We start from the raw sequence: 56,654 nt of genomic DNA on the forward strand, positions 1-56,654 counted from the left end.
TCGGGCATGGTGCGGTGCATGTACGAGGTCACGTAGGCACCGTTGAACTGCGCGAAGCGGTCCAGGACGATCTTCTCGCCGAGGTTGGCGTTGGCCTCGTCGACGTACGCCTGGACGGTCTTGCCGGGCTCGATCTCGGACGCGAGCAGCGCCTGGAGGTCGGCCGGGGACGTCTTGGCGACGTGGGCGGCGAGCGCGTTGGCGACGGCCTGGAACTTGTCACCCTTGGCGACGAAGTCCGTCTCGCACTTCAGCTCGAGCAGGACGCCGGAGGTCTTGTCCTCGGAGATGAGGGAAACGACGGCACCGTTCTCGGCAGAACGGCCTTCGCGCTTGGCGACGCCCTTCTGACCCTTGATACGGAGGGCCTCCACGGCCTTGTCGACGTTGCCGTCGGCCTCGTCGAGCGCCTTCTTGCAGTCCATCATGCCGGCGCCGGTGAGCTCACGGAGCTTCTTGACGTCCGCGGCGGTGTAGTTCGCCATGATTTGTGAATCTCTCTCGAAGTCGGAGCGAAGATCTACGGGTGGCGGCGGGGGCGGGCGCTCGTCGCGCCCTCCCCCGCCGTCATCGACCGTGACGGGTGTCAGGCCTGCTCGGCCTCGGCGGCCGGAGCGGCAGCCTCGTCGGCCTTCTCGGCGTCGGCGGGCTTCTCCTCGGCCTCGGCGGCGGCCGGGGCCTCGGCGTCGGCGTCGGCGGCCGGAGCGGCCTCGTCAGCCTTCTTGTCGCCCTCGAGCAGGTCGCGCTCCCACTCGGCGAGCGGCTCGCCGGCGGCCTTCTCGCCCGGCTTGGAGTCGCCGGTGGCGGCGCCGGAACGGGCGATGAGGCCCTCGGCGACGGCGTCGGCGATCACGCGGGTGAGCAGGGTGACGGAGCGGATCGCGTCGTCGTTGCCCGGGATCTTGTAGTCGACCTCGTCGGGGTCACAGTTGGTGTCGAGGATCGCGACGACCGGGATGTGGAGCTTGCGCGCCTCACCGACGGCGATGTGCTCCTTCTTGGTGTCCACGATCCAGACGGCGCTGGGCACCTTGGACATCTCGCGGATACCACCGAGGGTCTTCTCCAGCTTGGCCTTCTCGCGGGAGAGGACCAGGAGCTCCTTCTTGGTGAGGCCGGACGCGGCCACATCCTCGAAGTCGATCTGCTCGAGCTCCTTCAGACGCTGAAGGCGCTTGTAGACGGTGGAGAAGTTGGTCAGCATGCCGCCGAGCCAACGCTGGTTGACGTAGGGCATGCCGACGCGCGTCGCCTGCTCGGCGATGGCCTCCTGCGCCTGCTTCTTCGTACCCACGAACATGATGGAGCCGCCGTGGGCGACGGTCTGCTTGACGAACTCGTAGGCGCGGTCGATGTACGACAGCGACTGGAGCAGGTCGATGATGTAGATGCCGTTGCGCTCCGTGAAGATGAAGCGCTTCATCTTCGGGTTCCAACGACGGGTCTGGTGACCGAAGTGGACGCCGCTTTCCAGCAGCTCCCGCATCGTGACGACGGCCATGGCCGTACTCCTTGGGTTTCTCGGTTTGCCGCGACCGCAGGATTGCTGTCGCGCCTGACGCCCCGATGCGCCGTGCCACGAGGGACCGAGCGGCGCGGCCACCGACCGCGAAGTGGGTGGTGGCGGGGCGTGCGAAGTCGACCCGGTGACCCGGATCGCCACAAGAAGTGTACGGGACCTGCACCGTGCCGGGTGACGGCGATGTCCACAACCGGCCGGTGGTCCACAGATCCGGGCCATGATCCCCACGGGCCGGTCCGGTGCGTGACGGTTTCCGCATGCGACGAATGACTGTGCAGGTGCTGATGCTGGTGCTCCTGGCCGCGCTTTTCGGCGGCCCCGCCCAGGCCTCGGCCGCCGGCGCCGGCGCGATCCCCGACGCGGCCTGGCCCGTGGACGGTCGTCCGCCGGTCGTACGGGGCTGGGAGCCGCCCCCGTCGCCGTACGCGGCGGGGCACCGAGGCGTGGATCTGGCCGCCGCGCCGGGTACACCCGTACGGGCGGCGGCCTCGGGCCGGGTCTCCTTCGCGGGCCCGGTCGCCGGGCGCGGAGTGCTGTCCATCGCCCTGGCGGGTACCGGCGGACCGCCGCTGCGGACGACGTACGAACCGGTGCGCGCGCTGGTCGACAAGGGCGACGAGGTGGGGGCCGGGCAAGTGGTGGGCGTACTGCAGAGCGGCCCGTTCCACTGCCCGTCCGGCTGTCTGCACTGGGGCCTGCGCCGCGGCGGGGCCTACCTCGATCCGCTGACGCTGCTCCCGCGCCACCTGCTCCGCCGCGGCCCGCCGCGCCTGCTGCCGGTCTTCGGCGTGCCGGTGGGCCCGCCGGTGTCCGCACCCGCCGTGGCGGGCACACCCGACGGCTTCCATGCGGCGGTCCCGGCCGTGGCGGCGATGTGGGCGCACCGCGCCATGGGGCCGGTCAGCCGCCCTGGACGCCGTGCAACGCCATCGCGACAGCCGAGTCCGCGATCACGCCCGGGTCCTCCGCCGCACCGAGCTCGATGCGCCGGACCGCTGCGTCGACGACGCCCTGGAGCATCATCGCCGCCAGCCGGGGCTGCTCGTGTCCCAGTTCGCCGATCGCCTCGACGATCATCGTCACCAGACCGCCGTGCGCGGCGCGGATCTTCTCGCGCGCACCGGCGTCGAGCTCGCTCGCGGAGATCGCGACCACGGCGCGGTGGCGCCGGTCGCCGACCAGGAGCAGCTGCGCGCGCACGTACGCCTCGACCTTGCCCGCCGGGGTGCCGGCCCGCTCCATGGCGCTCTCGACCTCGGCGGCCCAGACCGGGAAGTCGACGGCGCACAGCTCTTCGACGACGGAGGCGCGCGAACGGAAGTACTCGTACACGGACGACCGGGCGAGACCGGTGCGCTCGGCGAGGGCGGGGAAGGTCAGCGCTTCCGTGCCGCCTTCCGACAGCAGGGAGCGGGCGGCGTCCAGCAGGGCACCGCGCTGCATCGTCCGGTGCTCGGCCACCGAGGCCGCTCGAATCCTTGGCACGGTCCCACTCTACGGATGAGCCGCCGCCATGACGACGCTGCCGGTGCGGCAGGCACGATTCAGCAACCGCGTCAACGCCCCGCGTCGGCCAGCTTCGCCCTCAGCTGGAGCACCGACTTGGTGTGGATCTGGCTGACCCGGCTCTCGGTGACCCCCAGCACATTGCCGATCTCCGCGAGGGTGAGGCCTTCGTAGTAGTACAGCGTGACCACGGTCTTCTCGCGGTCGGGCAGCGTGTTGATGGCGCGGGCCAGCAGCCGGCGCAGTTCCCGGTCCTCGGCGACCTCGACCGGGTTGTCGGCGTGGGTGTCCTCCAGCGTGTCCATGAGACTCAGCCGGTCGCCGCCCTCGCCCCCCGCGTGCAGCAGCTCTTCCAGGGCGACGACGTTCGCCAGCGACAACTGACTGAAGACGGCGTGGAGTTCTTCCAGGATGATGCCCATCTCCGAGGCTACTTCGCTCTCGGAGGGGGTGCGGCGCAGCTGCGCCTCCAGCGTCGCGTACGCGCGTTCGACCGCCTTGGCCTTCTGCCGCACCGAACGCGGGATCCAGTCCAGGGCCCGCAGCTCATCGATCATGGCGCCGCGGATCCGCGTGATCGCGTACGTCTCGAACTTGATGGACCGCTCGATGTCGAACTTCTCGATGGCGTCGATGAGCCCGAAGACGCCGGAGGAGACGAAGTCGGCCTGCTCGACATTGGGCGGCAGCCCGACGCTCACCCGCCCCGCGACGTACTTCACCAGCGGCGAGTAGTGCAGGATCAGCTGCTCCCGCAGCCGCTCGTCGCCCGTGGTCTTGTACGACCGCCACAACTCGTCGAGCGACGAGGGTGCGGTGGGCCGCACGCTGCCACGCGCCGCGGGTGGCACTGCCGCGCGGTCAGACCCGGAGGTGTGCTGGGGCATGCGTTGCCTTGAGCCGTTCTGCTGTGACGTCTGGGGGATCGTGTGTCTGGGTAGGGGCCCTCGTGAGCGTAGCGTGACTGAGGTGTCGCAGTCCGCGCAGGATATGGGATGCCGCCCTTCCAGATGAACGCTCCGGGACACGTCCCGCCCCGGGGCCGTCACCGTGTACGACGGCCCCGGAGGGGTTGCCGGGAAGGCTGGGAGGGTCATCGCCCTCACCCTTTCACCCGAATGCCGCTGGTCAAGTACCGCCTCGCCGCACATTCGCACGGTGCGGGGCTCCGGGCGTCAACTGCCAGCCGTCACCCTTGCGTTCAACGAACCCCAAGGAGTGGAGTTCGTACAGCTTGCCGAGTGCGTCGTCGGGGGTGGTGCCCGCGCCCCGGGCGACGCGGCGCGCGTCGACGGAGCCGTGGGCCGGCAACGACTCCAGCACCAGTGCCGCGACGGGGTCCAGCAGGTCCCTGGGCAGTACGGGTCCCCGGCGCGCCGGGGCGAGATCGCCGATGTCCCCGACCAGCTCCACCACTTCCGCGGCATCGGTGACCAGCACGCCCTCGCCCCTGAGAAGTTCGTGCACCCCCGCCGAGAGGCCGCTGGTGGCGGGGCCGGGCACGCCCATCGTGAAGCGCCCGAGCCGCTGCGCGCCGCGTGCCGTGACCAGCGAGCCGCTGCGGTACTCCGCCTCCACGACGACGGTGCCCCGGGTGAGGGCGGCGATCACCCGGTTCCTGAGGACGAACCGGCTCTGCGTGGGATGACCGCCGGGCGGCAACTCGCCGATCACCAGCCCCTGTTCCGCGATGCGTCCGATCAACTCCGCGTGTCCGCGCGGGTAGACCACGTCGACCCCGCAGGCCAGTACCGCGACGGTGGCCCCGCCCGCGGCCAGCACCCCCCGGTGGGCGGCGCCGTCGACCCCGAACGCGGCCCCGGACACCACGACCCAGCCGCGCTCCGCGAGCCCGGTACCGAGGGAGGCCGCCATGTGCGCCCCGTACGACGTGCAGGCCCGGGCTCCGACGACGGCGACGGACCGCAGCGCCCACATCCGCAGATGCGGCCGTCCCCGCACCCACAGCCCGACCGGCCTGCCGTCCCCCAGGTCGTCGAGCTGTCCGGGCCACTCCTCGTCACCGGGGCAGACGAAACGCCCTCCGACCGCGGCCACCGCCGCCAGATCCCGCGCGGGGTCGGCCTCCGCCGCCCGCATCCGGTAACCGCCGAGCCGTTTGCCCGTCACGCCGGTCAGCACCTCGGCCGCTTCGTCGAATTCCAGTGAGGTGAGCCTGCGCATCAGCTCCACCGCGCCGCACTCCCGCAGCCACCGCCCGCCGGTCTCGTCCCCGGGCTCGATGACCCGGGTCAGCGCCGCCCTGGCCAGTCGTTCCCTCTCGCGCTCGCCCTCCCGCAGCCCCCCGTCCGAGCCGTCGACCACTCCGTCGACCGCCTCTGCGTCCGCTCCCCCGCTCGCCGTTCCGCTCATCCAGCGCCTCCGATCAGCGCGGAAGCGCCCCGTGCGATGCCGGTCCGCAACTCCAGTGCCAGGCCGACGTGGCGGTCGTCGGGCCGGTCGCAGCCGGCCAGGTCGGCGACGGTCCAGGCGACACGCAGCACCCGGTCGAGGCCACGGGCCGTCAGCAGCCCGCGTTCCATGTCCCGTTCGGCCGCACCGAGGGCTCCGGGCGCGGGCTGCCAGCGCGTACGCAGTTCATGCCCCGGCACATCGCTGTTGGTGTTCCACGGGGTGCCCTCCAGCCGCGCCGCCGCCCGCGCCCGTGCTTCCCGTACACGCCCCGCGACCACCGCCGTCGGCTCACCGCGTCCGCCCCGGCCCAGCAGGTCGGCACGTTGCACCGGCTCCACCCCGACCCGCAGGTCGACCCGGTCGAGCAGCGGCCCCGACAGCCGCGCCTGGTACTTGCGGATCGCCGACGGCGGACACTCGCACCCCGAACCGTTCAGGGTGTGCCGTCCGCACGGGCACGGGTTGGCCGCCAGAACCATCAGGAAGCGGGCGGGCAGCCGCACCACGCCCGCGCTGCGCGCCACCACCACATGCCCCGACTCCAGCGGCTGGCGCAACGAGTCCAGGGCCCGCCCGCTGAACTCGGGCGCCTCGTCCAGAAAGAGAATGCCGCGATGCGCGAGCGACACGGCCCCCGGCCTCGGCAGCCCGTTGCCCCCTCCGACGAGCGACTGCATCGTCGCGGAGTGGTGCGGGGCGCAGTACGGCGCCGTCCTGACCAGCGGCTCGCCCGGTGGCAGGATGCCCGCCACCGAGTGCACCGCGGTCACCTCCAGAGACTCCCGCCTGGTCAGCGGCGGCAGGACCGCCGGCATCCGCTCCGCCAGCATCGTCTTGCCGGCGCCCGGCGGCCCGTGGAGCAGGAGGTGATGGCCTCCGGCGGCAGCGACCTCCAGGGCCGTGCGCGCGGCGTACTGCCCCGCGACGTCCGCGAGGTCGGCGCTGCCACCCCCGCCCTCACGGTCACCGACGGCCAGCCCGGTGCCCACCCCCGCACCCGGCACCATCAGCCCGGCGAGCATGGCGTCGGGCCGCCCCTCCTCGGCCCGCTCCTCCTCGGGCACCTCGGCTCCGGTCAGCACGGCGATGAGCTGACGCAGGCTCCGTACGCCGAGGACCGAGACCCCCGGCACCAACGCGGCCTCCGCCGCCGTCTGTTCCGGCACGACGACCTGGCCGTACCCGGCTTCGGCAGCGGCGAGGACGGCCGGCAGGATGCCGCGCACCGGCCGGACCCTGCCGTCCAGCCCCAGCTCCCCGATCACCACCAGGTCGGCGATCTCCCTGGGGTCGATACGCTCCGCCGCCCCGAGCACGGCGACTGCGACGGCCAGGTCGAACCCTGAGCCGCTTTTGGGTACGGAGGCCGGGCTGAGCCCCACCGTGAGCTTCTTCTGCGGCCACTCGGCGCCGGAATTGACCACCGCGGCCCGCACCCGGTCGCGGCTCTCGACCAGGCTCTTGTCCGGCAGCCCCACCAGCGTGAAGGCTGCCACTCCCGGTTCCAGGTCGGCCTGGACCTCCACCACCACGCCCTCGACGCCGACCAGGGCCACCGAGCACGTACGCGCGAACCCCATCACGCCACCCCCCGCGCATGCTCGACGACGGGCGCTCCGCGCCGGGGCAGCACCACCCCGACGAGGTCGATACGCACTCCACCCGGCGGCGGCCCCCCGTGCTCGTGCATCCAGCGCTCGGCGAGGTGGCGCAGCCGCTCCGCCTTCGTGGTCCTGACGGCCTGCATCGGGTGCTCGAACGGTCCGGCCCTGCGGGTCTTGACCTCGCAGACGACCAGCGCGTCGCCGTCCCGGGCGACGATGTCGATCTCTCCCGCCCGGCAGCGCCAGTTGCGTTCCAGGACGGTCATACCGCCCTCGACGAGCTTGCGCGCGGCGAGATCCTCGCCGTACCGGCCGAGAGCTCCTGTGGCGTTCTTCGCGTTCATCCGGCCCACCTCCGGAACCGAATGTGCCGCGATCACCGCCAGCTAGTGGATCTTGGTGGACAACCCGCCGGTTGTGGACAACTCAGCCACTCGGAAGCTCGAGATCGCTCTTGTTGAGCTCCTCGATGTTCACGTCCTTGAACGTGAGTACCCGTACCTGCTTGACGAACCTCGCCGGCCTGTACATGTCCCAGACCCAGGCGTCCGCCATGGAGACTTCGAAGAAGACCTCACCCTGGACCGAGTGCACCTGCATCTCGTAGTCGTTGGTGAGGTAGAAACGCCGCTCGGTCTCGATCACGTATTTGAACAGACCGACGACGTCGCGGTACTCCCGGTAGAGCTTCAGCTCCATCTCGGTCTCGTACTTCTCGAGGTCCTCGGCGCTCATGGCATGTTCCCCTTCAGCCTTGCGTCCCCACTATTGTGCGCCAGCCCCGTGCGCCCCTATGCGACTTCCGGGGCCAAGACCATCGGCGTACCAGGGGGACCCTCGTCGAGCAGCGTACGCAGCAGCCCGGCGAGCTTGATGGGGTACACCGTCTCACGCGTCGCCGACAGTTCGGCGGAGGTCCACCACCTCAGGCCCGCGACGCTCCGCCGCTCCAGCACGGTCAGCCCGTCCAGGGCGGTCTCGGTCTGCGCCGTACGGGCGAGGTAGAACCATTCGTCCTGGTCCCAGCGGCGCCCGTCGAACCGGAACGAGCAGTGCCGCTGCCAGATCACCGGGCCGAGCCCGACCTCTGTGATCCCCGTCTCCTCCGCGAGTTCGCGCAGCGCGGCCTCGGCCCGTGTCTCGTCGCCCTCGAGCCCGCCGCCCGGAGTGAACCACCAGGTGTTCGCCGGGTCCTCCGGCTCGTACCCGTGCATCAGCAGGACGCGGTCGTCCGGGTCGAGCAGGATCACCCGCGCGACCTTCCGGAGCCGCGTCTGCGCCCCCGGCCCGGTCTCCGCCCGAGGCTCCGGTTCCGCCTGCGCTCCCGCCGCCGCCATTTCCGCTTCCACCGTCACCTCACCGTCCACCGCGTCCACCGGTACCCGCCTTGCTCCGTCCGACCCGCTGCGCGACAGGCCCGTACGCCGCCCCACCGAAGATCAGCACCACGCCCGCCACCACAGCGGCCAGCACGGGGGCGACCGGCCCCGGCGCCGAAACCCCGCCGGGCAGCGCCGCGAAGGTCACCGGCCGGTCGATCATCCCGCCCGGCGGCCAGGCCACGGCGTCCACGCGCGAGTCCACACGGCTCACCGGAACCGCTCCCTTCGAAGCGTCCTGGATATGCCCCCGCGAGTCCACCGACGTACGCCGCTCGTCACCCAGCAGGAAGAGGTGCCCCTCGGGCACCTCGGAGGTGAAGGGGGTGGTCGACGCCGGCTCCCCGTCCCGCAGATACGGCTCGTCCAGGGGCTTGCCGTTCAGCGTGAGCCGTCCGTCCTCGCCGCAGCAGGCGATCCTGTCGCCGCCGACCCCGACCACGCGCTTGACCATCGGCAGATCGCCCCACACCGGGTCCGTGAAGACCACCACGTCTCCGCGCCGCACCTCACCGCCGTCGATGCGCTGGGCGAGCACCCGGACCCCCGCCTTGATCGAGGGGGCCATCGAATCGGTCGGGACCGTGTACGGCTTGTACTGCACCGCTCCCCAGGCGAAGCCGCCGAGGAAGAGCACACAGCCGACGGCCACGGCCAGCCCGGACAATGCGTTGCCGAGCCGGCCGCGGCCGCCTTCTGTACGTCCTGTTCCGCTCATCGCAGCGCTCCCCGCCTCGGAGATCGAAAATCGCTGGTCCGAGCGGCACCCTACCCGGCGGTACGCCCGCCGGTCAGCCTCCGCCTGCGCCAGAGCACCAGCGGCACCGCTCCCACGAGCCCCAGCGCACCGGGCGCCGCGGACATCGCGGCCGCGCTCAGCCCCGGCTGGTCGAAGGTGTCGGGAACCGACAGCACGGACCAGCGGTCGATCGGCCACGCCACCACGACGGCGCGCCCGACGACCTCGTCGTTCGAGACCGTGCCGTGGCCCGGCAGTTCCTGGTGGTAACGCGAGTCCAACGAGTTCTGGCGGTGGTCGCCCATCACCCAGATCCGGCCGTCGGGCACCTTGAGCGGCCCGAACGGCTCGTCGTTGCACGGGGTGTCGCCGGGGAAGACGAACGACTTCTCGTCGAGCGCCTTCCCGTTCACCTCGACCGGCCCGTTCCTCTTGCACTCGACCGTGTCCCCGCCGACCGCGATGACCCGCTTGATCAGGTCTTTCTCCTCCGCGGACGGCATCAGGCCGATGAAGCTGAGGAACTTCTGGGCAATGTTCGGCTCCGGCGCCGCGGTGTTCTCCAGCCAGCCGCCCGGGTCGTGGAACACCACGACCTCGCCGCGCTGCGGCTCCGAGCCGAACCACGGCGTCAGCTTGTCGACCAGCACCCGGTCGCCCCGCTGCAAGGTGTTCTGCATCGAGTCCGAAGGGATGGAGAACGCCTGCACCAGGAAAGTCTTGATCAGCAGGGCGAGCAGGAGCGCGATGCCGATCAGCAGCGGCAGCTCCTTCCAGAACGAACGCGGCTTCTTCGGGCCCGCGCTGCCGCTGCCGTCGCTGCTGGCGCCTGCTCCGTTGCTGGTCGTGTCTTCGCCTCGTGCGTCATCAGTCACGGCTGCGGGTGACTCCGGTCGTTCCTCGGGCTCGTCGCGTTCGGATCGTGCGCCGACCGCCAAATCCCCCACATCCACTCCTCACTCCGTTCCACCGCCCGCGCCATGTCAGGCGCAGGCCCACCACTCCCATAACGAGCGGGAGTTCCGCAGGGGTCGGGAGCAGGATCACCGCGTTCGGATCCTGGGACGACACCCTATTCGACGGTCCGGCCGCCGAGGCCGCCCCGGCGCGCGCGTCAGGGACCGTCGCGTACGTCCCGGGCTCCTCCAGCTTCCGCCAGTGCCCGACGGGCCACGCGATGACGACGGCCCGCCCGACGACCTTCTCCTCCCCGACCGTGCCCTGGAACTCCTCGTCCAGGTGGAAGCGGGAATCGGCGGAGTTCGACCGGTGGTCCCCCATCACGAAGAGCCGCCCGGCGGGCACCACCACATCGAATTCCAGCTCGGAGGGGCGGTCGCCGGGATTCAGGTACGGCTCCGCGAGTGGTACGCCGTTGACGGTGACCCGCCCGCCCTTGTCGCAGCACTCGACGGTGTCCCCGCCGACCGCGACCACCCGCTTGATCAGGTCCTGCTCGTCCTCGGACGGCAGCAGTCCGATGAACGTCAGGGCTTCCTTGATCTGCTTGACGACCACCGGATCGTCCTTGACGCCGGTCTTCTCCTCCTGCAGCCAGCCGCCGGGGTCCTTGAAGACCACGACGTCACCGCGCTGCGGCTTCGACCCGAACCACGGTGTCAGCTTGTCGACCAGCACCCGGTCGCCGATCCGGATCGTCTGCTCCATCGAGCCGGACGGGATCACGAAGGCCTGTACCAGGAAGGTCTTGAGTACGAGCGCGATCAGCAGCGCCACCGTGATGAGGATCGGCACCTCCTTCACGGCCGACCGCTGCCGCCGCCGTTTCACCCGCCGTGCCAGCTTGCGCCGGTCCGCCCTGCCCGGCAGCGCGGGCCCGTCCGTCGGCCGCGTACCCGTCGGCAGCCGGGTGTCCGCACGGTGGCTCGCCCGTGACCGCCCGCGGTTACCCATGGGACCCGGCCGGACCGGGCGCGGTGACGCGCGTGAAGGCACGGGATCCGTCCAGCGAGGTCCAGCGGCCCACCGGCCAGCCGATCCAGTCCGCCCGCCCGACCAGCTTCTCGACGGGGACCATGCCGCCGCCCGGCTCGCCCAGGTGGTCGCGGGAGTCGCGGGAGTGGGACCTGTGGTCGCCCATGACCCACAACGTGCCCTGCGGTACGACGATGTCGAACGGAACCTGCGACGGGGCGTCGCCCGGGTACAGGTACTCCTCGTCCACCGGCCGGCCGTTCACCTCGACCCTCCCCCGCTTGTCGCAGCACACGACCCGGTCGCCGCCCACACCCACCACACGCTTGATGTAGTCGGTCTCGGCGGGCTCGGCCAGGCCCACGGCCGCGACCGCCCACCGCACCAGCCCGGCGACCGGGTTCCCGGCCGGCTCCTCGCGCACGAAGGACCCGGTGCCGTCGAACACGACCACGTCACCACGGAGCGGTACGGATCCGAAACGGTACGCCAACTTGTTGACGAGCACCCGGTCGCCGATGGCGAGGGTGGGCTGCATCGAGCCACTGGGAATCAGGAAGGGCTGCATCACGAAGGTGCTGAACAGCAGCAGGAAAGCCGTGCACGTGAGACCCAGCAGGGCCGGCCTGCGCCACGGGGCGTCGAGAAAACGCACGGAGCGCGGCCCCTCCTCCTCCCCTGCTGCGGGGCCGGAGGAGCGGTCGCGCTCCGTGTCGTGTGGTTCGGTGTCCATCGGGACGTGAGCCTATCCGGCCGGTCCCAGGAGCCGAGTCCGCGATCAGCGGTCGCGCTTCTCCTTGATCTTCGCGGCCTTGCCGCGCAGCTCACGGAGGAAGTACAGCTTCGCGCGACGGACGTCACCGCGGGAGATGAGCTCGATCTTCTCGAAGATCGGGCTGTGCACCGGGAAGGTGCGCTCGACGCCGACGGAGAAGGAGACCTTGCGGACCGTGAAGGTCTCGCGGACGCCCGAACCCTGGCGGCGGATGACTACGCCCTTGAACTGCTGCACACGCGAGCGGTTGCCCTCGATGACGCGCACGTGGACGTTCACGGTGTCGCCGGGGCGGAACGCGGGAAGGTCGGTGCGCAGCGATGCGGAGTCGACGGAGTCAAGAAGGCTGGACATGTGAGTCTGCTTCCTCGCCGATGCCACAGGTCATCGACGGAATTCGATAAGAGAGTTTCGGGGTGCTGTCCGCGTCGGGCGGGCGTCGTTCCCCCTGTGGCAGGGGCGCACGCCGGACGTACAGCAGCGGCTTATTCTTCCACGGCCTCGGGGTTACGCCCAAATCGGCCGTCGGGGCCGGGCCGCCAGCCGAGGATGCTCAGCATCTCGCGGTCCTTCTTGTCGAAGGCCGCGGGATCGCAGCGCTCGATGAGGTCCGGCCTGTTGGCGGTCGTACGGCGCAGCGCCTCGTCCCGCCGCCACCGGGCGATCTTCCCGTGGTGCCCGCTGAGCAGGACGTCCGGGATCTCGCGGCCGCGCCACTCGGGCGGCTTGGTGTAGACGGGGCCCTCGAGGAGACTGGCCATGGCGCCGGGCGCGAAGGAGTCGTCGCGGTGCGATTCGGCGTTGCCGAGGACACCGGGCAGCAGCCGGGCCACGGCCTCGGTGATCACCAGTACGGCGGCCTCGCCGCCGGCCAGGACGTAGTCCCCGATGGAGACCTCGTACACCGGCATCCGGGTGGCGTACTCGTCGATGACGCGGCGGTCGATGCCCTCGTAGCGTGCGGGCGTGAAGACCAGCCACGGCCGCTCGGAGAGCTCCACGGCGAGTTCCTGGGTGAAGGGGCGGCCGCTGGGGGTGGGGACGACCAGCACCGGGCCGTGCGCCCCGCCCTCGTAGCCGTCGGCCAGGGCGTCGTCGAGGGCGGCTCCCCAGGGGCCGGTCTTCATGACCATGCCGGGACCGCCGCCGTAAGGGGTGTCGTCGACCGTGTTGTGGCGGTCGTACGTCCACTCCCTGAGGTCGTGCACGCGGACGTCGAGCTGCCCGCGCGCGCGGGCCTTGCCGACGAGCGAGACGTTCAGCGGTTCCAGGTACTCGGGGAAGATCGTGACGACGTCGAGCCTCATGCGCCGCCGTCCCCGCTCTTGTCGGTCCCGTCACCGGCCTCGTCCCTCGACGAGGCGACCTCGGCCTGACTGCCGTCGATCAGCCCCGGCGGCGGGGCGATGACCGCGCGCTGCTCCTCCAGGTCGATCTCGGTGACGATCTCCTCGACGAAGGGGATCATCACCTGGCTGCCGTCGGGCCGCTCCACGATGAACAGGTCCTGGGAGGGCAGGTGGGTGATCTCGGTGATCCGGCCGATCCCGGTGCCGTCGGCCAGGACGACGTCCAGATCCATCAGCTGGTGGTCGTAGAACTCCTCGGGGTCCTCCGGGGTCTCCTGCGGATCGACCTCGGCGATGAGGAGGGTGTTGCGCAGCGCCTCGGCGGCCGTACGGTCCTTGACGCCCGCGAAGCGCAGCAGCAGCCTGCCGCTGTGCACCCGGCCGGTCTCGATCGTCAGCGGCCCGGCGGAGGCCGGGTCCGTGGCGAGCACGGCGCCCGGTCCGAGCCGAAGCTCCGGCTCGTCCGTACGTACCTCGACCGTGACTTCGCCCTTGATCCCGTGGGCGCGGCCGATCCGCGCGACTACGAGCTGCACTTCTTCTCCTGTCGTACGACTACGGGCCGGGGAAGGCCCTGGAGCCCTCCCCGGCCCGAGCCGGCGTATCTAGGTAAAGCGGTCAACTTTGTCAGCGGACCTGGTCCACGTCGACGAGGTCGACGCGGATGCCACGGCCGCCGATGGCGCCCACGACCGTACGCAGGGCGCGAGCGGTGCGGCCGTTGCGGCCGATCACCTTGCCGAGGTCGTCCGGGTGGACCCGGACTTCCAGCACGCGCCCGCGGCGCAGGGTGCGCGAGGCCACCTGCACATCGTCGGGGTTGTCGACAATGCCCTTCACGAGGTGCTCAAGAGCCTCCTCGAGCATGCTCAGGCCTCGGTCGACTCGGTGGACTCGGCCGCGGGAGCCTCGTCAGCCTTCTTGTCGGCCTTCTTCGCCTTCTGAGTGATCGCCTCGCCCTTGGACTCGTCGCCACCCTCGAGACCCTTGGCGAACGCGTCGAACGCGGCACGCTTGTCGGCCTTCGGCTCCGGCTGGAGCAGCGGCGCGGGGGCCGGAAGGCCCTTGTGCGCCTGCCAGTCGCCGGTGAGCTTCAGGATGGCCATGACCGGCTCGGTCGGCTGGGCGCCGACGGAGAGCCAGTACTGGGCACGCTCGGAGTTGACCTCGATGCGCGAGGGGTTCTGCACCGGGTGGTACAGGCCGATCTCCTCGATGGCCCGGCCGTCACGGCGGGTACGGGAGTCGGCGACGACGATGCGGTAGTGAGGCGAACGGATCTTGCCCAGACGCTTCAGCTTGATCTTGACTGCCACTGGAGTGGTGTCTCCTGGTCTATGACGTGGTGGGGCACAACAAGATGCCACGTGGGGTTGCGGTACTCGGGGTGCCCGATGGACGCGTCAGCCGGAGGCGAGAGGGTTCCTGTGCGGCTGTCGAGTACAGCTAGCCATTGTGCCACACACCTGCGACACGGCATCACCCGGTCGGCACCGCTGCCCACCTGGCGGAAGCAGTGACAAAAAGGACGGTCAGCTCGCCGCGGCCACCACTTCCGGGATGCGGAACGGCTTTCCGCAGCCGCCGCACACGATCGGGGCCTGGGCCAGGACCGAGGGAACGACGCGGACGTTGCGCCCGCAGTCGCAGACGGCCTTGACCCGCACCCCGCCGCCGGACGAGCCGTGCCGGGCGGCAGGCCCGCGGAAAGTGCGCTTGGTGTCCGCGGCGGTCGCGACCGTGTGCGCCTTGAGGGCGCGCTGGAGCCGCTCGATCGTCGGCCGGTAGCGCCGCCTCGCCTCGGGGTTGAGGGAGACCAGCGAGAAGCCGCTGCTGGGGTGCGGCTCCTCGGGGTGGTCGAGGCCCATCTCCTCGGCGATCGCGAGGAATCTGCGGTTGTGGTAGCGGCCTGCGCGCGAGGTGTCACGGATACCGCGTGCGGCGGCGATGCCGTGGACTGCCTCGTGCAGCAGTCGTTCGAAGGAGAGTTCGGCTCCGCAGGCGGACGAGGACTCTCCGATCAGGGACTCGGGCGCGGCTAGATCTGGCAGCTCGGGGTGGTACCGCTGAATGTCGGCCCACGCCTGCGCCAGCTCTGCGGCGAGAACAGGTGGTGTCGTGCTCACGTCGTGACAACGAGCCGGGGTGCCCCGGTGTTCCTATTCCGGGCCATCCCAAATAATTTGCACGTACCCGTCAGTTGCCGTTGATGCGTCCTGACGAGGGCGGGTGCGCTGATCTGCGGAGGACTCGCCCAGCACCCGTCAACACGGGGCGTACCCGCGCGTACGCCCCGGCGCATAGACAAAGACCGCGCGCCGGGACATCGGTTGCCCCGGGCGGCGCGAGTGGCGCTCCGGGCGCCGGCGGGCGTTCCCGCAGGCACGGGCCACGGCAGCGACAGTACCGGGGGCGCCCCCGGCCTCCGGCACCGCCCCGTCCCCCGGAAACAGACGCCGCACGGCCGCGGCCTCGCACGGTCGCGTTCCCCTCCCGTGGCGCGATCGGCTCGTCGGCGGCACTCTGGAAGCTGATATCCGCTCCGGCGCGGGGGCGCACGGCAGGGGCACGCAAGCATTGCCCTTCACCCCCTGGACTTGGTGCCGGATGCGGAGTTCCCTGGCATACGGGGAGTACGAGCGCACGCACACGGGGGACGTCCATCAGGACACGTAATGACCTCTCGGCGGATTGGGGCGCTTTCGATGACACCTACGCTCGTCCGGCACCACCCGAACGCGGCTTCGCCGCCGGCGACGGACGCGGGTGCACGCGCCCGCGACTGGGCCGAGATCCAGGAACGGATGCTGGTCCCGCTGTACGAAGCGGCGTACGAGCGGCTCGAGGTGGGCCCCGCCACCCGGCTGCTCGGCCTCGGCTGCGGTTCGGGCCTCGCCCTGCTGATCGCCGCGTCGCGCGGTGCGCACGTGACAGGCGTCGAAGCCGACCGCGCCCGGGTCGCGCTGGCCCGTGAGCGCCTGCTGTCGGACGCGCCGCGGAGCGGTGGCCGGGGGGGCGCACCTCACGGATCCACCCGGTTGTTCGAAGGCGGTTCGGCGGAGGCCTGCGGCACCGCTGCCCCCGCGTACAACCTCGTCACCGCGTTCGAGCCGCTGGGCTGCGCGGCCGGTGATTCCGACGGGCTCGCCGCGGCGCTCGAAAGCGCGATACCGCTCACCGAACGGGGCAGTGAAGTGGTCCTGGCCGGCTGGGGACCGCCCGAGCGCTGTGCGACCTCCGCGGTGCTGCGGGTCGCCTCCCGGCTGGCCGAGAACCCGCGCGCCGCCGGCCGCGGCTGGCGTCCCGCGCTCAGGGACGACCTGGAGGACGTGGCCTCGCGGGCCGGGCTGAAACCGGACGGTTCGGGGCGGGTCGCGTGCCCCTTCGGTTACGCCGACATGGACAGCGCCGTGCGCGGGCTCCTGTCGACCGGGCTGTTCGACGCGGCCGTACGGGCCACGGACCCGGCGCAGGTGGCGAAGGAGCTCACCGAGGCTCTCCACCCCCACGTGCGGCGGGACGGAACGGTCTGGATGTCCAACGTCTTCCGCTACCTGATCGCGCGTACGCCGTGAGCGGCGTGGGCGCCCGCTCCGGGGAAGGAGTGGGCGCCCACGGCGCTGTACGTACTACGGCCGGGCGTCAGCCCATGAACTTCTTGAACTCGTCGGGCAGTTCGAAGTTCTGGTCACCCTGGCCGGCCGGCAGGCCCAGCGCGCCGCCCGACTGCGCGGCCTGCTCGCGGCGCTCGGCCGCGGCCTGCTCCTCCAGCTTCCGCTTCATCGGGTTGCCGCTCTTGCGCTTGCCCTTGGCCTGCTTCTGCTGCTTCTTCTGACGGCCGGGGCCACCACCCATGCCCGGGATGCCCGGCATGCCCGGCATCCCGCCGCCCTGGGCCATTTTCGACATCATCTTGCGCGCCTCGAAGAACCGCTCCACCAGGTTCTTCACGGCGCTGACATCGACGCCCGAGCCCTTGGCGACACGGGCCCGGCGCGAGCCGTTGATGATCGTCGGGTCCTGGCGCTCGGCGGGGGTCATCGACTTGATGATCGCGGCGGTACGGTCCACGTCGCGCTCGTCGATGTTGGCGATCTGCTCCTTGATCTGCCCCATGCCGGGCATCATGCCGAGCAGCTTGGAGATGGAGCCCATCTTCCTGACCTGCTCCATCTGGGCCAGGAAGTCGTCGAGCGTGAACTCCTTCGGGCCCTTCGCCAGCTTGGCCGCCATCGCTTCGGCCTCTTGCTGGCTGAAGGTCTGCTCGGCCTTCTCGATGAGCGACAGCATGTCGCCCATGCCGAGGATGCGGGACGCCATGCGGTCCGGGTGGAACGCGTCGAAGTCGTCCAGCTTCTCACCGTTGGAGGCGAACATGATCTGGCGGCCGGTCACCTTGGCGATCGACAGGGCGGCACCACCGCGGGCGTCACCGTCGAGCTTGGACAGCACCACGCCGTCGAAGCCGACGCCGTCGCGGAAGGCCTCGGCGGTGTTGACCGCGTCCTGGCCGATCATCGCGTCGACGACGAAGAGGACCTCGTCGGGGCTGACGGCGTCGCGGATGTCCGCGGCCTGCTGCATCAGCTCCTGGTCGATACCGAGGCGGCCCGCGGTGTCGACGATGACGATGTCGTGCAGCTTGTTCTTGGCGTACTCGATGGAGTCCTTGGCGACCTGGACCGGGTCACCGACGCCGTTGCCGGGCTCCGGCGCGTACACCGCGACACCGGCGCGCTCGGCGACGACGCTCAGCTGGTTGACGGCGTTGGGGCGCTGGAGGTCACAGGCGACCAGGATCGGCGAGTGGCCCTGCCCCTTGAGCCACAGGCCCAGCTTTCCGGCGAGGGTCGTCTTGCCCGCGCCCTGGAGACCCGCGAGCATGATCACGGTGGGCGGGTTCTTGGCGAACCGCAGACGGCGGGTCTCGCCGCCGAGGATGCCGACGAGCTCCTCGTTGACGATCTTGATGACCTGCTGCGCGGGATTCAGCGCCTGCGAGACCTCGGCCCCGGCGGCACGCTCCTTGACCTGCTTGATGAACGCCCGGACGACGGGCAGCGCGACATCCGCTTCCAGCAGCGCGATACGGATCTCACGTGCCGTGGCGTCGATGTCCGCCTCGGACAGACGGCCCTTGCCCCGGAGGTTTTTGAATGTCGCTGCGAGGCGGTCGGAAAGAGTATCGAACACGGCGGTCGCGAATCCTCGGGTCGGGGGACGGGTGGACACAGATGCCCCCAGGGTATCTGTCCGTCCGCGGTGGGGTCTGCCCCCGGCCCGCCCCCGCCCCTCAGCGGAGCGCGCCCTCCAGTGCCCCGGCCACCTCGGCCGCCTCGATCTCCGGGAGCGGGGCGCCTTCGGGCCCCGTGACGTAGAAGGCGTCGACCGCGTTCGCGCCCAGGGTCGAGACGTGCGCGCTGCGCACCCGCACTTTCGCCGACTCCAGGGCGTGGCCGATGCGGTGCAGCAGGCCCGGGGCGTCCTGTGCGCGCACCTCGATCACCGTCGCGAGCCGGGACCCGGCGGGGGCGACCGTCACACGGGGCGGCGGGGCCTGTGCGCCCCGCCTGCGCGGGTTCTTCTCGTACGCGCGCTCCCGCTCCGCGAGGCGGGCCGGGATGTCGAGCGAGCCGTCCAGGGCGCGCACGAGATCGGCGCGCAGCCGGCTGGCCTGGGGCAGCGATCCGTACTCCGCCGCCACCCGCCAGTCGAGCAGCAGTACGCCGGCCCGCGACGGCGGGGCTCCGGCCACCACCGAGGGCGGGAGTTCGGCGGCCCGCAGTTCCGCCGTGCGTACGGTCAGCCGGTGCATCGCCAGTACGCCGGCCACCGCGGGCAGGACACCTGGCTGGTCCGGTACGGCGATCAGCAGCTCGACGCCGAGCGGCTCCGGCTCCTCGGCCGCGTCCTCCCGGTGGCCCTCGGGCTGTGCGCGCAGCGAGAGGACGGGCCCGCCGGTACGGAACGCCTCGACGGCGAGGCGTTCCTGTTCGGCGCTGGGGGCGGCGGGTTCGGGCTCGGCCGGGGCTTCGCCCGCGAGGACGGCGGCGACGCGTTTCACCAGGTCGGCGACGAGCGAGGCGCGCCAGGTGGACCAGGCGGCGGGCCCGGTGGCCAGCGCGTCGGCCTCGGTGAGGGCGTGCAGGAGTTCGAGGGTGCCGGTCGCCTTGACCGCGTCGGCCACCGAACGGACGGTGGCCGGGTCGTCCAGGTCGCGCCGGGTCGCGGTCTCGACGAGGAGGAGGTGGTGGCGTACGAGCGTGGCGATCACGCCGACATCCGCGCGGTCGAAGCCGATCCGGGTGGCGATGTCGCGGGCGATGATCTCGCCGGCCACCGAGTGGTCACCGGGCCAGCCCTTGCCGAAGTCGTGCAGCAGGGCGGCGGTCAGCAGCAGGTCGGGGCGCCCGACCCGGCGGGTGAGCGCGGAGGCCCGTACGGCCGTTTCGACCAGGTGCCGGTCGACGGTCCAGGTGTGGACGGGGTTGCGCTGCGGGCGGCACCGCACCCGTTCCCAGTCCGGCAGCAGCCGGGTGATGAGCCCCTCGGCCTCCAGCGCCTCCCACACCCCGACGGCCGCCTCACCCGCGCCGAGGAGGGTGACGAGTTCCTCGCGCGCCTCGGCCGGCCAGGGCACGGGCAGCGGCTTGGCGACGGCCGCGAGGCGGCGTACGGCGTGCAGGGAGACGGGCAGCCCCGACTGGGCCGCGGCGGCGGCGGCCCGCAGCGGGAGCACGGCGTCGCGCTCGGGGCGCGCGGTGCGGGCGAGCACCACCTCGCCGTCCTGCTCGACGACTCCTTCCGCGAGCGGGGTGCGGTCGGTGGGAGGGGTCCTGCTGCCGAGCATGGCGCGCAGCCGGGGGCGCAGCGACCGGGCGCGCAGGACCCGGTTCACCTCGCGCCAGGTGACGTCGCCGGCGTAGGAGATGGTGCGCGCCGCTTCGTACACCTCGCGCAGCAGGGTGTCGGCGTCCAGCAGACCGAGCTCGGCGGCGACCTGGTCCTGCTCCTGGAGGGCGAGGCGGTCGGTGGCGCGTCCGGTGGTCAGGTGCAGCGCGTCGCGTACGTCGAGGAGCCGGCGCCGCGCCGCGTCGAGGCCCTCGCGCGGGGCGTCGGCGAGCCAGGAGGCGGCGACGGCGCGCAGGGCGGTGGCGTCGCGCAGACCGCCGCGCGCCTCCTTGAGGTCGGGTTCGAGGAGGTACTGCAGTTCGCCCTGACGTACGGCTCGTTCCTGGCAGAGCTCGTGGAGCTCGGGCAGCCGCTTGGGGGCGAGGTTGCGCCAGTCGGCGAGTACGGCGCTGCGCAGTCCCGCGGTGATGCCGAGGTCGCCGGCGACGTGCCGGGCGTCGAGGAGTCCGAGGTGCACTTTGAGGTCCTCGCCGGCGGTGGCACGGGCCTCGGCGGGCGTGCGTACGGAGTGGTCGAGGGCGATGCCCAGGTCCCACACCGGGTACCAGACGCGGTCGGCGAGGGCCGCGATCGCGGCCTTGTCGGCGCTTGTGTCGTGCAGGAGGAGGAGGTCGAGGTCGCTGCGCGGCGACAACTCGCCCCGGCCGTATCCGCCGACGGCGACGAGGGCCGCGCCGCGGACCCCCGTTTCGAGGGCGGCCGTGGTGAACAGCGCGCCCAGCCAGTCGTCGGTCAGCCGGGCGAGGCCGGAACGGCGCGGCGGCCCGGACCGCGACTTCTCCTGGAGAAGTCTCAGCCGGGCCGCCGCGTAGCCGCTGGGTCCCGAGTCGTCGGACGGTTCGGTGGTCACTTCAACACTCGTCACCCAGCAGCTCCCGTTCTGTGCGTTCCGGTACCAGGACGTCCGGTCAGAGGGCGTCCGGGCCGCGTTCGCCGGTCCGTACCCTGACCGCCGTCTCGACCGGCACGCTCCACACCTTGCCGTCACCGATCTTGCCGGTACGGGCGGCTTTCACCACCACGTCGATGAGCTGTTCGGCGTCACCGTCCTCGACCAGCACCTCGATCCGGATCTTCGGTACGAGGTCGACCGTGTACTCGGCGCCGCGGTAGACCTCGGTGTGACCGCGCTGGCGGCCGTATCCGCTGGCCTCGGTGACCGTGAGTCCCTGGACTCCGAAGGCCTGGAGGGCCTCCTTGATCTCGTCGAGCCGGTGCGGCTTCACGACCGCGGTGATGAGCTTCATGCGTCCACCTTCTTGTTCTGCGTCGCGGCGCCCGCCCTGTCGGTCCGGCCGGGCTCGGACACGGCCGTGCGGGAGGCCGAACCGCCGCCCGCTCCGCTGAAGTCGTATGCGGTCTCGGCGTGTTCGACCTGGTCGATGCCCAAGACCTCGTCGTCCTCGGGGACCCGCATCCCCATCACCTTGTCGATGACGAAGGCGAGGAGCGCGGAGACCACCAGAGAGTAGGCCAGTACGGCGAAGACGCCCACGGCCTGCTTGCCGAGCTGGTCGAGCCCGCCGCCGTAGAAGAGGCCCTTGGCGTCGGACTGGACGCCGCCGGTGGCGAAGAAGCCGACGAGGAGGGAGCCGGCGATGCCGCCGACGAGGTGGACGCCGATGACGTCCAGGGAGTCGTCGTAACCCAGCTTGTACTTGAGGCCGACGGCCATCGCACACAGCAGACCGGCGATGACGCCGACGGCGATCGCGCCGAGCGGGCTGACGGAGCCGCCGGCCGGAGTGATCGCGACGAGGCCCGCGACGGCGCCGGAGGCTGCGCCCAGGGTGGTGAACGAACCGTGCCGGATCTTCTCGTACGCCAGCCAGGCGAGCATGGCGGCGGCGGTGGCGACCTGGGTGTTGAGGAACATCACGGCGCCGACACCGTCGTCGTTGCCCAGCCAGGAGCCGGCGTTGAAGCCGAACCAGCCGAACCACAGGAGCCCGGCGCCGAGCATCACCAGCGGCAGGCTGTGCGGGCGCATCGGGTCCTTCTTGAAGCCGACGCGCTTTCCGATGACGAGGATGACGCCGAGCGCCGCGGCGCCGGCGTTGATGTGGACGGCCGTGCCGCCCGCGAAGTCGATGACGCCCATCTCGAAGAGCCAGCCGCCGGTGCCCCACACCCAGTGTGCGACCGGGAAGTAGACGACGGTGACCCACAGGGCGACGAACAGCGCCCAGGCGGTGAACTTGACGCGGTCCGCCAGGGCGCCGCTGATCAGGGCGGGGGTGAGGATCGCGAACATCAGCTGGAAGGCCGCGAAGACGTAGACCGGGATGGTGTAGCCGTCCCACAGCTCGGTGACTCCGATGCCGCTCAGTCCGACGTACTCCGAGGACCAGCCGACGACCGAGCCGATGTCGGTGCCGAAGGCGAGGCTGAAGCCGTACAGCACCCAGAGGATCGTGACGATCCCGAGGCTGATGAAGCTCATCATCAGCATGTTCAGGGTGGACTTGACGCGGACCATGCCTCCGTAGAAGAAGGCCAGGCCCGGCGTCATGAGCATCACCAGGGCGGAACAGATGAGCATGAAGCCGGTATTGGCGGCAGACAGTTCGATCTTGTCTGCGGCAAGCGTCGTGATGCCTGGAGGCATCGGCGTCTCCTCGTCGTCGGTGCGGCCCGTGCGGGGGCGGAGCCTGGTGGCCTGCCGGCCTGGTGGCCGGTTCGGCAGCAAAGGGGTGCGCCGCTTATGGGCCATGAGGTTGGCGCAGGGCGGTTTCGGCCGATGCCACCCGATGTTTCGCACCAGTGACGAAGAGGTCGTGCGTGTTACGTACGGGTGAACCGCCGGACCGGGGCCGTCGGCCGTCGATACCCTCTGCCCACGGCAGGCGCCGCACAGCGAAAACCGGTCGCGACCGCCACCCTGCTGGCCTGGCGCGGGGGAGCCGAGTCGGGCTTTACGGGGTGGCCGGCCGCGACCGGCGCATGGGGCGGCGCGGGCCGGGCTCTCAGACCGCTTCCGCGGCTTCGGGCAGCTGGGCTGCGAGCCTGTCGGTGAGATCGAGGACTTCGGCGACGTCGCCGAAGTCCCTGGCAGCGGTGTCGACGGTCTTGCGGAGCCGGTTGTTCACCCGCTCGGAACGGACGCGTCTGGCGACCGCGAGGGCCTTTTCGGCCAGTACGACGGACTGTTCGGGTTCGCGTTTCAACAGATGCACGGTGGCCATGCCGATGAGGTTCAGTGCATACGAACGCTGGTGTTCGTCGTCCTTGCCGAAGAGCTCCACCGCGCGCTCCATGACGGGCTCGGAGAGCGAGGCGTAGGTGGGGCTGCGTCCGGCGACATAGGCCAGGTCGCGGTACGAGTGGGCGTTCTCGCCGTTGAGTTCGGCCTCGGAGAAGAAACGGATCCAGTCGGGCTCGGGCTCGCCGTCCAGGCCGGCGTCCGCGAAGGTGTCCTCGGCCATCCGGACGGCCCGCTTGCACTTGCTGGGCTGGCCGATGTTGGCGTAGGCGCGGGCCTCCATCGCATACAGCATCGCCTGGGTCCGGGGCGTGGCGCAGTCTCGGCTGCCGTACTGCGCGAGGTGGACGAGTTCCAGCGCGTCGTCGGGGCGGCCGAGGTGGATCATCTGACGGCTCATGCTCGACAGGACGTAACTGCCGAACGGCTTGTCACCGGCTTCCTTGGCGGCGTGCAGGGCGAGCACGAAGTACTTCTGCGCCGTGGGGTGCAGGCCCACGTCGTAGCTCATCCAGCCGGCCAGCTCGGCCAGTTCGGCGGCGCATTTGAAGAGCCGCCTGGACGTGGCCCCCGGCTGCGGTTCCTGGAGCAGGTCCGTGACTTCGTGGAGCTGTCCGACGACGGCCTTGCGCCGCAGCCCGCCGCCGCACTGGGCGTCCCACTGGCGGAACATCATGGTCGTGGACTCCAGCAGGTCCAGTTCCGGCCCCGAGAGCCGGGACGGCCGCCGCGAGGGCGCGGCCGCCTCCGGGCGGTCGGGGCCGCCGGGGGCCCGGGGACGAGCCAGCGCTGCATGGGCTCGATGAGGGCGGGCCCCGCGGCGAGCGCCAGCGAGGTCCCGAGGAAGCCGCGCCGCGCGAGCATCAGGTCGCTGCGTGAGAACTCGCTGAGCAGGGCGACCGTCTGGGGGCCCGTCCAGGGCAGGTCGACTCCGGACACGGAGGGTGACTGGTGGGCGGAGCGCAGACCGATGTCCTCGATGGCGACGACGCTGCCGAACCGCTCGGAGAAGAGCTCGGAGAGGATGCGCGGGATCGGCTCGCGCGGCTGCTCGCCGTCCAGCCAGCGGCGCACGCGTGAGGTGTCCGTGCTGATGTGGTGCGCGCCCATCTGGCGCGCTCTGCGGTTCACTTGGCGTGCGAGCTCGCCCTTCGACCAGCCGCTGCGCACGAACCACGAGCCCAGTTGCTCGTTCGGGCGCTTTCCAGCGTTCGTACCGCCTGCGCCACTGCCGCCCACTGGAACGCTCCCATCCACTGAAACCTCTATGCGCGAACCCGTAACAGAATGCCGCGAGTCACGGCCTGCCGTCCGAGGAATGCCCTCTCGAACACGGAACCGGCTTGCCTCCGGCATACCCGCACGTGTCGTGATCTCCGGAGGGTTCGTGCACCGAAAGTAATCCTACGATCACCCATCCGCCATGGCGTTTCCATAAACGCCACCATTCGCCACCCCTTCGAATGAACTCTCCCGGGGTCGAGCGCGCTTCACTTGACATACGACGATCGAGAGTCGGCGGAGCGATGCACGCCAGGGCGTGCGACCTGGTCCGCACCACCTCTCACGACACTGTGTGCCGCCGGACCGGTCCGGGCGCGACGGAGCGTCACGATACGGATCCGGTGCGTAACCGCCGGTGCGCTCGAACCGTTGGAGGGGGTATGGGCTTCACGATCGGCCGGGAGACACTGTCCGGCTCACGGCGCCGCGACCGCATGCCGGACTGCACAACGGTGGCCGAGTACGCCGGGCTGTGGGGCTGGGCGGTGGTGCCCGGCGCCAGAGCATCGGCAGCGGGTCCGGCCGGCTCCGCCCCGGCGAGGCCCGCTTCCGCCCGCGCCGGAGCACGGCACTGCTCGTGCGGCGACACGGCGTGCCGGGCGCCGGGCGCCCATCCGCTGGCCTTCGCACCCGAAGTCCCCGCGGGCGCCTCCCTCGACGAGGTCGCCAAGACCTGGTCCGGGTTCCCCGGCGCGGCGGTACTGCTGCCCGTGGGTCGTACGTTCGACGTCATCGAGGTCGCCGAGGCCGCCGGGCGCCGGGCGCTCGTACGGCTGGAACGGATGGGGCTGCCGCTGGGACCGGTGGCCGCGACGCCGGACGGCCGGGCCCACTTCTTCGTCGCCCCGGGAGCAGCCGCCGAGCTTCCCCGGCTGCTCTACCGGATGGGCTGGGACGACGCGGACCTCGATCTGCGCGGGCTGGGCCCCGGCGACCACATCGTGGCACCGCCGTCCGATCTCGGCGGCCTCGGTCCGGTCCGCTGGCTCCGCCCCCGGCGCTGGACACGGCGCAGTCACCGCCGCAGGCCCGGCTGCTGCTGGGAACGCTGGCGTACATCGCACACCGTTCCCCGGCGTAACGGCACACCGGCAACGGCAATCGCCGGACGGCCCGCATGGAGCTCGTCCGGCGATCGGGGACCGGCCTACAGCCGGGACCGGCGTCCGGGGCGGAGCCTCGGGCTAGTCGCCGATGAGCGCGTCGACGAACGCCTCCGGCTCGAACGGCGCGAGGTCGTCCGCGCCCTCCCCCAGGCCGACCAGCTTCACCGGTACGCCGAGCTCGCGCTGGACCGCGATCACGATGCCGCCCCGGGCCGTGCCGTCCAGCTTCGTCAGCACGATGCCGGTGATGTCCACGACCTCGGCGAACACCCGCGCCTGCACCAGGCCGTTCTGTCCGGTCGTCGCGTCCAGCACCAGCAGCACCTCGTCGAGCGGGCCGTGCTTCTCCACGACGCGCTTGACCTTGCCGAGTTCGTCCATGAGCCCGGTCTTGGTGTGCAGCCGTCCCGCCGTGTCGATGAGTACGACGTCGGCGCCCTCGGCGATGCCTTCCTTCACCGCGTCGAAGGCGATCGACGCCGGGTCGCCGCCCTCGGGCCGCGGATCGTGCGCGCGCCGACCCTTTCGCCCCAGGTCTGGAGCTGGTCGGCGGCGGCGGCGCGGAAGGTGTCCGCGGCGCCGAGCACCACGCTGCGGCCGTCGGCCACCAGGACGCGGGCGAGCTTGCCGGTGGTGGTGGTCTTGCCGGTGCCGTTGACGCCGACGACCATGACCACGCCCGGGGTGTCCAGGCCGCCCTCGGTCTTCACCGCCCGGTCCATGTCCGTACCGAGCAGGTTCAGCAGCTCCTCGCGGAGCAGGAGGCGCAGGTCGCCCGGCGTACGCGTGCCGAGCACCCGTACGCGCTCACGCAGCCGGTCGACCAGTTCCTGGGTCGGGGCGACGCCGACGTCCGCGGTGAGCAGCGTTTCCTCGATCTCCTCCCAGGTGTCCTCGTCGAGGTGTTCGCGGGAGAGCAGGGTCAGCAGACCCTTGCCGAGCGTGTTCTGCGAGCGGGCGAGCCGGGCGCGCAGCCGCACCAGGCGGCCGGCGGTGGGCTCGGGGATCTCGATCTCGGGCGCGACGGGTTCGGCGACGACCGGATCCTCGACGGCGACGGGCTCCTTGACGGCGGTCGACGCGTCCGGGAGGTCCACCTCCTCGATGGTCCGGCGCGCTTCGTCGCGCGGTGGCGCCGCGTCCTCGCCGACCTGCGGTTCGGCGGGCGGAGCGGTGATGGTCGGCGTGCTCGGCGGCGCCTGGGGCGGCAGCTGCTTCTTCTTGCGGCTGCTGACCACGAGCCCGCTGATCGCGCCGATCGCGACCAGGGCGATGACTACAGCAAGGATGACGATTTCCATAACCCATCCAGTATCAGCCACACCTGCACCCGGGGAGGATCCTCGGAGGATCACACGAGGTGCATGGTGTGGATTTGGACCTTTTGGGGGAGCGTGCGCCGCTGTGCCCGTAAGATGCTGTTGATCCCCCCACCACTGCACGGAGTTCCCCCATGCCTGAAGCCTCTGCCCCCGAGTCCGAGGGCGCGATAGAGACCCGCGGTCTCGAGCCCGTTCCCGACCACGAGCGCTCGGGCCGCGTCCGCGAGCTCTTCCCCACCTGGGTCGCCGCCAACATCAGCGTGCTCCTGCTCACCATGGGCGCGGGCCTGGTCGTCTTCAACGGCCTGAATTTCTGGCAGGTGCTGGCCGTGGCCGTCGCCGGGCCCGTCGTCTCGTACGGGCTCGTCGGCCTGATCTCGATCGCGGGCAAGCACGGCGGGTCCCCCGGCATGGCACTCTCCAGGGCGGTGTTCGGCCAGCGCGGCAACCTCTTCCCCGGCTCGCTGATCTGGGTCGCGCGCTGGGGCTGGGAGACGATCAACGCGGTGACCGGGGCGTACGCCGTGCTGACCGTGCTCGATCTGCTCTTCGGCATCAAGAGCAACACCACGCTGATCATCGTGACGCTGCTGCTCTTCGTCGGCTGCACCTTCCTGGTGTCGGGCCTGGGCATCAACGCCCTGCGCCGGTGCAGCACCTGGTCGACGTACCTCTTCGGCGCCTTCAGCGTGCTCGTGCTGGTCCATCTGATCGCCGGCACCGACTGGTCCGCCGTGTTCGCCAAGCCCGCCGGTTCCACCGCGATGATGATCGCGGGTATCGGCACCATCGCGGCCGGCGGCATCAGCTGGGTCCCCTCGGGCCCGGACTTCACGCGCTATCTGCCGCGTACGGCGTCGGGCAAGGCCCTGGTCTCCACGACCATCGGCGGCGCGGGCGTCGTCGTGCTGCCGATGGTCGTGATGGGCGCGGTCATGGCCGTCAGTACGCCGGACCTGGCGTCGGCCGCCGACCCGGTGTCCTTCATCGGCGAGCTGCTGCCGACCTGGATCGCCGTTCCGTACCTGCTGATCGCCCTGATCGGCATGCTGCTGATCAACTCGATGTCGATGTACTCGGCCGGATTCACCGCGCAGACGCTGGGCATCAAGGTGCCGCGCGCCTGGGCCGTGAGTGTCAACGCGGTCATCAGCCTGATCTTCGGTTTTCTCCTGATGGTGGTGGCGACGAGCTTCTTCGGCTCGTTCATCTCCTTCCTGACGCTGCTGGCCGTGGCGTTCTCCGCGTGGATCGGCGTCTTCGGTGTGGACATGCTCAGCCGTCGCACATACGACGGTGAGGCGCTCATGGACACCACCCGCACCAGTGGCTACTGGTACCGGGCCGGTTTCGCCTGGCAGGCCATGGTGGCGTGGGGCGTCGCCCTGGTGGCGGGCCTGCTGTTCACCAAGGTCGACTGGTTCACCGGGCCGCTCGCCGGTTCCTGGATCGGGCGCAACGGCCTGGGCTGGGCGGCGACGGTCGTCGTGGCGGCGCTGCTGTACGCGGTGCTGCCGAGGACGAAGCCCGTGGCACCGGCCGCGACTCCGGAGCCGCGGCCCGGGGACGGGCGCGAGGCCGAGCCCGTCGGAAGCCTGTCCGTCTGACGCGACACGGCCGACGCGACCACGACACGACACGGCTGCCCCGGCTCAGAAGCTGAGCCGGGGCAGTTCCGTGGTCGAGGAGACGGGCAGCGGGGATTAACCCATCTCCTCCAACGCCTTGCCCTTGGTCTCCTTCACGAACTTGAGCACGAAGGGGATCGAGAGCACGGCGAAGACTGTGTAGATCACGTACGTTCCCGAGAGGTTCCACTCGGAGAGGCTCGGGAAGCTCGCGGTGATCGCCCAGTTGGCGATCCACTGCGCGGAGGCGGCGACACCGAGCGCGGCGGCGCGGAGCCGGTTCGGGAACATCTCGCCCAGGAAGACCCAGACCACGACGCCCCACGAGAGGGCGAAGAAGAGCACGAAGACGTGGGCCGCGATCAGCGCGACGATGCCCTCGGTGTGCGGCAGCTTGCCGTCGACCAGGTTCGCGGAGAAGGCCCAGGCCTCGAAGGCCAGGGCGAGCGCCATGCCGGTCGAGCCGATGAGCGCGAGCGGCCTGCGGCCGATCCGGTCGACGAAGATCATGGCGATCACGGTGCCGACGATGTTGATGATCGACGTCGTGAACGAGTAGAAGAACGAGTCGCTCGGGTTGATGCCGACCGACTGCCACAGCGTCGCGGAGTAGTAGAACGCGACGTTGATGCCGACGAGCTGCTGGAAGACCGAGAGGCCGATACCGACCCAGACGATGGGCAGGAAGCCGAAGCGGCTGCCGAGCAGGTCCTTGAACGTGGACTTGTGCTCGCTGCGCATCGCGTGCTCGATCTCGGAGACGCGCAGGTCGAGGTCGACGTTCTTGCCCTCGACGTCGGCCAGGATCTCCTTGGCCTTGCCGACCTTGCCCACGGAGATCAGGAAGCGCGGCGACTCGGGGATGGCGAAGGAGAGCAGACCGTAGAGCACGGCCGGGACCACCATGACGCCGAGCATGACCTGCCAGGCTTCGATGCCGAGCAGCTTGCCGCGCTGGTCGCCGTCGGCGAGGTTGAGGATGCCCCAGTTGACGAGCTGGGAGACGGCGATGCCGATGACGATGGCGGCCTGCTGGAAGGCGCCGAGGCGGCCCCGGTACGCCGGCGGGGCGACCTCTGCGATGTAGGCGGGGCCGATGACCGAGGCCATGCCGATGGCGATGCCGCCGAGGACCCGCCAGAAGGCGAGGTCCCACAGGGCGAAGGGAAGCGCGGAGCCGACGGCGCTGATCGTGAACAGCGCGGCCGCGATCTGCATGACGCGGATACGGCCGATGCGGTCGGCTATGCGGCCCGCGGTGGCGGCGCCGATGGCGCAGCCGATCAGAGCGATGGCGATGACCTGCGCGAGGGTCGCGGACCCCACGTCGTACTTGCCTCGGATGCCTTCGACCGCGCCGTTGATGACGGAGCTGTCGTATCCGAAGAGGAAACCGCCCATCGCGGCCGCGGCCGTGATGAAAATGACGTGGCCGAGGTGATCCGGGTGGGCTTCGCGGGCTCCGGACGCCGGTGGTTGCGCAGTGCTGGTCACATTAACTCCTGGTGCCTGGCCGCGTTGCCTGGCGTGGGGGGCAAGCACTCCAAGTGGGGCACAACATCGAGTGGCCCACCACTTGAAGGTAAAAACGACGTTGCCGAGACTATGCCTTCAAGTTTCGAAGTCAAGAGGAAGAGCTAGTGAATTTCGTGACCACGACGTGGTGGCCTGTGTTCAAGTTTTGAAGACTAATGAGGGCTGTCAGCGAAGACGCTGGCTAATGACCTTGGAGACGCCGTCCCCCTGCATGGAGACGCCGTACAGCGCGTCGGCCACTTCCATCGTCCGCTTCTGATGAGTGATCACGATCAGCTGGGAACTCTCCCGGAGCTCTTCCATGATCCCGATCAGCCGCTGGAGATTGGTGTCGTCGAGCGCGGCCTCGACCTCGTCCAGCACATAGAACGGACTCGGTCTGGCCTTGAAGATCGACACCAGGATGGCCACCGCGGTCAGCGACCGCTCTCCGCCGGAGAGCAGCGAGAGCCGCTTCACCTTCTTGCCCGGCGGCCTGGCCTCGACCTCGACCCCCGTGGTGAGCATGTTGTCGGGATCCGTCAGGATCAGCCGGCCCTCGCCGCCCGGGAAGAGCCGCGCGAAGACCCCCTCGAACTCCCTCGCGGTGTCCCGGAACGCCTCGCTGAAGACCTGCTCGACGCGCTCGTCGACCTCTTTGATCACCCGCATCAGATCGGTGCGCGTCTTCTTCAGGTCTTCAAGCTGTTCGGAGAGGAACTTGTGACGCTCCTCCAGCGCCGCGAACTCCTCCAGGGCGAGCGGATTCACCTTTCCGAGCTGCTGGTACGCCCGTTCGGCCGCCTTGAGGCGCTTCTCCTGCTCCGCGCGCACGAACGGCCGCGGCTGGTTGCGGCGGTCCTCCGGGTCCTCCGGCACCTCCCCGCCCTCGGCCGGCGGTGACGGCGGCACGGGCCGGTCGGGCCCGTACTCCGCCACCAGTGCCACCGGTTCCACGCCCAGTTCCTCCAGCGCCCTGGCCTCCAGCTGCTCGATGCGCAGCCGCTTCTCCGCGCCGAGTACCTCACCGCGGTGAACCGAATCAGTCAGTTTGTCGAGCTCGCCCTTCAGGTCCCGGCCGCGGTCGCGCTCCGCCACGAGTTCGCGCTCGCGCTCCGCCTTGGCCGCTTCGGCCGCGCCGCGCTCCTCACCGGCCCGTACGAGCGAGACCTCGACGTGGGCCAGCAGCTGACGCGCTCCCGACGCGACGGCCCCCGCCACCTGTGCCTCGTGCCGCAGCCGCGCGCGCCGCTGCTCGGCGCGCGCCCGCTCCTCGCGCTCGGCGCGCGCCCCCCGGTCGAGTGCGTCCGCCCGTCCGGCGAGGCCCTTCACCCGCTCCTCGTGCGTACGGACCTGGAGCCTGGCCTCCATCTCCGTCCGGCGGGCCTCGGCCCCGTCGGCGGCCAGCCGGTCCCGTACGGAAGTGTCCGGCCCGTCCTCCCCCTCGTCGCCGAAGGGAGAGGACTCCTCGGCCACCAGCAGCCGTTCCGCCAGCTCCTGCGCCTCCTCGGTGGCGCGCTCCAGCGCGTCGCGGGCCCCGGCGGCGGCAGCGGCCGACCGCTCGGCCTCGTCCGCCGCGCCGCGTGCCTGCCCGGCGAGCCGCCCGAGCCGCTGCGCGACCCCGGACTTCTCCCGGTCGGCGGCCCGGCGCCGCTCCGTCAGCTCCTCCACGAGCGCGGCAGCCGCGTCCCGCCGCTCCCCTGCGCGGTGCTGCGCCCCGGCCAGCTCCTCGCACCGCACGGCCAGCTCCGCCAGCTCGGCGGCGGCCTCGTCGACGGATGCCTGCACCTCCAGCAGACTCGGCGCCCCGGCCGACCCGCCCTGCGCGAAGTACGCCCCGAGGACATCGCCCTCGGCGGTCACAGCGATCAGCCCGGGGTGTTCGGCGACCAGATCCTCGGCGTCCTCCAGCGTCCCGACGACGACCATGTCCCGTACGAGCCGCCGCACGGCGGGCATCAGCTCCGCGGGCCCCCGCACGAGGTCGGCGACGGCCCGCGTCCGCCCGGCCGCACGACGGGGCGCGACCGCCACCGCACCTTCCGCGGCCGGTGCGCCGGGGGCGTCTTCGGGACGGCCCGGCCGGGGGCCGTGGTCCGCCCGCGCGGACGCGTCTCCCTGCCCGGGTACGTCCCCGGGGCCGTCGTCCGTCCCGGCCCGGGCGGGCGCCATGGCCTGGGCGGGGACACCTGCGCCCGGCTGCGGTGAGGTACTGCCCGGCAGGAGGACCACCCGGCCCGCGTCCTGCTTGCGCAGGAGCCGGATCGCGTCGGCGGCCGTGGCCGGGTCGGTCACCGCGATCGCGTCCGCGGCGGCGCCGAGCGCCGCCGCGACGGGGATCCCGAAGCCCGGGGCCACCGTGAGGAGCTCCGCCGCCGGGCCCAGCAGACCGGCCGGCCGGGGCCGCGCTCCGAGCAGCGCGCCCGTGCCGTCCTTGCGCCGCAGCCCCAGGGCGAGCGCGTCGTGCCGGGCGGATGCCGCGGCCCGCCGGCGCTCGCTGGAGGTGGCCGCCTCCCGGGCGGTTGTGAGCGCGGCCTCCGCCCCGGCGAGCTCCCGCCGGGCCGCTTCGTACTGCTCCGTCAGGTCGGCGTCGCCCGCGTCCAGCTGCTCCACCTCGGCCCTGAGCTGTTCGTACTCCTCCTGCGCGGCGGCGGCCCGCTGCTGGGCGCCCTCGTGCGCGGCGGCCAGGCGGTCGATCTCGGCCTGGGCCGAACCGGCCCGGCTGCGGGCCGCGTCGACCTGGCCGCTCAGCCGGGCGAGGCCCTCGCGCCGGTCGGCGATGGCACGGGCGGCGTCCTTGAGCCTGCGCTCCTCGGCGGCCAACTCCTGTTCGAGTCCGGCCCGGTGCTCGACCGTTTCGTCCAGCGCCCGCTGCGCCGCCTCCAGCGCGGCTTCCAGCTCCGCCTCCTGCTCGCGGATCCTGGCGGCCTCGCGCTCCATGCTTTCGGGATCCCTGAATCCCCGGCCGCGCCGTTCCTCCTCCGGAGCGGCCGTAGCGCTCTTCACCCGGGCTTCGGCGAGCGAGACCGTGCCACGCACCCGCTCGGCCAGCTGCGACAGTTCGTACCAGCTCTGCTGCGCCCGCTGCAGTCGCGGCGCGAGGCGGCGCACCTCCTCCTCCAGCTCGGCCTCGCGCGCCAGCGCGGCCTCCAGCTGTGCCTGGGCCACATCCTTGCGCTCCTTGAGCGCCGCCTCGTCGGCGAGCTCCGTGCGCAGTGCGTCGCGCAGCTTCACCAGGTCGTCGGCGAGCAGCCGCAGCCGGGAGTCGCGCAGGTCCGCCTGGATGACGGCGGCCCGCCGCGCCACCGCGGCCTGCCGCCCCAGCGGCTTGAGCTGCCGCCGCAGCTCATCGGTCAGATCCTGTATGCGCGAGAGATTCGCCTGCATCGCGTCCAGCTTGCGCAGCGCCTTCTCTTTCCGCTTGCGGTGCTTGAGAACACCCGCGGCCTCCTCGATGAAAGCCCTGCGCCCCATCGGATCGGCATGCAGTACGGAGTCGAGCCGGCCCTGCCCGACGATCACATGCATCTCCCGCCCGATACCGGAGTCGGAGAGCAACTCCTGGATATCGAGCAGTCGGCACGTATCGCCATTGATCTGATATTCGCTGCCGCCGTTGCGGAACATGATCCGCGTAATGGTCACTTCGGCGTAGTCGATGGGCAGCGCGCCGTCGGAGTTGTCGATGGTCAGCGAGACCTCGGCACGGCCGAGCGGCAGCCGCCCGGTCGTCCCGGCGAAGATGACGTCCTCCATCTTGCCGCCGCGTAGCGACTTCGCTCCCTGCTCCCCCATCACCCAGGACAACGCGTCCACCACGTTGGACTTGCCCGAACCATTGGGTCCCACGACGCAGGTGATGCCTGGTTCGAACCGAAGTGTTGTGGCCGATGCGAAGGATTTGAAACCGCGGAGAGTCATGGCCTTGAGATGCACCGCCGCACTCTACCTTTCACCGGCGGTTTCACTCATGAACGCGCAGGGCACATCAGACGGTAAGGGGAGGCCCGGCGCCGGACGGCGGAAAGAAAGAAGGGACGCCGAAGCGTCCCTTGCAATGTCTTGCTGGATAGATCTTGAGCAGATCTCAAGCGGCTGATACGGACAGCCTGACGGGTTCTTCTTCCACGAACCCGATCAGGTGAGCGCAGGCTCCGCCTGGGGTACGTCGATGTCGATGCTGTCGAGCAGCGAATCTCCGCGGTGGTGAGCGGCGGCGCTCAGCTCGTCGTTCTCGGACTGAATCCGGTTGAGCTCGGACTCAAGATCCTGAACGCGCTGCTGAAGCCGTCGCATCTCGGCGAGGAGTCGCGGGTCGGAGCCGCCGACGTAACCGAGAAGCGCCTTTGCCATGATGGATGGGCCTCCACACTGAGTGACCGACCGAAGCGGTGGTGGGTCGTGAGGGAATCGCACCCGCGGTGCTTGTCATCTCTGTTGTTCTCAATGCCAAACAGCTAAGGTGCGCGGGGCTTCCAGAGTCTCACCAAAAAGTTTGACGGTCAACACGATCACGCCCCGTATCGACGGGCGACCCGGGGGCGCGGCCGCGAATGCGCGGCGTCGCCTCTGCTGCGGGGCCCTGAGGGCGTGGAGATCGTCCTTACCTCGGCAGCTTTCCACGGCAAGCGTTTCTTGGCAACCACCAGGCCGTTTCTGCTCCAGGCCCCTGACATGGGCATCTCCGGAATGCGCCGGCGAGCCCGTACGCCGGGATCCGGTCAGCGGACCGCGAAGCCCGTATAGCCGCCACGCGGTGTGCCCCAGATCTCAGTCACTCCGTCAACGCGCCCGGGAGTGTCGGCGGAGCGCAGCCACTCCAGCAGACGGTGGCAATTCTCACGCGGCCCCTCGGCGACCACCTGCACCCGGCCGTCGTCCAGATTGAGGGCGAAGCCGGTGAGCCTTCCGATTTCCAGAGCATTTTCCCTGGTGAACCAGCGGAAGCCCACTCCCTGCACTCGACCGCGCACCCAAGCGGTGAGCCGTACGTCTTCGTTCATGACTGCACGCTAACCGGCCAATAGCTCAGGAGGCACTTCACCCCCACCCGTCATGGCGTACAGTCCCGACGAAATAAGCCTCACTCTTTCGGGTGAATCGCATTGACGTGGACCACGTCGAGCAAGCATGAGGAAGGCACAGCAGATGGGACGCCATCGTCGCTCCGCCGCCGGACCCGTCGCAGCAGAGCACGCGGACGACCCGGCAGGCCGGCACCAGGCCGGCGCGCGCCGCCGGAGGAAGCGGGCCGCTCCCGTACGCACCGGGCTGCTCGGCGTCTCCGCCGCCGTGGCCCTGGGCGCCGTGGCGGTCACCTCCGGGGTGCTGCCCGGTGGGGACAGCTACTCCATCAGCGGTGACAGTGCGGGCGACCGGGTACGCACCGAGGGTCCGGCCGGGCTCGAGTCGCAGGGCGGCAGCACGGGAGAACCCACGGACACGGTGACGACGCCCGCTCCCGGCGGCGACGGGCGTGCGCACGCGCCGTCGAAGTCCCCCTCTCCGAAGCCCACCCAGCCCACGAAAACCGTGAAGCCCTCCACCAAGCCGCCGGCCAAGCCGTCCGCGAAGCCTTCCGAACGGCAGACGGCCACGGACAGCCGCACCGACGCCGGCAAGCCCGCCGGGTCGGGGAAGAGCCCGAAGCCCGAGCGCAGCACTCCCGCCCCCGCGGTGAAGGCCCCGGAGAACGGGAAGGGCGACGGGAACGGCAACACCACCGGCTCCGGCTCCGGCTCCGAAGCCACCGCCGAGGCCACCGTCCTGGCCCTGGTGAACCAGGAACGGGCGAAGGCCGGCTGCTCCCCGGTCCGGGCCGACGCCTCGCTGGCCCTGCTCGCCGAGGACTTCAGCCAGGACATGGCCGCCCGCGGCTTCTTCGACCACACCGACCCGGACGGGGCGACCCCCTGGGACCGCGCCGAGAAGGCGGGCATCGACGGCCTGGGCGGCGAGAACATCGCGCGTGGCCAGACCGACGCCGAGTCGGTGATGGACTCCTGGATGAACAGCGAAGGCCACCGGGCGAACATACTCAACTGCAACTTCAAGACGCTGGGCGTCGGCGTTCACATGGGCCCCGGCGGCCCCTGGTGGACTCAGAACTTCGGCTTCTGATCCCGCTTCGTACCCGGTACGCACACAGCACGAAGGCCCCCGCCCATGGTGACGGGGGCCTTCGCTTTCGTGTATCGGTGCAGACGTGGGAGGTCAGACAGTGACGGCTTCCCGGCCCGACGTGAAGACCTTGGCGGTTTGCGCGACACGGCGCCCGAGGTGCTCGGCGGTGGCGATGTCCGCCTTGTGTACGCCCTCCGGACCCTCGTCGGAATTGGTCTGGGCGCCGGCGCCGGAGAAGAAGCCGAGGCGGTTGAGGTCGTTCTCGGAACCCTCGGTGGAGTTCCAGCCGGGCTTGAGACCGAGATTCACCCAGTGCATGGCGTGCTGGGCGGCGAGCGTCTGGAAGAACTGGAGCGTGTGCAGCTTGTCGCCGCTCTTCGAGCCGGAATTGGTGAAGCCCGCGGCGAGCTTGTCCTGCCAGGCCCCGGTGAACCAGCGCTTGGAGGTCTCCTCGGCGAACCGGTGGAAGGCGCCGGAGGCGGTCCCCATGTAGGTGGGGGAGCCGAAGACGATCGCGTCGGAGGCGTCGAGCAGTTCCCACTGGTCGTCGGTGATCCCGTCGACGTTGATCAGGTGGACGGCGGCGCCGGCGTCGGCGGCACCGTCCCGGACGGCCTCGGCGACGACGGCCGTGTGGCCGTAGCCGGAGTGGTAGGCAATCGAGACGACGGGCGGAACAGCGGGGGTGGTCACGGTGACGGTCTCCTCGTCGGGGCTTCTACTCAACGGCTGACACCAGAAGGAAAGCACTGACTTTCAGTTAGCGCAACCTAAAAGTTAGCGCCATCTCGAAGTATGCCGGCGTCGTGGACAGCGCAGCGCAGCAGACCTGCGGCGACTTCGCGTTCGACGTGTTCTCCCGCCTCTGCCCGTCGCGCGGCACGCTGGAGGACGTGACGGGACGCTGGGGCAGCCTGACCGTCGGCGCCCTGCGGGAGGGCGGCACTCTGCGCTTCAACGAGCTGCGCCGCCGGATCGACGGGGTGAGCGAGAAGATGCTGTCCCAGACGCTGCACGCGCTGGAGCGCGACGGCCTCGTCAGCAGGCAGGCGCAGCCAACCAACCCGCCGCGCGTGGACTACGAGCTGACGCCGCTGGGGCAGGAGATCGGAGAACGGCTGCTCGCCCTCATCGAGCTGGTGGAGGGGCGCATGCCGGAGGTACTGACGGCGCGGTCGCGTTACGACGAGACGTGCGGCGGCCGAGGGGCGCGCGCAGCGCTCTACCGAGGGCGGCGGGAGACGGGCGGGCGCTGACAGCGCGGGCAGAAGTAGCTGGAGCGGTTCATCCAGGGACGCCGGCGCATCGCCGTACCGCAGCGACGGCAGGGCTCGTCCTCACGCCCGTAGGCGTCCAGGGACCGCTCGAAGTAGCCCGACTCGCCGTTCACATTGACGTAGAGGCTGTCGAAGCTGGTGCCGCCGACGGCGAGCGCGGCGTTCATGACGTCCCGGGCGTGACCGAGGAGCTCGGTCACGCGGGGGCGCGTGAGGGTCGCGGTGGGGCGCTCGTAGTGCAGCCGCGCGCGCCACAGCGCCTCGTCCGCGTAGATGTTGCCGACGCCGCTGATCAGCGACTGGTCGAGCAGGGCGCGCTTGACGGTCGTACGGCGCAGGCGCAGTGCCGCGTAGAACGCGTCGTCGTCGAAGAGCGGGTCCAGGGGGTCGCGCGCGATGTGCGCGATGACGTCGGGAAGGCCGTCCGGGGAATCGTCGTGCAGCGAGAGCCCGCCGAAGGTGCGCTGGTCGACGAAGCGCAGCTCCGTACCGAGCACGTCGTCGAAGCGGACGCGGATGCGCAGGTGCTTCTCGTCGGGGGCGGACTCGGGCTGCACGAGCAGCTGGCCGCTCATCCCGAGGTGGCCGAGGACGGAGGCGTCGGTGTCTTCGAGCGGCAGCCACAGGTACTTGCCGCGGCGGCGGGCGGCCCCGATGCGGTGCCCCTTGAGGCGTACGGCGAAATCCTCACCGCCCGCGAGGTGGCGGCGTACGGACCGGGGGTGCAGCACCTGCACTTCGGAGACGGTACGGCCGGTGACCCAGCGCTCCAGCCCACGCCGGACGACTTCGACTTCGGGCAGCTCAGGCACGGATGCAGCATACCGCTGTGCCCCCTGCCGGAATCCGGCAGGGGGCACAGCGGGCAGTGCTTGCGTGACTCAGGCAGTGGCCGGAGCCGACGGCGTGGTCGCGTCGTCGGCCGTGGCCGTCACGGGCGTCGGCTCGGCAGTGGCCGCGACCCCCGCCTCGCGCTCGTCCGCAGCCGCGCGTATGGCGCGCCACGCGGACTCCGCCGCCTGCTGTTCCGCTTCCTTCTTGCTGCGGCCGGTGCCGGTGCCGTACGAGACACCACCGACGCGGGCAGCAGCAGTGAAGGTCTTCTCGTGGTCGGGTCCGGTCTCCGAGACGAGGTACTCGGGTACGCCGAGGCCCTCGCTCGCGGTGAGTTCCTGGAGACTGGTCTTCCAGTCCAGGCCCGCACCGAGGCTCGAAGACTTCTCGATCAGCGGATCGAAGAGCCGGTGCACCAGTTCCGATGCGGCTTCGAGACCCTGGTCGAGGTAGACCGCACCGATCACCGCTTCGAGGGTGTCGGCCAGGATGGATGCCTTGTCCCTGCCGCCCGTGCCCTCTTCGCCCCGGCCGAGCCGGATGAAGGAGCCGAGTTCGAGGCCGCGGCCCACCTCCGCGAGTGCACGAGAATTGACCACCGCGGCCCGCAGTTTGGCCAGCTGGCCTTCCGGCAGATCGGGGTGGGTCCGGTACAGCGTGTCCGTGACCACCAGACCGAGCACGGAGTCCCCGAGGAACTCCAGACGCTCGTTGGTGGGCAGGCCGCCGTTCTCGTACGCGTACGAACGATGGGTCAGCGCACGCACCAGAAGGGCGGACTCGAGCTGATACCCGAGCCGCCCTTCCAGAAGCGTGTGGGACGAGGCCGTGTTCTCCGCCGGCTTCTTGGCGTTGTCCGCCTTGGCGTCAGACATCGTGCCTCTCACCAGCCGCTCAGACCTCGAGGACCTGGCGCTTGTTGTACGTGCCGCAGCTCGGGCACGCGATGTGCTGCAGCTTCGGCTCCTGGCAACGCTCACACGAAACCAGGGTGGGGACCGCAGCCTTCCACTGCGACCGGCGGTGGCGCGTGTTGCTGCGCGACATCTTCCGCTTCGGAACAGCCACGGCTACTTCTCCTGCTTCTCGTCGACGCCCGACTCGGCGGCGTCGCCAGTGTTGTCCTTCTCGCCGTCCTGGATGGTCCCGGCGAGTCCTTGCAGTGCCGCCCAACGGATGTCGACGGCGTCATGGTTGTGATCGGGGTCCTCTTCCAGCCTGATCCCGCACTGCGGGCACAGGCCGGGGCAGTCCTCCCGACACACCGGCTGCATCGGCAGTGCAAGCACCACCGCATCACGCAGCACGGACTCGAGGTCGAACAGACCGTCCTCGAGGTAGAGCGTGTCCTCGTCGTCCTCGTCGTCGTCGGCCGGTTCCGCTTTGGCGCGGCCCCGGTCATCGGCGGCAGGGTACGAGAACATCTCCTGGAAGTCCGCTGCAACGTCGAGCTCCAGCGGCTCCAGACACCTTACGCACTCCCCCTTGGCCGTCGCACGGGCGGTGCCTGTGACAAGCACCCCTTCCATGACGGATTCGAGGCGGAGCCTGAGATCCACCGGTGCGCCCTCGGGCACTCCGATGACCCCGTCGAGACCGAGGTCCTTGGGGGCGCCCACCGAGCGGGTCAGCCGCTGGAGCGCACCGGGACGCCGGCCCAGCTCGTGCGTGTCGAACACGAGGGGGTTGCGGTGGTCGAGGTGGGCGTTCAGGGGTCTTCCTGCTTTCGGTTCGCTGTGGGAGGCCACCATGTCGCTGTCGCGGAAGCGAAGCGGGCAGCAGTGATCGCGGGCATACGCGCGACCGAAGAGCCAGGATACTTGACGCTTCGCTCAGGGCCCAATCCGGACCCCGGCGCCCTACCGCCCCTGTTCGTACTGCCGCAGCTGATCGAGGTCGATCATGCTGGTGTCGAAGAGGCTGGTCTCGTCGAGCGCGGCCTGTTGCTGCTGGGGCTGACCGGTCGTCTCCGGCTGCCCGCCGTAGCCCTGGTCGTAGCCCTGCTGCGGGTAGCCGTAGGGGTCCGGCTGCTGGTACGCGTACGGATCGTGCTGCTGCTCGGCGTACGGGTCCTGCGGCTGCTGGTACGTGTAGGGGTCCTGCGGCTGCTGCTGCTGCTGCTGCTGCTGCTGGTACGCATACGGGTCGTACGGCTGCTGCGCGGGGATCTGCGGCGCGTGCACGGCCTGCTGCGGCTCGGCCAGGTCGGCGAGGAAGTCCGCGTCGCTGCTGTGCTGCTGTCCCGCCTCGTCCTGGGCCACCATGTGGGCGCCGAGCTCGTCCGAAGCCACCCGTCCGTGGAGTTTCTGCCGGCCGCGGCCGACCGCGTCGAGGGTCTTGGAGAGCACGGCCTCGAAGGCACCGAGCTTGGTGTCGACGTACTCGTCCGCGCGCTGCCTCAGCGTCTCCGGGTCGTGGCTGCGCTCCGGGGCCTCCTCGTCGGCGTAACCGTGGTCGTCCAGACCGGGGCCCCTGCCGAGCAGCTTCTCGCGGCCGCGGTCGACGGAGCCGAGGGTCTTGGTGAGGACGACTTCGAAGTTGGCGAGCTTGGAGTCGACGTACTCGTCGGCCTCGGCGCGGATCTCCTCCGCCTCGCGGCGGGCCTCGCCGAGGATGCGGTCGGCCTCTTCCTGGGAACGCCGGGCGATCTCGGTGTCGGAGATCAGCGAACCGCGCTGGGCGTGCGCCGACTCGATGATCCGCTCGGCCTCCTGGCGGGCCCGCTCGGCCAGCTGCTCGCGGTCGCCGATCAGCTCCTGGGCCTGCGCGAGGGAGCCGGGGAGGGCTTGGCGCACCTCTTCGAGCATCGACAGGAGATCGGCGCGGTTCACCACGCACGAGGCCGACATGGGCATGGACCGGGCGCTGCCGACCGCCTCGACGATCTCGTCGAGCTTCTTCTGCACGTCCACCGTGTGCTCGCCACCTGTTCTTCCGGCTGGAGACGGACGGGACGACTGTACGGGCAGACGGCCCCCGTCCGACACCTGGTGACGTTCCGTCAGATCGTCACTTCCGGGCGAGACGCTCGGTGAGCGCGCCGAGGACCCTCGGGGGGACCAGGTGGGAGACGTCGCCGCCCCAGGCCGCGACCTCCTTGACCAGGCTGGAGGAGAGGAAGCTGTAGGTGGGGTTGGTGGGGACGAACAGGGTCTCGACGCCCGAGAGGCCGTTGTTCATCTGGGCCATCTGCAGCTCGTAGTCGAAGTCGCTGACCGCGCGCAGGCCCTTCACGATGGCCGGGATGTCGCGCTCCTTGCAGAAGTCGACGAGGAGGCCGTGGAAGGACTCGACCTCGACGTTGCCGAACTCGGCGGTGATCTCACGGATCAGGCCGATCCGTTCCTCGATCGTGAACAGTCCCTGCTTCGACTGGTTGATCATCACCGCGACGTGTACGACGTCGTACAGCTTGGAGGCGCGGGCAATGATGTCGAGATGTCCATTGGTGATCGGGTCGAATGACCCGGGACAGACTGCGCGGCGCATCTGAAGTCCCTCGCTCTCCGGTCCGGTCATCGTGCGTCTTCGCACCTGGCGGCGGCGCGACCGTACCAAAGCGTCCCCTCGCCGTAGCGACGGGCCCGCAGTGGCTCGAACCCCTTGGGCCACTTGAATTCGCCGCCTCTTGTGCTGCGCTCCACGGTGGCGACGGCATCGTCCGTGAGCCAGCCCTGGGCGCGGAGTGTGAGGAGGATCTCGCGAAGATCGTCGTCGGTGACGGCGTACGGCGGGTCGAGGAACACCACGTCGTACGGCGTTTCGGGGGCCGGGCCCGTGACGATCTGCTCCGCCTTGCCCGCCCTGACCTCGGCGCCGGGCAGGCCGAGCGTACGGACGTTGTCCCGGACGGTGCGGGCGGCCCTGCTGTCGGCCTCGACGAGCAGGGCGTGCACGGCGCCGCGGGACAGCGCCTCCAGGCCCACGGCGCCCGAGCCCGCGTACAGGTCGGCGATCCTGGTGCCTTCGAGCGTGCCGAGCAGCGACTCCCAGGTGGAGAAGAGGCCCTCGCGCGCGCGGTCGGATGTGGGGCGGGTGCCGTTGCCCGGCGGGACGGCCAGGCGGCGTCCGCCGGCCGTGCCGGCGATCACGCGGGTCATGGGTGTCGGGTCCTAGGGTCGTGTGCGGTGGATGGGTCATGAGCGGAGGTGATACCGCTCCACTCATTGTCAGCCCTTGTCGAGATACTGCTCCCTCTCCTTGTCGAGAAGGGCGTCGAGGGCGGTGCGCAGCTCGGGGAACCGTTCGAGCTCGGGGTCGTCGGCGACGACCCCGACGGCCTCCTCGCGGGCCGCCACGATGACCTCCTCGTCCTCGATGACGGCGAGCATCCGCAGGGACGATCTGACACCGGACTGGGCCTGGCCGAGTACGTCGCCCTCGCGGCGCTGTTCGAGATCGATGCGGGACAGCTCGAAGCCGTCGAGGGTGGCGGCCACCGCGGAGAGGCGGGCGCGGGCCGGGCTCGCCTCGTGCGCCTCGCTGACCAGCAGGCACAGCCCGGGGGCCGCGCCGCGCCCCACCCGGCCGCGCAGCTGGTGCAGCTGCGACACGCCGAACCGGTCCGCGTCCATGATCACCATCGCGGTGGCGTTGGGGACGTTCACGCCGACCTCGATGACGGTGGTGGCGACCAGGACGTCCGTCTCGCCCGCGGAGAAGCGGCGCATCACGGCGTCCTTGTCGTCGGGCTGCATCCGTCCGTGCAGGACTTCGACGCGCAGGCCCTTGAGCGGCCCGGCGGCGATCTGCTCGGCGATCTCCAGGACCGCGAGCGGCAGCCGCTTCTCGGGGTCCTCCTCGGCCTGCTTCTGCTTGGCGGCCCTGGCGGCCTTCGGGTCGTCGTCGCCGTCGCCGATGCGGGGGCAGACGACGTACGCCTGGTGTCCGTTCTCCACTTCCTCGCGCACGCGCTCCCACGCGCGGGCGAGGAAGTGCGGCTTGTCCTTGGCGGGGACGACGTGGGTGGCGATGGGCGAGCGGCCGGCCGGAAGCTGGTCGAGGACCGAGGTCTCCAGATCCCCGAAGACGGTCATCGCGACCGTGCGCGGGATCGGGGTCGCCGTCATCACCAGCAGGTGCGGGGGCTGCTTGCCCTTGGAGCGCAGGGCGTCGCGCTGCTCGACGCCGAAGCGGTGCTGCTCGTCGACGACGACCAGGCCGAGGTCGTGGAACTGCACCTTGTCCTCGATCAGCGCGTGCGTACCGATGACGATGCCCGCCTCGCCCGTCACCAGGTCGAGAAGGGCCTGGCGGCGGGCGGGCACGCCCATGGAGCCGGTGAGCAGTACGACCTTGGTGCCCTGCTCCGCGCCGCCTAGCATGCCGCCCTCGGCCAGCTCGCCCATCATCTCGGTGATCGACCGGTGGTGCTGCTGGGCGAGCACCTCGGTGGGCGCGAGCATCGCGGCCTGGCCGCCCGCGTCGACGACGGCGAGCATGGCGCGCAGCGCGACCATGGTCTTGCCGCTGCCGACCTCGCCCTGGAGGAGGCGGTGCATGGGGTGGTCGGTGGCCAGGTCGTCGAAGATCTCCTCGGAGACCTTCTGCTGGCCGTCGGTGAGGGTGAAGGGCAGCTTGGCGTCGAACGCGTCGAGCAGGCCGCCGGGGGCGGGCCTGCGGGCGACGGCCGGGAGCTGGGTGTCGGCGAACCGGCGCCGGGCGAGCGCCACCTGGAGGACGAACGCCTCGTCCCACTTGAGGCGGTCCCGCGCCTCGGCGATGTCCGCCTTCGTGCGCGGGCGGTGGACCTTGCGGAACGCGTCGGGCAGGTCGGTGAGACCGCGGCCCCGGCGCAGGGCGGGCGGCAGGGGGTCGGCGACCTCCTGCCAGTCGGTGGCCTCCATCGAGGCGAGGACCACGTCGACCGTCTTGGCGATCTTCCAGCTCTCCATCTGGGAGCAGGCCGGGTAGAGCGGGATCAGCTGGTTCGCCCAGGCCTCGACGGCATCGGCGCCGCTGTCCTTGCCGAGCATTTCGTACGCCGGGTGGGAGAGCTGGCGGATGTTGCGGAACATGCCGACCTTGCCGGAGAACATGCCGCGGCGGCCCGGCAGCAGTTCCTTCTGGTGGTGGTAGATCGACTTGCCGAAGAAGACCAGCTGGAGCCGTCCGCTGCCGTCGGTGAGGGTCACCTCCAAGCGCTGGCCCTTGCCGTTGTTGAACCGCAGGACCCGGGCGTCGGCGACCTGGGCGACCACGGTGGCGTGCTCGTCGAGCGGGATGTCGGCGAGCTGGGTCAGCTCACCGCGCTCGGCGTACCGCCGGGGGTAGTGGTGCAGCAGGTCACCGACCGTGTGCAGGTCGAGGTGCTCGGCCATCACCTTCGCGGTGGTGCCGCCGAGCGTCTTCTTGAGTGGTTCGTCGAGCGCGGGCACGGGATCCATTGCACACCACGCCACTGACAACGGGCCACGCTCCCCCGCAGGAGGCGCCGCTCCCGGGGCCGAGCGGGCGGGAAAAGCGCTACTCGACGCCGATCAGGAGGGGGGACGACTGGCGGCCGCCGTCGTACGTCACCGTGTCCACCGCCAGGTGGGACTCCCGGACGTGCGCCTCCAGGTACTCCGCCAGTCCCTCCGGCGCCGCCTCCCCCAGGACCAGGGTGACCATTTCGCCGCCCGCCGCCAGCATCCGGTCCAGGACCGTGCGGGCCGCCGCCGTCAGGTCGGAGCCGATCACGACCACGTCGCCGTCGATCAGACCGAGCACGTCACCGGCCTGGCAGATGCCGGCCATCGTCCAGGACTGGCGTTCGGCGACGGTCAGTTCGCCGTAGCGGGTGGCGCCGGCCGCCGACGTCATCGCGACGACGTCCTCGTCGAAGCGGCGCTCCGGTTCGTGGACGGCGAGGGCCGCGATGCCCTGGACCGCCGCGCGGGTCGGGATGAGGGCGACCCGTATCCCTTCGGCACGGACCTGTTCCGCCGCCGCGGCCGCGGTGTGCCGCAGGTCGGCGTCGTTGGGCAGCAGGACGACCTCGCGCGCGTGGGCGCGCCGGACCGCCTCCGCCAGTTCCCCGCTCGCGGGCGGCTCCCCCGGGCGCGCGAGCACCGTGGTCGCGCCGGCCTCCGCGCACAGTCCCGCGAGTCCTTCGCCGGGGACGACCGCGACGACCGCGCGCTGGACGCGTTCCCGGGGCGGCGCGATCCGGTCGGCGGCGAAGTGCGTGATGCGGATCCGGTACGGCCGGCCGGCCTCGACGCCCGCCTCCACCGCGGCGCCCGCGTCGTCGACGTGCACGTGCACGTTCCACAGGCCGTCGCCGCCGACGACGACGAGCGAGTCCCCGAGTCCGTCGAGCCGGGTCCGCAGCCGGGCCACCGCCGCGTCGTCCGCCTCCAGGAGGTAGATCACCTCGAAGGCGGGGCCGCCCTCCGGCACCGCGTCCGCCCGCTCCACGTCCGCCGGGCAGCCGTCGGCGGCGGGCAGCGGCGCGGGCGCTTCCCGTTTGCGTACGGCGACGGCCTCGCCCGAGACCGCTTCGACCAGGGCGCCGAGCACGGCCACCAGACCCCGCCCGCCCGCGTCGACGACGCCCGCGCGGCCGAGCACGGCCAGCTGGTGGGGGGTCGCGTCGAGTGCGGTGCGCGCCCCTTCGTACGCCGCGCGCGCCACCTCGGCGGGGGTGGTGCCCGTGCTCCCGGCGGCCTCGGCGGCGGCGGTGGCGACGGTGAGGACCGTGCCTTCGACGGGGTGCGCGACCGCCTGGTACGCCGATTCGGCGGCCCTGCGCAGTGCGCGGCGCAGACCGTCGGCGTCGGCGGTGCCGTCGGACAGCACCTGTGCCATGCCGCGCAGCAGCTGCGCCAGGATGGTTCCGGAGTTGCCGCGGGCGCCGATGAGGGCGCCGTGCGCCATCGCCCGTACCGCGTCCGCGAGAGCGGGGCCCGAGGCCTGCGCGGCTGCGGTGCCGGTGACGGTCTCGTGCGCGGTGAAGACCGCTTCGACGGCCTGGGTAGCGGATTCCACGGTCAGGTAGAGGTTGGTGCCGGTGTCCCCGTCCGCGACCGGGTAGACGTTGATCGCGTCGATCTCCTCGCGGGCCCTGCCCAGCGCCTCCAGGGCCAGCGAGCACCAGGTGCGTACCGCGACGGCGTCGAGGGTCTGCGGCACCTGGCGTCCTCCTTGAGAGCGGGTTGCACCGCAGGGTAGTCGCGCGATGCGCCGCGCAGGAGGCGGGGGCGGAGCCGGGGGACCGGACGGGGGGCCCGGGAGCCATGGTAGTTTCGTTGTACGGGAGCAGCCGATGTATGCTGCTCCGGTTGCCCGATGAAAATCGGGACTTTCCCCCGGCTACGCCACTCGATTCTTCGATCCCGGCATGCCGGGATCCCTGTAAGTGCATCTGAAGTCTTTGGAGTGACCCGTGGCTGCCAACTGCGACGTCTGCGGCAAGGGGCCGGGCTTCGGCAACAACATTTCGCACTCGCACCGCCGTACGTCCCGTCGCTGGAACCCCAACATCCAGCGCGTGCGTGCAGTGGTCGGTCGGACGCCGAAGCGGCTCAACGCCTGTACCTCGTGCATCAAGGCCGGCAAGGTCTCGCGCTGACGTAACGCCAAGCGCGGCCACCTGCTGGTTGCTTAAGAACCGGCTCACCCTCGCGGTGGGCCGGTTCTTTTTTGTGCCCGGACGCGCCCCGGCGCCCCGCTGGCCTGCCGGAGGCGCCGAAGGGCTACTCCTGGCTGTTCCTGAGTCGCCAGCCGTGGTCGACCGGCCCGATCCCCGCACCGAGCGCGAACCCGGCGGCGATGGCCTCGGTCACGTATTCCTTGGCGGCGGCCACGGCCTGCGGCACGTCGAGCCCCTTCGCCAGGCCCGAGGCGATCGCGGAGGCCAGCGTGCAGCCCGTCCCGTGGGTGTGCCGGTTGTCGTGCCGGGGAGCGCGGAGCCAGTGCTCCTCGGCGCCGTCCGTCAGGAGGTCCACCGCGTCGCCCGGCAGGTGTCCGCCCTTGACCAGCACCCAGCGGGGCCCGAATTCGAGCAGCGCTCCGGCCGCCCGCCGCAGACCGGCCTCGGACTCGACGCGTACGCCGGTGAGCTGGGCCACCTCGTCGAGGTTCGGGGTGGCGACGGTCGCCGTGGGCAGGAGCTTCGTCCGCACGGATTCGAGGGCCGAGGCGGCGAGCAGCGGGTCGCCGTGCTTGGAGACGCCCACCGGGTCGACGACCACCGGGGCCTCGGTTCCGGCCAGCAGTTCGGCGACCGTCCCGACGAGTTCGGCCGAGGACAGCATCCCGGTCTTCACGGCCTGTACGCCGATGTCGTCGACGACGCTGCGGTACTGGGCCCGTACGGCCTCCACCGGCAGGTCCCAGACGCCTTGCACGCCCAGGGAGTTCTGCGCCGTCACCGCGGTGAGCACGCTCATGCCGTGCACACCGAGGGCCAGCATCGTCTTGAGGTCGGCCTGGATGCCCGCACCGCCGCCGGAGTCGGATCCGGCGACGGTGAGGACGCAAGGAAGTATTCGCATACCTGTGAATCTAGTACGCCCCGGCTACGGGGCGGTCTCGATGTCGCCGAAGTGATCGTCCCCGAAGTGGTCCCAGCCGCCCTTGCTCGTCCAGGGCGCCCCGTCGACCGTCACCTGCGGCAGCGCCGACGGGTTGAGGACCTCGCCGATCACCTTCCAGCGGGCGGGCAGCTTCGTGTCCGGCGGGAACGTCGCCACGATGGCGTGGTCCTCTCCCCCGGTCAGCACCCACTGGAGCGGGTCCACACCCACCGCCTGCCCGATGTCCGACATCTGGCTCGGGATGTCGATGAGCCCGGACCGCAGGTCGATGCGGACCTTGCTGGCCTGCGCGATGTGCCCGAGGTCGGCGACGAGCCCGTCACTGACGTCGGTCATGGCGGTGGCTCCGAGCCCGGCCGCCGCGGGGCCGGCGTGGTACGGCGGCTCGGGGCGCCGGTGCGCCTCGACGAAGGCGCGCGGCGAGCGGAAACCGCGCGAGAGGACCGCGAGTCCGGCCGCCGACCAGCCCAACCAGCCGGTGACGGCGACGACATCGCCGGGCTGGGCGCCGGACCGGGTCACTGGTTCGTGGTTGCGCAGATCGCCGAGCGCGGTGATCGCCACGGTGATGGTCTCGCCGCGTACGACGTCGCCGCCGACGACGGCCGCGCCCGCGACCTGGCATTCGTCCCTGATGCCGTCCATGAGTTCGGTCGGCCAGCTGACCGGGAGCTCGGCGGGGACGACCAGGCCGAGGAGCAGCGCGGTCGGAACCGCGCCCATGGCGGCGATGTCGGCGAGGTTCTGGGCCGCGGCCTTGCGGCCCACGTCGTACGCCGTCGACCAGTCGCGCCGGAAGTGGCGTCCCTCGAGCAGGATGTCCGTACTCGCCACGACCCGCCGGTCGGGTGCGGCCACGACGGCGGCGTCGTCGCCGGGCCCCAGCCGTACCGCCGGGGTGGTGGTGAGCCGGGAGGTGAGCTTGTCGATGAGCCCGAACTCCCCCAGTTCACCCACAGTGCCCTTCATGGATGTGCCCCTTCTGCCCCAGTGCGCTTGCGGTCGCGAGCCATCACTGCTGTAGGTACCGTCAACACATACGTCAACTTCTGATCTTCGTACGCCACGCGCCGGACGACGACGGCCGCGAAGGTCTCCCCGCTGCCCGCGACGACGCGATACGGTGGCGTCTCTTTCCCCCACATGATCCTCGTGGCCGCCCTGGAGGTTCCGTGGTACAGGCGTACATCCTCATTCAGACCGAGGTGGGCAAGGCGTCGACCGTCGCCGACCTCATCGGCAAGATTCCGGGAGTGATCCAGGCAGAGGACGTGACCGGACCCTACGACGTGATCGTGCGCGCGCAGGCCGACACCGTGGACGAACTCGGCCGCATGGTGGTCGCCAAGATCCAGCAAGTGGACGGCATCACCCGCACGCTGACCTGCCCGGTCGTGCACCTCTAGCCCCCGTCTACCCTTGGCCGGTGACCACTTCCCGCCGGCTGCTGTCGCTGTCGTCCGCCGCCCTGCTGCTTGCCGCATCCGGCTGCTCCTTCACGGACGGTGCCGTGGCGGTCCCGGTTCCCGCCCCGTCCTCGCAAGAGGTCGAGGTGTGCCGGGCGCTGCACCGTGAGCTGCCCGAGACCGTCGACGGGCAGGAGCGGCGCACCGCCGACCCGGAGTCGGACCTCACCGCCGTATGGGGGGATCCGGCGATCGTACTGCGCTGCGGCGTCCCCCGGCCGGAGAAGATGAGCGATCCGCAGGCGCAGGGGGTGGAGGCGGACGGCGTCAACTGGATGCTGGAACGGCAGGAGGACGGCGGCCCGCGGTTCACCACCACGTACCGCGAGGCGTACGTCGAAGTCACGTTCCCCGCGAAGTACGCCTACGACGTCACGCCGTTGGCGGCCTTCGCGGGGCCGGTGGAGAAGACGGTGCCGGACAGCCTCTAGCGCTGCCGCCCGGCCCCCGCCGTCAGCGCAGTCCCGTCGGGCGGCGCAGGGCGGCCTGGATCAGCCGGTCGACGAGCTCCGGGTAGGACACCCCGGTCTCCTGCCACATCCGCGGGTACATGGAGATCGGCGTGAAGCCCGGCATCGTGTTGATCTCGTTGATGACGAACTCGCCGCTGTCGAGCAGGAAGAAGTCGGCCCGTACGAGACCTTCGCAGGACGCGGCGTCGAACGCCTCGACCGCGAGCCGCCGCACCTCGGCGGTCTGCTCCTCGGTCAGCGGCGCGGGCACCAGACCGGCCGCCGAGTCGATGTACTTCGCCTCGAAGTCGTAGAAGTCGTGGGCCGTGACGGGCGGGATCTCGGCGGGCACGCTCGCACGCGGCCCGTCCTCGAACTCCAGCACACCGCACTCAATCTCGCGGCCGCGCAGCAGCGACTCGACGAGGATCTTGGGGTCGTGGCGCTGCGCCTCCTCGATCGCCGCGTCGAGGCCGGACAGGTCGTCCACCTTGGTGATGCCCATCGAGGAGCCGCCGCGGGCGGGCTTCACGAAGAGCGGCCAGCCGTGCTCGCCGGCGAAGTCGACGATCTTCCTGCGGGCGGCGGAAGGATCGTTTTCCCACTCCCGGGGGCGGATGACCTCGTACGGGCCGACCGGCAGCCCGAAGGAGAGGAACACCCGCTTCATGTACTCCTTGTCCTGGCCGACGGCCGAGGCGAGCACACCGGAGCCGACGTAGGGGACACCGGAGAGCTCCAGGAGGCCTTGGAGGGTGCCGTCCTCGCCGTACGGGCCGTGCAGCATGGGGAAGACCACGTCGACCTCGCCCAGCGCCTTGGGCACCGAGCCCGGCTCGCTGTAGACGACTTCGCGGCTGCTCGGATCGACCGAGAGCACCACGCCGCCCTCGGTCGACTCGGCGAGGTTCTCGACGCTCGGCAGCGTCCGGTCGGCGATGGCCATCCGGTCGGGCTCGTCGGCGGTCAGCGCCCAGCGGCCGTCCGTCGTGATGCCGATCGGCAGTACGTCGTACTTCTCCCGGTCGATGGACCGCAGTACGGCGCCGGCCGTGACGACCGAGATGGCGTGCTCGGAGCTGCGACCGCCGAAGACGACGGCCACCCGCGGCTTGCGGGACTCCTGCGCAGGGCTCTGGGGGAGGTTCTCGCTGCTCATATCGGGTTGAGACTACCGTGCACATCCGGTGCCGGGGAGTGCGGGCGCGGGCGCGGCGTGCTGCCCGGCTCCCCGGGGCCGGTGACCGCAGGCCACCGCGGCGTCTCGAAGCCAGCGAAGCGGCGCGAAAGGTGCCGCGGGAAGGGGTCAGCGGCGCTCGGACTTGGCGCTGCGTGACATCAGCTCCTTCAGCGCCACGATCGGCGGCTTCCCGTGGTGGACGATGTCGACGACCGTGTCCGTGATCGGCATGTCGACGCCGTGGCGGCGGGCCAGATCGGCCACCGACTCGCACGATTTGACGCCCTCCGCGGTCTGCTTGGTGACCGCGATGGTCTCCCCGAGCGTCATTCCGCGGCCGAGGTTGGTGCCGAAGGTGTGGTTGCGCGAGAGCGGCGACGAGCAGGTGGCGACCAGGTCCCCGAGGCCGGCGAGACCGGCGAAGGTCAGCGGGTCGGCTCCCATCGCCAGGCCCAGGCGGGTCGTTTCGGCGAGGCCGCGGGTGATGAGCGAGCCCTTGGCGTTGTCGCCCAGGCCCATGCCGTCCGCGATGCCGACGGCGAGGCCGATGACGTTCTTGACCGCGCCGCCGAGTTCGCAGCCGACGACGTCGGTGTTGGTGTACGGGCGGAAGTACGGGGTGTGGCAGACGGACTGGAGCCGGGTGGCCACCGATTCGTCGCGGCAGGCGACGACCGCGGCGGCGGGCATCCTGGCCACGATCTCCTTGGCGAGGTTGGGCCCTGTGACCACCGCGACCCTCTCGGCCGGTGCCTTGGCGACCTCCTCGATCACCTCGCTCATTCGCTTGGCGGTGCCGAGTTCGACGCCCTTCATGAGGGAGACGAGGACGGTGTCGGCGGGCAGCAGCGGTGCCCACGCGGCGAGGTTGGCGCGCAGTGTCTGCGAGGGGACGGCGAGCACCGTGAAGTCGGCGCCCTCGGCGGCCTCGGCCGGGTCGGTGGTGGCGCGCATCGCGCCGGGCAGCTCGACGCCCGGGAAATAGCCGGGGTTCGTACGGCCGTTGTTGATGGCGTCGGCGACTTCGGAGCGGCGGCCCCAGAGGGTCACCTCGCAGCCCGCGTCGGCCAGCACCATGCCGAAGGCCGTGCCCCAGGAGCCTGTTCCGAATACGGCCGCCCTGACCGGCTGGCGTGTCACTTTGCGCTCTCTCCCTCAGCCTTTCGGCGCTGCTGCGCGCGGGCCCTGCGGTGGTCGTACGGCTCGGCGGGCACGGGCTCGCCGCGCAGCTCGGCGAGCTGCCGGGTGATGGCGGACATGATGGTCTCGGTCGCCTCGCGCAGCACCTCGGGCGTCGGTTCCTTGTCGTAGAACCGGTCCAGGTCGACCGGCGGACCCGCCTGCACCTGAAGCGTCTTGCGCGGGAAGAGCTGAAGCCTGTTCTCCTTGGCGTACGGCGGCATCGCCAGGTTGGCGCCCCACTGGGCGACCGGGATGACGGGGGCCTTCGTCATGAGGGCCACGCGCGCCGCTCCGGTCTTTCCCGCCATCGGCCACATGTCGGGGTCGCGGGTGAGCGTGCCTTCGGGGTAGAAGGCGACGCATTCGCCGCGCTCGATGGCGGCGACCGCCGCGCGGAAGGCGTCGAGTGCGTTGGTGGTCTCGCGGTAGACGGGGATCTGGCCCGTACCGCGCAGCATCATGCCGACGAAGGGGGTCTTGAAGAGGGCCGCCTTGGCCAGCAGCCGCGGAACGCGTCCGGTGTTGTACTGGAAGTGCCCGTAGGAGAGCGGGTCCAGGTACGAGTTGTGATTGACCGCGGTGATGAATCCGCCCTCGGCCGGAATGTTCTCCATTCCGCGCCAGTCCCGCTTGAACAGCACCACCAGCGGCGGTTTGGCGATGACCGCCGCCAGGCGGTACCAGAAGCCGATTCTGCGGCGGGACACTCGGACACCTTCCTCTAAGACCGGGCTGCTTGTACGTACGCGCCTGGTCAGCCGCACAAGTGTCGCTCCAGGTCCCCTGTCTGTCGAGAACACCGTACGCCCCGGACAGGGCCCCGGACCCCCTGCCCGCCGTACGCGCAGGCCACAATGGGGGCCGACGCTCACTGGACGGAGGGCAGGCCACTGAACACGCTCCGGACCGCCTTCTGGTCCCTGGTCGTCCCTCTGAAACCCTTGTCGCTGGCCAAGAGCAGGCTCTCTCCCACGGCGGGCGACACGTTGCGCCGACGGCTCGCCCTGGCCTTCGCCGAGGACACCGTGGCCGCCGCGCTGGCCTGCTCCGCCGTACGGGATGTGGTGGTCGTCACGGACGACGCCCCCGCGGGCGCCGCCCTGGCCGCCCTCGGTGCGCGCATCGCGCCGGACACCCCGGCGGCGGGCCTCAACGCGGCGCTGGCGCACGGGGCGCGCGCGGTACGGGCGCTGCGGCCCCGCGCCGCCGTCGCGGCACTGAATGCCGATCTGCCGGCCCTGCGGCCCGCCGAATTGCGGCAGGTGCTCGAATACGCCGCCGCATTTCCGCGCGCATTTCTGTCGGACGCGGCCGGAATCGGCACAACGCTGCTTTCCGCCGCCCCGGGGGTGGAATTGTCGCCGTTCTTCGGCGGCCCTTCGCGCGCCCGCCATTCGGCATCCGGGGCCAGGGAAATACCTCTCGCCGGAGTCGATTCCGTACGCCGGGACGTGGACACGGGCGACGATCTGCGGGCGGCCGTGACACTCGGCGTGGGTCCGCGCACGGCCCGGCTGAGCGCGGCGGTCACCGGCCGATACGCTGCGGTCATGCAGGCGACCGCGTACACGTACGACTCCGAGACCCGCAGCGGCAGTGTGCTGCTCGACGACGGCACCCCGGTGGACTTCGACGCCAAGGCCTTCGACGCGGGCGGTCTGCGGCTGCTGCGTCCCGGGCAGCGGGTGCGCATCGAGGGGGACGGCGAGGGAGCGGCGCTGCGCATCACCCTGGTGACCCTGCAGACGTTCTGACGGTCCCCGGACCGCCGGGTTCCCCGGGCCCGGCCCGGTGCGCCCCGGGACACACCGCGGGCCGGGCTCCCCGTAGGGAGCCCGGCCCGGCGCGTGAGTCCTTGCTCTGCTGCTCCTACTTCCCGGCAGCGGTCTTCTTGGCGGTGGTCTTGCGCGCCGTGGCCTTCTTGGCGGGCGCCTTCTTCGCGGTGGCCTTCTTGGCCGGCGCGGTCTTCTTGGCGGCCGTCGGCGTGGCCTTCTTGGCGGTGCCCGTGGCCTTCTTGGCCGGGGTGGCCTTCTTCGCCGTCGCGGTGGTCTTCTTCGCGGGGGTGGCCTTCTTGGCCGGGGTGGCCTTCTTCGCCGTCGCGGTGGTCTTCTTCGCGGGGGTGGCCTTCTTCGCGGGGGTGGCCTTCTTCGCCGCGGCGGACGCCCTCTTGGTGGCGGCCTTCTTGGTCGCGGACTTGGCGATGGTGGGGGGAGGACCCGAAAGGCTGCCCTTGGGGGCCTTCTTGACGGCGACCTCGCCGCCCTTGGGGAGCTTCTTCGAGCCGCTGACCAGGTCCTTGAAACCCTGACCGGCGCGGAAGCGCGGAACCGAGGTCTTCTTGACCCGCACCCGCTCGCCCGTCTGCGGGTTGCGGGCGTAACGGGCCGGACGGTCGACCTTCTCGAACGATCCGAAGCCGGTGACCGAAACACGGTCGCCGGCGACCACTGCACGGACGATCGCGTCGAGTACCGCGTCGACCGCGTCCGCGGCCTGCTGACGGCCGCCGACCTTGTCTGCAATCGCTTCTACGAGCTGCGCCTTGTTCACGTCTTCCCCTTCGGAGACATTGCCAGAACGAATGTGTTCAAGCTTTTTCGCACGTTAGGCAGATATATACCGCAAATCAAACACGAAACGGGCTAATCACCCTAGTGCCGCAACGAAGTAGACCTTGCGGGAGTTCCACAGGTCTCAGTCGCCTTCAGGGAATCGACCCTCGTCGAGGTCCTTCATCAACCTGTCCAGGCGTCTTGCCGCGCCGGCGAGATCGTGTTTCGCCGCGGCCGTTATGACCAGCAGCTTCCGGGTCAGCGCCATCCGTACGCCCTCCGGGACTTGCAGTGTGCGCACCGCTGTGTGTGCTTCTTTCAACCGGTTCGCGACCGCCTCGTAGAGCTCGAGTTGGCTGTCGCGTTCCATGCACCGATTGTGCCATCTGGGGCGAGTTGTCGCCTCCGGCGGGGGCAACTAGTGGAATTGGAGCCTCCAGAAGGCCCCTCGGTCATGATCCGCACCCACCCCATATCCGGCTTCTACCACGGGAGTTGGGGCCGAAACGTGCTGTTGCCCCCCGCCGTGGACGGCAGGGGGCAACAGAGTGACGGGAAGGCGTCAGACCTGCACCGTGCTCGGCTTGAACGACGGCCTGCGGGCCTCGTAAGCCGCGATGTCGGGCTCGTTCTGGAGGGTGATGCTGATGTCGTCCAGACCGTTCAGCAACCTCCAGCGGGCGTTCTCGTCAAGCTCAAAATCAGCCGTAATGCCTTCGGCCCGCACCTGGCGGTCCTGGAGGTCCACGGTGATCTCGGCCGCGGGGTCCGCTTCGACGAGGTCCCAGAGCGCGTCGACGACCTTCTGGTCCAGTACGACGGTCAGCAGGCCGTTCTTGAGCGAGTTGCCGCGGAAGATGTCCGCGAACCGCGACGAGATCACGGCCTTGAAGCCGTAGTTCTGCAGGGCCCACACGGCGTGCTCGCGGGAGGAGCCGGTGCCGAAGTCGGGACCCGCCACCAGAACCGTGGCACCTTCCCGCTCGGGGCGGTTGAGGACGAACTCCGGGTCCTTGCGCCAGGCCTCGAAGAGCCCGTCCTCGAAGCCGTCGCGGGTGACCTTCTTCAGCCAGTGGGCCGGGATGATCTGGTCGGTGTCGACGTTGCTGCGGCGCAGCGGAACGGCCCGGCCGGTGTGTGCGGTGAAAGCTTCCATGGCCATGGTGATCAGGCCTCCACGAGCGTCGGAACGTCGGACAGGTCGACGGGCGCGGCCAGGTGGCCCAGCACCGCCGTCGCGGCGGCCACCTGCGGCGACACCAGGTGGGTGCGGCCGCCCTTGCCCTGCCTGCCCTCGAAGTTGCGGTTGGAGGTGGACGCGGAGCGTTCACCGGGGGCCAGCTGGTCGGGGTTCATGCCCAGGCACATCGAGCAGCCCGCGTGCCGCCATTCGGCCCCGGCGGCGGTGAACACCTTGTCCAGACCCTCCTCGATGGCCTGGAGTGCGACCCGTACGGAGCCCGGGACGATCAGCATCCGTACGCCGTCGGCGACTTTACGGCCGTCCATCAGCGCGGCCGCGGCCCGCAGGTCCTCGATGCGGCCGTTGGTGCATGAACCTACGAAGACGGTGTCGACCTTGATGTCGCGCAGCGGCTGTCCCGCGGTCAACCCCATGTACTCCAAGGCCTTTTCGGCGGCGAAGCGCTCCGAAGGGTCTTCGTACGAAGCAGGGTCGGGGACGTTCGCCGACAGCGGCGCCCCCTGGCCCGGGTTGGTGCCCCAGGTGACGAACGGCGCCAGTGCGGCGGCGTCGATGACGACCTCCGCGTCGAAGACGGCGTCGTCGTCGGTGCGCAGCGTCTGCCAGTAGGCGACGGCGGCGTCCCAGTCCTCGCCCTGCGGGGCGTGCGCACGGCCCTGGAGGTAGTCGA

The 56,654-nt window shown here is 70.8% G+C and carries 53 protein-coding genes and 5 pseudogenes (2 of these 58 running past the window's edge); 10 read left to right on the forward strand and 48 right to left on the reverse strand.

Going from position 1 to position 56,654, the window contains the following annotated elements; genetic code table 11:
- Both tsf and rpsB read right to left on the reverse strand, forming a co-directional pair.
- Nucleotides 1-485, reverse strand: partial view of a translation elongation factor Ts gene (gene tsf, locus BN1555_RS08425; protein ID WP_093798794.1) — the 5' portion only. It extends 352 nt beyond the left edge of the window; only the first 485 of its 837 coding nucleotides appear in the window; it begins with the start codon at nt 483-485; its stop codon lies beyond the left edge, outside the window.
- A 101-nt stretch (nt 486-586) separates the two neighbouring features.
- On the reverse strand, nt 587-1,501 hold the full coding sequence (gene rpsB, locus BN1555_RS08430; RefSeq protein WP_093798795.1) for a 30S ribosomal protein S2: 915 nt from the start codon (nt 1,499-1,501) through the stop codon (nt 587-589).
- Between the two features lie 305 nt (nt 1,502-1,806).
- Between rpsB and BN1555_RS08435 the strand changes: the two are divergent.
- Nucleotides 1,807-2,187 (forward strand): annotated as a pseudogene (locus BN1555_RS08435) (murein hydrolase activator EnvC); the annotation flags it as partial.
- Nucleotides 2,188-2,422: 235 nt separating this feature from the next.
- On the opposite strand, the gene BN1555_RS08440 reads toward BN1555_RS08435, so the two are convergent.
- The 17 genes from BN1555_RS08440 to BN1555_RS08520 form a co-directional block, all read right to left on the reverse strand.
- On the reverse strand, nt 2,423-2,983 hold the full coding sequence (locus BN1555_RS08440) for a TetR/AcrR family transcriptional regulator (RefSeq protein ID WP_093798796.1): 561 nt from the start codon (nt 2,981-2,983) through the stop codon (nt 2,423-2,425).
- 95 nt (nt 2,984-3,078) lie between these two features.
- The gene (gene whiG, locus BN1555_RS08445) at nt 3,079-3,915 is read right to left on the reverse strand and encodes an RNA polymerase sigma factor WhiG (protein ID WP_093798797.1); all 837 of its coding nucleotides are present in this window, start codon (nt 3,913-3,915) and stop codon (nt 3,079-3,081) included.
- A 241-nt stretch (nt 3,916-4,156) separates the two neighbouring features.
- The gene (dprA, locus tag BN1555_RS08450; RefSeq protein ID WP_093798798.1) at nt 4,157-5,401 is read right to left on the reverse strand and encodes a DNA-processing protein DprA; all 1,245 of its coding nucleotides are present in this window, start codon (nt 5,399-5,401) and stop codon (nt 4,157-4,159) included.
- A complete protein-coding gene (locus tag BN1555_RS08455) occupies nt 5,398-7,023 on the reverse strand; it encodes a YifB family Mg chelatase-like AAA ATPase (RefSeq protein ID WP_093798799.1) in 1,626 nt (541 codons plus the stop codon). The genes dprA and BN1555_RS08455 overlap by 4 nt, the downstream gene beginning before the upstream one ends.
- Nucleotides 7,023-7,391 (reverse strand): YraN family protein, encoded by a 369-nt coding sequence (locus BN1555_RS08460; RefSeq protein WP_093798800.1) that lies wholly within the window; start codon nt 7,389-7,391, stop codon nt 7,023-7,025. Before BN1555_RS08460 ends, BN1555_RS08455 begins: the two co-directional genes overlap by 1 nt.
- A gap of 82 nt (nt 7,392-7,473) precedes the next feature.
- The gene (locus BN1555_RS08465) at nt 7,474-7,782 is read right to left on the reverse strand and encodes a DUF2469 domain-containing protein (protein ID WP_003993268.1); all 309 of its coding nucleotides are present in this window, start codon (nt 7,780-7,782) and stop codon (nt 7,474-7,476) included.
- Between the two features lie 56 nt (nt 7,783-7,838).
- Nucleotides 7,839-8,423 (reverse strand): NUDIX hydrolase, encoded by a 585-nt coding sequence (locus tag BN1555_RS08470; protein ID WP_255305940.1) that lies wholly within the window; start codon nt 8,421-8,423, stop codon nt 7,839-7,841.
- A complete protein-coding gene (gene lepB / locus BN1555_RS08475; RefSeq protein ID WP_093798801.1) occupies nt 8,404-9,144 on the reverse strand; it encodes a signal peptidase I in 741 nt (246 codons plus the stop codon). Before lepB (BN1555_RS08475) ends, BN1555_RS08470 begins: the two co-directional genes overlap by 20 nt.
- 50 nt (nt 9,145-9,194) lie before the next feature.
- Nucleotides 9,195-10,103 (reverse strand): signal peptidase I, encoded by a 909-nt coding sequence (gene lepB / locus BN1555_RS08480; RefSeq protein WP_093798802.1) that lies wholly within the window; start codon nt 10,101-10,103, stop codon nt 9,195-9,197.
- Nucleotides 10,033-11,079, reverse strand: a complete 1,047-nt coding sequence (gene lepB / locus BN1555_RS08485; protein ID WP_093798803.1) for a signal peptidase I — start codon at nt 11,077-11,079, stop codon at nt 10,033-10,035. Before lepB (BN1555_RS08485) ends, lepB (BN1555_RS08480) begins: the two co-directional genes overlap by 71 nt.
- Nucleotides 11,072-11,833 (reverse strand): signal peptidase I, encoded by a 762-nt coding sequence (lepB, locus tag BN1555_RS08490; protein WP_093798804.1) that lies wholly within the window; start codon nt 11,831-11,833, stop codon nt 11,072-11,074. Before lepB (BN1555_RS08490) ends, lepB (BN1555_RS08485) begins: the two co-directional genes overlap by 8 nt.
- A gap of 45 nt (nt 11,834-11,878) precedes the next feature.
- The gene (rplS, locus tag BN1555_RS08495) at nt 11,879-12,229 is read right to left on the reverse strand and encodes a 50S ribosomal protein L19 (RefSeq protein ID WP_093798805.1); all 351 of its coding nucleotides are present in this window, start codon (nt 12,227-12,229) and stop codon (nt 11,879-11,881) included.
- Between the two features lie 131 nt (nt 12,230-12,360).
- Entirely contained in the window at nt 12,361-13,182 is an 822-nt protein-coding gene (trmD, locus tag BN1555_RS08500; RefSeq protein WP_093798806.1) for a tRNA (guanosine(37)-N1)-methyltransferase TrmD, read from the reverse strand.
- A complete protein-coding gene (gene rimM / locus BN1555_RS08505; RefSeq protein ID WP_093798807.1) occupies nt 13,179-13,760 on the reverse strand; it encodes a ribosome maturation factor RimM in 582 nt (193 codons plus the stop codon). The genes trmD and rimM overlap by 4 nt, the downstream gene beginning before the upstream one ends.
- 91 nt (nt 13,761-13,851) lie before the next feature.
- A complete protein-coding gene (locus BN1555_RS08510; RefSeq protein ID WP_003980229.1) occupies nt 13,852-14,091 on the reverse strand; it encodes an RNA-binding protein in 240 nt (79 codons plus the stop codon).
- A gap of 2 nt (nt 14,092-14,093) precedes the next feature.
- A complete protein-coding gene (gene rpsP / locus BN1555_RS08515; RefSeq protein WP_093798808.1) occupies nt 14,094-14,540 on the reverse strand; it encodes a 30S ribosomal protein S16 in 447 nt (148 codons plus the stop codon).
- A 216-nt stretch (nt 14,541-14,756) separates the two neighbouring features.
- Nucleotides 14,757-15,350: a hypothetical protein gene (locus tag BN1555_RS08520; protein WP_093798809.1), complete on the reverse strand. Its 594-nt coding sequence runs from the start codon at nt 15,348-15,350 to the stop codon at nt 14,757-14,759.
- Between the two features lie 579 nt (nt 15,351-15,929).
- On the opposite strand from BN1555_RS08520, the gene BN1555_RS08525 reads away from it, so the two are divergent.
- A complete protein-coding gene (locus tag BN1555_RS08525; RefSeq protein ID WP_093798810.1) occupies nt 15,930-16,799 on the forward strand; it encodes an MDR/zinc-dependent alcohol dehydrogenase-like family protein in 870 nt (289 codons plus the stop codon).
- A gap of 67 nt (nt 16,800-16,866) precedes the next feature.
- Here BN1555_RS08525 and ffh read toward each other — a convergent pair whose 3' ends face one another.
- The 5 genes and pseudogenes from ffh to BN1555_RS08550 all read right to left on the reverse strand — a co-directional run bounded on the left by ffh (nt 16,867) and on the right by BN1555_RS08550 (nt 24,577).
- Nucleotides 16,867-18,417 (reverse strand): signal recognition particle protein, encoded by a 1,551-nt coding sequence (ffh, locus tag BN1555_RS08530; protein ID WP_093798811.1) that lies wholly within the window; start codon nt 18,415-18,417, stop codon nt 16,867-16,869.
- A 100-nt stretch (nt 18,418-18,517) separates the two neighbouring features.
- Complete coding sequence (locus tag BN1555_RS08535; RefSeq protein WP_093798812.1) at nt 18,518-21,001, reverse strand: [protein-PII] uridylyltransferase; 2,484 nt, start codon at nt 20,999-21,001, stop codon at nt 18,518-18,520.
- A 43-nt stretch (nt 21,002-21,044) separates the two neighbouring features.
- Nucleotides 21,045-21,383, reverse strand: a complete 339-nt coding sequence (locus BN1555_RS08540; protein ID WP_064070309.1) for a P-II family nitrogen regulator — start codon at nt 21,381-21,383, stop codon at nt 21,045-21,047.
- A complete protein-coding gene (locus tag BN1555_RS08545; RefSeq protein WP_093798813.1) occupies nt 21,380-22,744 on the reverse strand; it encodes an ammonium transporter in 1,365 nt (454 codons plus the stop codon). Before BN1555_RS08545 ends, BN1555_RS08540 begins: the two co-directional genes overlap by 4 nt.
- A gap of 358 nt (nt 22,745-23,102) precedes the next feature.
- Nucleotides 23,103-24,577 (reverse strand): annotated as a pseudogene (locus tag BN1555_RS08550) (hypothetical protein).
- 425 nt (nt 24,578-25,002) lie between these two features.
- Here BN1555_RS08550 and BN1555_RS08555 point away from each other — a divergent pair.
- Nucleotides 25,003-25,703 (forward strand): annotated as a pseudogene (locus BN1555_RS08555) (bifunctional DNA primase/polymerase).
- Nucleotides 25,704-25,806: 103 nt separating this feature from the next.
- Here BN1555_RS08555 and ftsY read toward each other — a convergent pair.
- A pseudogene (gene ftsY, locus BN1555_RS08560) lies at nt 25,807-27,029 on the reverse strand (signal recognition particle-docking protein FtsY).
- A gap of 152 nt (nt 27,030-27,181) precedes the next feature.
- Here ftsY and BN1555_RS08565 point away from each other — a divergent pair.
- Nucleotides 27,182-28,657: a cytosine permease gene (locus BN1555_RS08565; RefSeq protein WP_093798814.1), complete on the forward strand. Its 1,476-nt coding sequence runs from the start codon at nt 27,182-27,184 to the stop codon at nt 28,655-28,657.
- Nucleotides 28,658-28,753: 96 nt separating this feature from the next.
- On the opposite strand, the gene BN1555_RS08570 is transcribed toward BN1555_RS08565, so the two are convergent.
- The 4 genes from BN1555_RS08570 to BN1555_RS08590 form a co-directional block, all read right to left on the reverse strand.
- A complete protein-coding gene (locus BN1555_RS08570; RefSeq protein WP_093798815.1) occupies nt 28,754-30,172 on the reverse strand; it encodes a sugar porter family MFS transporter in 1,419 nt (472 codons plus the stop codon).
- A gap of 207 nt (nt 30,173-30,379) precedes the next feature.
- The gene (locus BN1555_RS08575; protein WP_093798816.1) at nt 30,380-34,129 is read right to left on the reverse strand and encodes an AAA family ATPase; all 3,750 of its coding nucleotides are present in this window, start codon (nt 34,127-34,129) and stop codon (nt 30,380-30,382) included.
- A 201-nt stretch (nt 34,130-34,330) separates the two neighbouring features.
- Entirely contained in the window at nt 34,331-34,546 is a 216-nt protein-coding gene (locus BN1555_RS08580; protein WP_093798817.1) for a hypothetical protein, read from the reverse strand.
- A gap of 368 nt (nt 34,547-34,914) precedes the next feature.
- Nucleotides 34,915-35,196, reverse strand: a complete 282-nt coding sequence (locus tag BN1555_RS08590; protein WP_093798819.1) for an acylphosphatase — start codon at nt 35,194-35,196, stop codon at nt 34,915-34,917.
- Between the two features lie 145 nt (nt 35,197-35,341).
- On the opposite strand from BN1555_RS08590, the gene BN1555_RS08595 reads away from it, so the two are divergent.
- Entirely contained in the window at nt 35,342-36,313 is a 972-nt protein-coding gene (locus tag BN1555_RS08595; protein ID WP_093798820.1) for a CAP domain-containing protein, read from the forward strand.
- A 93-nt stretch (nt 36,314-36,406) separates the two neighbouring features.
- Here the strand turns inward: BN1555_RS08595 and BN1555_RS08600 are convergent, their stop codons facing one another.
- The gene (locus BN1555_RS08600) at nt 36,407-37,009 is read right to left on the reverse strand and encodes a flavodoxin family protein (RefSeq protein ID WP_093798821.1); all 603 of its coding nucleotides are present in this window, start codon (nt 37,007-37,009) and stop codon (nt 36,407-36,409) included.
- A gap of 113 nt (nt 37,010-37,122) precedes the next feature.
- Here BN1555_RS08600 and BN1555_RS08605 point away from each other — a divergent pair, with 113 nt between their 5' ends.
- Complete coding sequence (locus BN1555_RS08605; protein ID WP_093798822.1) at nt 37,123-37,572, forward strand: winged helix-turn-helix transcriptional regulator; 450 nt, start codon at nt 37,123-37,125, stop codon at nt 37,570-37,572.
- Here BN1555_RS08605 and mutM read toward each other — a convergent pair.
- The 9 genes from mutM to BN1555_RS08650 form a co-directional block, all read right to left on the reverse strand.
- Nucleotides 37,539-38,405 (reverse strand): bifunctional DNA-formamidopyrimidine glycosylase/DNA-(apurinic or apyrimidinic site) lyase, encoded by an 867-nt coding sequence (mutM, locus tag BN1555_RS08610; protein WP_093798823.1) that lies wholly within the window; start codon nt 38,403-38,405, stop codon nt 37,539-37,541. The genes BN1555_RS08605 and mutM overlap by 34 nt on opposite strands.
- A gap of 69 nt (nt 38,406-38,474) precedes the next feature.
- Nucleotides 38,475-39,314, reverse strand: a complete 840-nt coding sequence (gene rnc / locus BN1555_RS08615) for a ribonuclease III (protein ID WP_176709995.1) — start codon at nt 39,312-39,314, stop codon at nt 38,475-38,477.
- Between the two features lie 7 nt (nt 39,315-39,321).
- Nucleotides 39,322-39,495: a 50S ribosomal protein L32 gene (gene rpmF / locus BN1555_RS08620; protein ID WP_003965982.1), complete on the reverse strand. Its 174-nt coding sequence runs from the start codon at nt 39,493-39,495 to the stop codon at nt 39,322-39,324.
- A 2-nt stretch (nt 39,496-39,497) separates the two neighbouring features.
- Nucleotides 39,498-40,178, reverse strand: coding sequence for a YceD family protein (locus tag BN1555_RS08625; protein WP_093798825.1), 681 nt, complete (start codon nt 40,176-40,178; stop codon nt 39,498-39,500).
- A gap of 108 nt (nt 40,179-40,286) precedes the next feature.
- Nucleotides 40,287-41,339, reverse strand: coding sequence for a F0F1 ATP synthase subunit B (locus BN1555_RS08630; RefSeq protein ID WP_093798826.1), 1,053 nt, complete (start codon nt 41,337-41,339; stop codon nt 40,287-40,289).
- 97 nt (nt 41,340-41,436) lie between these two features.
- Nucleotides 41,437-41,916 (reverse strand): pantetheine-phosphate adenylyltransferase, encoded by a 480-nt coding sequence (gene coaD / locus BN1555_RS08635; RefSeq protein WP_255305942.1) that lies wholly within the window; start codon nt 41,914-41,916, stop codon nt 41,437-41,439.
- Nucleotides 41,917-41,942: 26 nt separating this feature from the next.
- On the reverse strand, nt 41,943-42,527 hold the full coding sequence (rsmD, locus tag BN1555_RS08640; protein WP_093798828.1) for a 16S rRNA (guanine(966)-N(2))-methyltransferase RsmD: 585 nt from the start codon (nt 42,525-42,527) through the stop codon (nt 41,943-41,945).
- Between the two features lie 69 nt (nt 42,528-42,596).
- Nucleotides 42,597-44,813 (reverse strand): ATP-dependent DNA helicase RecG, encoded by a 2,217-nt coding sequence (gene recG, locus BN1555_RS08645; protein ID WP_093798829.1) that lies wholly within the window; start codon nt 44,811-44,813, stop codon nt 42,597-42,599.
- 79 nt (nt 44,814-44,892) lie between these two features.
- Nucleotides 44,893-46,590 (reverse strand): DAK2 domain-containing protein, encoded by a 1,698-nt coding sequence (locus BN1555_RS08650; protein WP_176710258.1) that lies wholly within the window; start codon nt 46,588-46,590, stop codon nt 44,893-44,895.
- A 205-nt stretch (nt 46,591-46,795) separates the two neighbouring features.
- Here BN1555_RS08650 and rpmB point away from each other — a divergent pair, with 205 nt between their 5' ends.
- The gene (gene rpmB / locus BN1555_RS08655; RefSeq protein WP_093798831.1) at nt 46,796-46,981 is read left to right on the forward strand and encodes a 50S ribosomal protein L28; all 186 of its coding nucleotides are present in this window, start codon (nt 46,796-46,798) and stop codon (nt 46,979-46,981) included.
- A 124-nt stretch (nt 46,982-47,105) separates the two neighbouring features.
- Here the strand turns inward: rpmB and thiD are convergent, their stop codons facing one another.
- Together thiD and BN1555_RS08665 are read right to left on the reverse strand one after the other, a co-directional pair.
- Nucleotides 47,106-47,906, reverse strand: coding sequence for a bifunctional hydroxymethylpyrimidine kinase/phosphomethylpyrimidine kinase (thiD, locus tag BN1555_RS08660; RefSeq protein ID WP_176709996.1), 801 nt, complete (start codon nt 47,904-47,906; stop codon nt 47,106-47,108).
- Nucleotides 47,907-47,930: 24 nt separating this feature from the next.
- Complete coding sequence (locus BN1555_RS08665) at nt 47,931-48,917, reverse strand: thiamine-phosphate kinase (protein WP_093798832.1); 987 nt, start codon at nt 48,915-48,917, stop codon at nt 47,931-47,933.
- Between the two features lie 203 nt (nt 48,918-49,120).
- On the opposite strand from BN1555_RS08665, the gene BN1555_RS08670 reads away from it, so the two are divergent.
- Together BN1555_RS08670 and BN1555_RS08675 are read left to right on the forward strand one after the other, a co-directional pair.
- Nucleotides 49,121-49,354, forward strand: a complete 234-nt coding sequence (locus tag BN1555_RS08670) for an Lrp/AsnC family transcriptional regulator (protein WP_093798833.1) — start codon at nt 49,121-49,123, stop codon at nt 49,352-49,354.
- A 20-nt stretch (nt 49,355-49,374) separates the two neighbouring features.
- Nucleotides 49,375-49,845 (forward strand): DUF3515 domain-containing protein, encoded by a 471-nt coding sequence (locus BN1555_RS08675; protein ID WP_093798834.1) that lies wholly within the window; start codon nt 49,375-49,377, stop codon nt 49,843-49,845.
- A 22-nt stretch (nt 49,846-49,867) separates the two neighbouring features.
- On the opposite strand, the gene BN1555_RS08680 is transcribed toward BN1555_RS08675, so the two are convergent.
- The 3 genes from BN1555_RS08680 to BN1555_RS08690 form a co-directional block, all read right to left on the reverse strand.
- Nucleotides 49,868-51,025 carry a D-alanine--D-alanine ligase family protein gene (locus tag BN1555_RS08680; RefSeq protein ID WP_093798835.1) on the reverse strand — a complete coding sequence of 386 codons (1,158 nt, stop codon included), beginning with the start codon at nt 51,023-51,025 and terminating at the stop codon, nt 49,868-49,870.
- Between the two features lie 147 nt (nt 51,026-51,172).
- Nucleotides 51,173-52,186 carry an NAD(P)H-dependent glycerol-3-phosphate dehydrogenase gene (locus tag BN1555_RS08685; protein WP_093798836.1) on the reverse strand — a complete coding sequence of 338 codons (1,014 nt, stop codon included), beginning with the start codon at nt 52,184-52,186 and terminating at the stop codon, nt 51,173-51,175.
- Entirely contained in the window at nt 52,183-52,935 is a 753-nt protein-coding gene (locus tag BN1555_RS08690; protein ID WP_093798837.1) for a lysophospholipid acyltransferase family protein, read from the reverse strand. Before BN1555_RS08690 ends, BN1555_RS08685 begins: the two co-directional genes overlap by 4 nt.
- A 147-nt stretch (nt 52,936-53,082) precedes the next feature.
- Here BN1555_RS08690 and cofC point away from each other — a divergent pair.
- Nucleotides 53,083-53,745 (forward strand): annotated as a pseudogene (gene cofC, locus BN1555_RS08695) (2-phospho-L-lactate guanylyltransferase); the annotation flags it as partial.
- Nucleotides 53,746-54,097: 352 nt separating this feature from the next.
- On the opposite strand, the gene BN1555_RS08700 reads toward cofC, so the two are convergent.
- The 4 genes from BN1555_RS08700 to leuC form a co-directional block, all read right to left on the reverse strand.
- Nucleotides 54,098-54,778 (reverse strand): HU family DNA-binding protein, encoded by a 681-nt coding sequence (locus BN1555_RS08700; RefSeq protein WP_093798839.1) that lies wholly within the window; start codon nt 54,776-54,778, stop codon nt 54,098-54,100.
- Between the two features lie 144 nt (nt 54,779-54,922).
- Nucleotides 54,923-55,150, reverse strand: coding sequence for an SCO5555 family protein (locus BN1555_RS08705; protein WP_093798840.1), 228 nt, complete (start codon nt 55,148-55,150; stop codon nt 54,923-54,925).
- A gap of 192 nt (nt 55,151-55,342) precedes the next feature.
- Nucleotides 55,343-55,936, reverse strand: coding sequence for a 3-isopropylmalate dehydratase small subunit (leuD, locus tag BN1555_RS08710; RefSeq protein ID WP_093803283.1), 594 nt, complete (start codon nt 55,934-55,936; stop codon nt 55,343-55,345).
- Nucleotides 55,937-55,947: 11 nt separating this feature from the next.
- A protein-coding gene (leuC, locus tag BN1555_RS08715; protein ID WP_093798841.1) for a 3-isopropylmalate dehydratase large subunit crosses the window boundary here: on the reverse strand, nt 55,948-56,654 show its 3' end. The gene runs 718 nt beyond the window's last position; only the last 707 of its 1,425 coding nucleotides appear in the window; its start codon lies off the right edge, out of view; it ends in the stop codon at nt 55,948-55,950.

The organism is Streptomyces sp. Wb2n-11 (genome assembly GCF_001049855.1).
Lineage (GTDB): Bacteria > Actinomycetota > Actinomycetes > Streptomycetales > Streptomycetaceae > Streptomyces > Streptomyces altiplanensis.

Coding starts and splice junctions, on each gene's coding strand:
- rpsB (WP_093798795.1), bottom strand. CDS start 1,501: ATGGCCGTCGTCACGATGCGGGAGCTGCTGGAAAGCGGCGTCCACTTC.
- whiG (WP_093798797.1), bottom strand. CDS start 3,915: ATGCCCCAGCACACCTCCGGGTCTGACCGCGCGGCAGTGCCACCCGCG.
- dprA (WP_093798798.1), bottom strand. CDS start 5,401: ATGAGCGGAACGGCGAGCGGGGGAGCGGACGCAGAGGCGGTCGACGGA.
- BN1555_RS08455 (WP_093798799.1), bottom strand. CDS start 7,023: ATGGGGTTCGCGCGTACGTGCTCGGTGGCCCTGGTCGGCGTCGAGGGC.
- BN1555_RS08460 (WP_093798800.1), bottom strand. CDS start 7,391: ATGAACGCGAAGAACGCCACAGGAGCTCTCGGCCGGTACGGCGAGGAT.
- BN1555_RS08465 (WP_003993268.1), bottom strand. CDS start 7,782: ATGAGCGCCGAGGACCTCGAGAAGTACGAGACCGAGATGGAGCTGAAG.
- lepB (WP_093798801.1), bottom strand. CDS start 9,144: ATGAGCGGAACAGGACGTACAGAAGGCGGCCGCGGCCGGCTCGGCAAC.
- lepB (WP_093798803.1), bottom strand. CDS start 11,079: ATGGGTAACCGCGGGCGGTCACGGGCGAGCCACCGTGCGGACACCCGG.
- lepB (WP_093798804.1), bottom strand. CDS start 11,833: ATGGACACCGAACCACACGACACGGAGCGCGACCGCTCCTCCGGCCCC.
- rplS (WP_093798805.1), bottom strand. CDS start 12,229: ATGTCCAGCCTTCTTGACTCCGTCGACTCCGCATCGCTGCGCACCGAC.
- trmD (WP_093798806.1), bottom strand. CDS start 13,182: ATGAGGCTCGACGTCGTCACGATCTTCCCCGAGTACCTGGAACCGCTG.
- BN1555_RS08510 (WP_003980229.1), bottom strand. CDS start 14,091: ATGCTCGAGGAGGCTCTTGAGCACCTCGTGAAGGGCATTGTCGACAAC.
- BN1555_RS08525 (WP_093798810.1), top strand. CDS start 15,930: ATGACACCTACGCTCGTCCGGCACCACCCGAACGCGGCTTCGCCGCCG.
- BN1555_RS08540 (WP_064070309.1), bottom strand. CDS start 21,383: ATGAAGCTCATCACCGCGGTCGTGAAGCCGCACCGGCTCGACGAGATC.
- BN1555_RS08545 (WP_093798813.1), bottom strand. CDS start 22,744: ATGCCTCCAGGCATCACGACGCTTGCCGCAGACAAGATCGAACTGTCT.
- BN1555_RS08565 (WP_093798814.1), top strand. CDS start 27,182: ATGCCTGAAGCCTCTGCCCCCGAGTCCGAGGGCGCGATAGAGACCCGC.
- BN1555_RS08580 (WP_093798817.1), bottom strand. CDS start 34,546: ATGGCAAAGGCGCTTCTCGGTTACGTCGGCGGCTCCGACCCGCGACTC.
- BN1555_RS08590 (WP_093798819.1), bottom strand. CDS start 35,196: ATGAACGAAGACGTACGGCTCACCGCTTGGGTGCGCGGTCGAGTGCAG.
- BN1555_RS08595 (WP_093798820.1), top strand. CDS start 35,342: ATGGGACGCCATCGTCGCTCCGCCGCCGGACCCGTCGCAGCAGAGCAC.
- BN1555_RS08625 (WP_093798825.1), bottom strand. CDS start 40,178: ATGGTGGCCTCCCACAGCGAACCGAAAGCAGGAAGACCCCTGAACGCC.
- coaD (WP_255305942.1), bottom strand. CDS start 41,916: ATGCGCCGCGCAGTCTGTCCCGGGTCATTCGACCCGATCACCAATGGA.
- rsmD (WP_093798828.1), bottom strand. CDS start 42,527: ATGACCCGCGTGATCGCCGGCACGGCCGGCGGACGCCGCCTGGCCGTC.
- recG (WP_093798829.1), bottom strand. CDS start 44,813: ATGGATCCCGTGCCCGCGCTCGACGAACCACTCAAGAAGACGCTCGGC.
- thiD (WP_176709996.1), bottom strand. CDS start 47,906: ATGCGAATACTTCCTTGCGTCCTCACCGTCGCCGGATCCGACTCCGGC.
- BN1555_RS08665 (WP_093798832.1), bottom strand. CDS start 48,917: ATGAAGGGCACTGTGGGTGAACTGGGGGAGTTCGGGCTCATCGACAAG.
- BN1555_RS08680 (WP_093798835.1), bottom strand. CDS start 51,025: ATGAGCAGCGAGAACCTCCCCCAGAGCCCTGCGCAGGAGTCCCGCAAG.
- BN1555_RS08705 (WP_093798840.1), bottom strand. CDS start 55,150: ATGGAACGCGACAGCCAACTCGAGCTCTACGAGGCGGTCGCGAACCGG.
- leuD (WP_093803283.1), bottom strand. CDS start 55,936: ATGGAAGCTTTCACCGCACACACCGGCCGGGCCGTTCCGCTGCGCCGC.